This is a genomic window from Brevundimonas aveniformis DSM 17977 (assembly GCF_000428765.1).
Taxonomy (GTDB): Bacteria; Pseudomonadota; Alphaproteobacteria; order Caulobacterales; family Caulobacteraceae; genus Brevundimonas; species Brevundimonas aveniformis.
Genome location: NZ_AUAO01000001.1, coordinates 948,876 through 1,005,120, shown reverse-complemented (window position 1 = coordinate 1,005,120; position 56,245 = coordinate 948,876). Strand labels below are relative to the sequence as shown.

53 protein-coding genes (2 of these 53 only partly in view) are annotated in these 56,245 nt (G+C 64.2%); 23 read left to right on the top strand and 30 right to left on the bottom strand.

Annotated features, from left to right (window positions below):
- From G391_RS0105140 to G391_RS0105120, 5 genes are all read left to right on the top strand, one after another.
- On the top strand, positions 1-106 hold the end of the coding sequence (locus G391_RS0105140; protein ID WP_156893844.1) for a glycosyltransferase family protein. The gene continues 992 nt to the left of window position 1, outside the view; 106 of the gene's 1,098 nt are visible here — the last part of the coding sequence; its start codon lies off the left edge, out of view; its stop codon occupies positions 104-106.
- Positions 107-110: 4 nt separating this feature from the next.
- Positions 111-2,294, top strand: coding sequence for a hypothetical protein (locus G391_RS0105135; RefSeq protein WP_029086572.1), 2,184 nt, complete (start codon positions 111-113; stop codon positions 2,292-2,294).
- Positions 2,295-2,311: 17 nt separating this feature from the next.
- The gene (locus G391_RS0105130) at positions 2,312-3,232 is read left to right on the top strand and encodes an NAD-dependent epimerase/dehydratase family protein (protein WP_029086571.1); all 921 of its coding nucleotides are present in this window, start codon (positions 2,312-2,314) and stop codon (positions 3,230-3,232) included.
- Positions 3,233-3,240: 8 nt separating this feature from the next.
- Complete coding sequence (locus tag G391_RS0105125; protein ID WP_029086570.1) at positions 3,241-4,140, top strand: GNAT family N-acetyltransferase; 900 nt, start codon at positions 3,241-3,243, stop codon at positions 4,138-4,140.
- Positions 4,141-4,266: 126 nt separating this feature from the next.
- Positions 4,267-5,280 (top strand): class I SAM-dependent methyltransferase, encoded by a 1,014-nt coding sequence (locus G391_RS0105120; protein ID WP_035303603.1) that lies wholly within the window; start codon positions 4,267-4,269, stop codon positions 5,278-5,280.
- A 147-nt stretch (positions 5,281-5,427) separates the two neighbouring features.
- On the opposite strand, the gene G391_RS13900 is transcribed toward G391_RS0105120, so the two are convergent.
- The 5 genes from G391_RS13900 to G391_RS0105095 form a co-directional block, all read right to left on the bottom strand.
- Positions 5,428-6,705: a tetratricopeptide repeat protein gene (locus G391_RS13900; protein WP_029086568.1), complete on the bottom strand. Its 1,278-nt coding sequence runs from the start codon at positions 6,703-6,705 to the stop codon at positions 5,428-5,430.
- 155 nt (positions 6,706-6,860) lie between these two features.
- Entirely contained in the window at positions 6,861-8,132 is a 1,272-nt protein-coding gene (locus tag G391_RS0105110; protein ID WP_029086567.1) for a sulfotransferase family 2 domain-containing protein, read from the bottom strand.
- Between the two features lie 13 nt (positions 8,133-8,145).
- Positions 8,146-9,075, bottom strand: coding sequence for an NAD-dependent epimerase/dehydratase family protein (locus G391_RS0105105; RefSeq protein WP_029086566.1), 930 nt, complete (start codon positions 9,073-9,075; stop codon positions 8,146-8,148).
- Positions 9,076-9,148: 73 nt separating this feature from the next.
- Positions 9,149-10,318 (bottom strand): DUF2793 domain-containing protein, encoded by a 1,170-nt coding sequence (locus G391_RS15115; RefSeq protein WP_051257127.1) that lies wholly within the window; start codon positions 10,316-10,318, stop codon positions 9,149-9,151.
- A 60-nt stretch (positions 10,319-10,378) separates the two neighbouring features.
- The gene (locus G391_RS0105095; protein WP_029086565.1) at positions 10,379-11,521 is read right to left on the bottom strand and encodes an AGE family epimerase/isomerase; all 1,143 of its coding nucleotides are present in this window, start codon (positions 11,519-11,521) and stop codon (positions 10,379-10,381) included.
- A gap of 216 nt (positions 11,522-11,737) precedes the next feature.
- Between G391_RS0105095 and G391_RS0105090 the strand changes: the two genes are divergently transcribed.
- The gene (locus G391_RS0105090; RefSeq protein ID WP_029086564.1) at positions 11,738-13,063 is read left to right on the top strand and encodes a mannose-1-phosphate guanylyltransferase; all 1,326 of its coding nucleotides are present in this window, start codon (positions 11,738-11,740) and stop codon (positions 13,061-13,063) included.
- Between the two features lie 48 nt (positions 13,064-13,111).
- Here the strand turns inward: G391_RS0105090 and G391_RS15110 are convergent, their stop codons facing one another.
- The 4 genes from G391_RS15110 to uvrC form a co-directional block, all read right to left on the bottom strand.
- Positions 13,112-13,459: a hypothetical protein gene (locus tag G391_RS15110; RefSeq protein ID WP_156893843.1), complete on the bottom strand. Its 348-nt coding sequence runs from the start codon at positions 13,457-13,459 to the stop codon at positions 13,112-13,114.
- Positions 13,460-13,533: 74 nt separating this feature from the next.
- Positions 13,534-13,935 carry a hypothetical protein gene (locus tag G391_RS15105; RefSeq protein WP_156893842.1) on the bottom strand — a complete coding sequence of 134 codons (402 nt, stop codon included), beginning with the start codon at positions 13,933-13,935 and terminating at the stop codon, positions 13,534-13,536.
- Entirely contained in the window at positions 13,932-14,408 is a 477-nt protein-coding gene (locus tag G391_RS0105080) for a hypothetical protein (RefSeq protein ID WP_051257124.1), read from the bottom strand. Before G391_RS0105080 ends, G391_RS15105 begins: the two co-directional genes overlap by 4 nt.
- Before the next feature lie 215 nt (positions 14,409-14,623).
- Positions 14,624-16,504 (bottom strand): excinuclease ABC subunit UvrC, encoded by a 1,881-nt coding sequence (gene uvrC, locus G391_RS0105075; RefSeq protein WP_029086562.1) that lies wholly within the window; start codon positions 16,502-16,504, stop codon positions 14,624-14,626.
- Between the two features lie 93 nt (positions 16,505-16,597).
- Here uvrC and G391_RS0105070 point away from each other — a divergent pair, with 93 nt between their 5' ends.
- Positions 16,598-17,884: a cystathionine gamma-synthase family protein gene (locus G391_RS0105070; protein WP_029086561.1), complete on the top strand. Its 1,287-nt coding sequence runs from the start codon at positions 16,598-16,600 to the stop codon at positions 17,882-17,884.
- A gap of 4 nt (positions 17,885-17,888) precedes the next feature.
- On the opposite strand, the gene G391_RS0105065 is transcribed toward G391_RS0105070, so the two are convergent.
- Complete coding sequence (locus G391_RS0105065) at positions 17,889-18,755, bottom strand: alpha/beta hydrolase (RefSeq protein WP_035303597.1); 867 nt, start codon at positions 18,753-18,755, stop codon at positions 17,889-17,891.
- A gap of 178 nt (positions 18,756-18,933) precedes the next feature.
- Between G391_RS0105065 and cysD the strand changes: the two genes are divergently transcribed.
- Positions 18,934-19,842: a sulfate adenylyltransferase subunit CysD gene (gene cysD, locus G391_RS0105060; protein WP_029086559.1), complete on the top strand. Its 909-nt coding sequence runs from the start codon at positions 18,934-18,936 to the stop codon at positions 19,840-19,842.
- Positions 19,833-21,701, top strand: coding sequence for an adenylyl-sulfate kinase (gene cysC, locus G391_RS0105055; RefSeq protein WP_029086558.1), 1,869 nt, complete (start codon positions 19,833-19,835; stop codon positions 21,699-21,701). The genes cysD and cysC overlap by 10 nt, the downstream gene beginning before the upstream one ends.
- Positions 21,702-21,708: 7 nt before the next feature.
- Here the strand turns inward: cysC and G391_RS0105050 are convergent, their stop codons facing one another.
- Complete coding sequence (locus tag G391_RS0105050; RefSeq protein ID WP_029086557.1) at positions 21,709-22,161, bottom strand: DMT family transporter; 453 nt, start codon at positions 22,159-22,161, stop codon at positions 21,709-21,711.
- On the bottom strand, positions 22,158-23,054 hold the full coding sequence (locus G391_RS0105045) for a dienelactone hydrolase family protein (RefSeq protein ID WP_051257123.1): 897 nt from the start codon (positions 23,052-23,054) through the stop codon (positions 22,158-22,160). The genes G391_RS0105050 and G391_RS0105045 overlap by 4 nt, the downstream gene beginning before the upstream one ends.
- A gap of 250 nt (positions 23,055-23,304) precedes the next feature.
- Here G391_RS0105045 and dnaK point away from each other — a divergent pair, with 250 nt between their 5' ends.
- The gene (gene dnaK, locus G391_RS0105040; protein ID WP_029086555.1) at positions 23,305-25,218 is read left to right on the top strand and encodes a molecular chaperone DnaK; all 1,914 of its coding nucleotides are present in this window, start codon (positions 23,305-23,307) and stop codon (positions 25,216-25,218) included.
- 57 nt (positions 25,219-25,275) lie between these two features.
- Positions 25,276-26,454 carry a molecular chaperone DnaJ gene (gene dnaJ / locus G391_RS0105035; protein ID WP_035303596.1) on the top strand — a complete coding sequence of 393 codons (1,179 nt, stop codon included), beginning with the start codon at positions 25,276-25,278 and terminating at the stop codon, positions 26,452-26,454.
- Between the two features lie 3 nt (positions 26,455-26,457).
- Here dnaJ and xseA read toward each other — a convergent pair whose 3' ends face one another.
- A complete protein-coding gene (xseA, locus tag G391_RS0105030; protein ID WP_029086553.1) occupies positions 26,458-28,023 on the bottom strand; it encodes an exodeoxyribonuclease VII large subunit in 1,566 nt (521 codons plus the stop codon).
- A 100-nt stretch (positions 28,024-28,123) separates the two neighbouring features.
- Between xseA and G391_RS0105025 the strand changes: the two genes are divergently transcribed.
- Positions 28,124-28,645 carry a lipocalin family protein gene (locus tag G391_RS0105025; protein WP_029086552.1) on the top strand — a complete coding sequence of 174 codons (522 nt, stop codon included), beginning with the start codon at positions 28,124-28,126 and terminating at the stop codon, positions 28,643-28,645.
- A gap of 101 nt (positions 28,646-28,746) precedes the next feature.
- A complete protein-coding gene (mmcB, locus tag G391_RS0105020; protein WP_029086551.1) occupies positions 28,747-29,196 on the top strand; it encodes a DNA repair putative endonuclease MmcB in 450 nt (149 codons plus the stop codon).
- Here mmcB and G391_RS0105015 read toward each other — a convergent pair.
- Both G391_RS0105015 and G391_RS0105010 read right to left on the bottom strand, forming a co-directional pair.
- On the bottom strand, positions 29,193-29,759 hold the full coding sequence (locus G391_RS0105015) for an ActR/PrrA/RegA family redox response regulator transcription factor (RefSeq protein ID WP_051257122.1): 567 nt from the start codon (positions 29,757-29,759) through the stop codon (positions 29,193-29,195). The genes mmcB and G391_RS0105015 overlap by 4 nt on opposite strands.
- A gap of 59 nt (positions 29,760-29,818) precedes the next feature.
- Positions 29,819-31,168, bottom strand: a complete 1,350-nt coding sequence (locus tag G391_RS0105010; RefSeq protein WP_245572035.1) for an ActS/PrrB/RegB family redox-sensitive histidine kinase — start codon at positions 31,166-31,168, stop codon at positions 29,819-29,821.
- Positions 31,169-31,212: 44 nt separating this feature from the next.
- On the opposite strand from G391_RS0105010, the gene G391_RS0105005 reads away from it, so the two are divergent.
- Positions 31,213-31,851 carry an SCO family protein gene (locus G391_RS0105005; RefSeq protein WP_029086548.1) on the top strand — a complete coding sequence of 213 codons (639 nt, stop codon included), beginning with the start codon at positions 31,213-31,215 and terminating at the stop codon, positions 31,849-31,851.
- Here the strand turns inward: G391_RS0105005 and dapF are convergent.
- Entirely contained in the window at positions 31,848-32,675 is an 828-nt protein-coding gene (dapF, locus tag G391_RS0105000; protein ID WP_029086547.1) for a diaminopimelate epimerase, read from the bottom strand. The genes G391_RS0105005 and dapF overlap by 4 nt on opposite strands.
- Before the next feature lie 58 nt (positions 32,676-32,733).
- Between dapF and G391_RS0104995 the strand changes: the two genes are divergently transcribed.
- Positions 32,734-33,621, top strand: a complete 888-nt coding sequence (locus tag G391_RS0104995) for a potassium channel family protein (RefSeq protein WP_084169124.1) — start codon at positions 32,734-32,736, stop codon at positions 33,619-33,621.
- Between the two features lie 3 nt (positions 33,622-33,624).
- Here the strand turns inward: G391_RS0104995 and G391_RS0104990 are convergent, their stop codons facing one another.
- Positions 33,625-34,059, bottom strand: coding sequence for an SRPBCC domain-containing protein (locus G391_RS0104990; RefSeq protein WP_029086545.1), 435 nt, complete (start codon positions 34,057-34,059; stop codon positions 33,625-33,627).
- A gap of 128 nt (positions 34,060-34,187) precedes the next feature.
- Between G391_RS0104990 and alaS the strand changes: the two genes are divergently transcribed.
- Entirely contained in the window at positions 34,188-36,833 is a 2,646-nt protein-coding gene (gene alaS, locus G391_RS0104985) for an alanine--tRNA ligase (RefSeq protein ID WP_029086544.1), read from the top strand.
- Here the strand turns inward: alaS and G391_RS15100 are convergent.
- The 4 genes from G391_RS15100 to argH form a co-directional block, all read right to left on the bottom strand.
- Positions 36,830-37,660, bottom strand: a complete 831-nt coding sequence (locus G391_RS15100; protein WP_051257121.1) for a DUF2939 domain-containing protein — start codon at positions 37,658-37,660, stop codon at positions 36,830-36,832. The genes alaS and G391_RS15100 overlap by 4 nt on opposite strands.
- Positions 37,661-37,725: 65 nt before the next feature.
- Entirely contained in the window at positions 37,726-38,940 is a 1,215-nt protein-coding gene (locus G391_RS0104975) for an NADP-dependent isocitrate dehydrogenase (protein WP_029086543.1), read from the bottom strand.
- Positions 38,941-39,080: 140 nt separating this feature from the next.
- Positions 39,081-39,260 carry an LPS translocon maturation chaperone LptM gene (lptM, locus tag G391_RS13875; protein ID WP_035303594.1) on the bottom strand — a complete coding sequence of 60 codons (180 nt, stop codon included), beginning with the start codon at positions 39,258-39,260 and terminating at the stop codon, positions 39,081-39,083.
- Positions 39,257-40,690 carry an argininosuccinate lyase gene (gene argH / locus G391_RS0104965; RefSeq protein ID WP_211226468.1) on the bottom strand — a complete coding sequence of 478 codons (1,434 nt, stop codon included), beginning with the start codon at positions 40,688-40,690 and terminating at the stop codon, positions 39,257-39,259. The genes lptM and argH overlap by 4 nt, the downstream gene beginning before the upstream one ends.
- Between argH and G391_RS0104960 the strand changes: the two genes are divergently transcribed.
- The gene (locus G391_RS0104960; protein ID WP_035303592.1) at positions 40,689-41,327 is read left to right on the top strand and encodes a TlpA family protein disulfide reductase; all 639 of its coding nucleotides are present in this window, start codon (positions 40,689-40,691) and stop codon (positions 41,325-41,327) included. The genes argH and G391_RS0104960 overlap by 2 nt on opposite strands.
- Positions 41,328-41,331: 4 nt before the next feature.
- Here G391_RS0104960 and G391_RS0104955 read toward each other — a convergent pair whose 3' ends face one another.
- Both G391_RS0104955 and G391_RS13870 read right to left on the bottom strand, forming a co-directional pair.
- On the bottom strand, positions 41,332-42,393 hold the full coding sequence (locus G391_RS0104955; RefSeq protein ID WP_029086540.1) for a ribonucleotide-diphosphate reductase subunit beta: 1,062 nt from the start codon (positions 42,391-42,393) through the stop codon (positions 41,332-41,334).
- A 109-nt stretch (positions 42,394-42,502) separates the two neighbouring features.
- Positions 42,503-43,270: a phosphatase PAP2 family protein gene (locus G391_RS13870; protein WP_051257120.1), complete on the bottom strand. Its 768-nt coding sequence runs from the start codon at positions 43,268-43,270 to the stop codon at positions 42,503-42,505.
- Between the two features lie 264 nt (positions 43,271-43,534).
- Here G391_RS13870 and G391_RS0104945 point away from each other — a divergent pair, with 264 nt between their 5' ends.
- Positions 43,535-45,421, top strand: coding sequence for a ribonucleoside-diphosphate reductase subunit alpha (locus tag G391_RS0104945; RefSeq protein ID WP_029086539.1), 1,887 nt, complete (start codon positions 43,535-43,537; stop codon positions 45,419-45,421).
- A 104-nt stretch (positions 45,422-45,525) separates the two neighbouring features.
- The gene (locus G391_RS15095; RefSeq protein WP_156893840.1) at positions 45,526-46,353 is read left to right on the top strand and encodes a lipid A-modifier LpxR family protein; all 828 of its coding nucleotides are present in this window, start codon (positions 45,526-45,528) and stop codon (positions 46,351-46,353) included.
- On the opposite strand, the gene G391_RS0104935 is transcribed toward G391_RS15095, so the two are convergent.
- The 5 genes from G391_RS0104935 to G391_RS0104915 all read right to left on the bottom strand — a co-directional run bounded on the left by G391_RS0104935 (position 46,354) and on the right by G391_RS0104915 (position 49,959).
- A complete protein-coding gene (locus tag G391_RS0104935) occupies positions 46,354-47,571 on the bottom strand; it encodes a TIGR03862 family flavoprotein (RefSeq protein ID WP_211226467.1) in 1,218 nt (405 codons plus the stop codon). It lies immediately after the preceding gene.
- Positions 47,568-48,029, bottom strand: coding sequence for a YaiI/YqxD family protein (locus tag G391_RS0104930; RefSeq protein ID WP_029086537.1), 462 nt, complete (start codon positions 48,027-48,029; stop codon positions 47,568-47,570). Before G391_RS0104930 ends, G391_RS0104935 begins: the two co-directional genes overlap by 4 nt.
- Positions 48,026-48,409 (bottom strand): DUF1801 domain-containing protein, encoded by a 384-nt coding sequence (locus tag G391_RS0104925; protein WP_029086536.1) that lies wholly within the window; start codon positions 48,407-48,409, stop codon positions 48,026-48,028. The genes G391_RS0104930 and G391_RS0104925 overlap by 4 nt, the downstream gene beginning before the upstream one ends.
- Entirely contained in the window at positions 48,406-48,816 is a 411-nt protein-coding gene (locus tag G391_RS0104920; RefSeq protein WP_035303591.1) for a DUF1801 domain-containing protein, read from the bottom strand. Before G391_RS0104920 ends, G391_RS0104925 begins: the two co-directional genes overlap by 4 nt.
- Positions 48,817-49,617: 801 nt before the next feature.
- On the bottom strand, positions 49,618-49,959 hold the full coding sequence (locus tag G391_RS0104915) for a GIY-YIG nuclease family protein (protein WP_029086534.1): 342 nt from the start codon (positions 49,957-49,959) through the stop codon (positions 49,618-49,620).
- A gap of 582 nt (positions 49,960-50,541) precedes the next feature.
- On the opposite strand from G391_RS0104915, the gene G391_RS0104910 reads away from it, so the two are divergent.
- Entirely contained in the window at positions 50,542-51,648 is a 1,107-nt protein-coding gene (locus G391_RS0104910) for a TIR domain-containing protein (protein WP_084169122.1), read from the top strand.
- Between the two features lie 15 nt (positions 51,649-51,663).
- Here the strand turns inward: G391_RS0104910 and clpB are convergent, their stop codons facing one another.
- Positions 51,664-54,249: an ATP-dependent chaperone ClpB gene (gene clpB, locus G391_RS0104905; RefSeq protein ID WP_029086532.1), complete on the bottom strand. Its 2,586-nt coding sequence runs from the start codon at positions 54,247-54,249 to the stop codon at positions 51,664-51,666.
- 176 nt (positions 54,250-54,425) lie between these two features.
- Between clpB and G391_RS0104900 the strand changes: the two genes are divergently transcribed.
- The 3 genes from G391_RS0104900 (at position 54,426) to G391_RS0104890 (ending at position 56,234) form a co-directional block, all read left to right on the top strand.
- The gene (locus G391_RS0104900; RefSeq protein WP_029086531.1) at positions 54,426-54,854 is read left to right on the top strand and encodes a PAN domain-containing protein; all 429 of its coding nucleotides are present in this window, start codon (positions 54,426-54,428) and stop codon (positions 54,852-54,854) included.
- An 18-nt stretch (positions 54,855-54,872) separates the two neighbouring features.
- The gene (locus G391_RS0104895; RefSeq protein ID WP_156893839.1) at positions 54,873-55,328 is read left to right on the top strand and encodes a hypothetical protein; all 456 of its coding nucleotides are present in this window, start codon (positions 54,873-54,875) and stop codon (positions 55,326-55,328) included.
- 66 nt (positions 55,329-55,394) lie between these two features.
- Entirely contained in the window at positions 55,395-56,234 is an 840-nt protein-coding gene (locus G391_RS0104890; RefSeq protein ID WP_029086529.1) for a hypothetical protein, read from the top strand.
- A gap of 3 nt (positions 56,235-56,237) precedes the next feature.
- Here the strand turns inward: G391_RS0104890 and rimM are convergent, their stop codons facing one another.
- On the bottom strand, positions 56,238-56,245 hold the end of the coding sequence (rimM, locus tag G391_RS0104885; RefSeq protein ID WP_035303590.1) for a ribosome maturation factor RimM. Its footprint extends 511 nt past the window's final position; 8 of the gene's 519 nt are visible here — the last part of the coding sequence; its start codon lies beyond the right edge, outside the window; its stop codon occupies positions 56,238-56,240.

Here is a 56,245-nt window from a genome sequence, read left to right as displayed (position 1 = left end):
CGAGAATTGTGCAGAAGCGACTCGACGCGAGTTCAACTGGGGTGCCCAGTATGACCGGATCAAACACCAGCTGGTCGACGCGACCGGCCTAGCACAGGTGGCTTGACTCGATGGCGCGTTTCATTGTCGTCGACAAGCTGATCCGATCCAGCGGCGGGCACTTTCTCGAATACGCGACCCGTCTGGCTGACGGCTTTCGCGAAGCCGGGTATGAGCCCGTTCTTCTGGCGAACAACAGGTTCAAGGGTGAAAAGCCAGAGGGCCTGCGTGCTGTGATCGAGTTCGATTACGACCGCGTCGTCCTCGGTGCAGACCGTAAGGCCAAGAAAATAGAGGCCCGGGCCCGAGCCAGGCTGGCGGCCAAGGCGCGCCGGGAAGAGCGGTTACGGCTCTCGTCACTCGGCGTTGCATCCGCTGTATACCATGACCTGCTCCGCGGAGGCGGTGCCCGTCAGGATCGTCGGTCGATGTTTGTGGCCTTGTTCGTCTTCTGCGGCGTGCTGGCCACACGACTGCTGATATTGCTGGGCCTTGTGCTGCTATGGCCATTCAAGAAACTGTTTCAGGGTCTGGGCTGGTTTTTGGGTCGCCTCGGCTCAGGCCGCGCCGGTGACTGGGTCCGCGCCCGCATTTCCTGGGCACGTGAGTATGCTGTGCCCTCTGGTCAACTCCGCGCTGCCGCGCTGGGTGTGCGGGATGTTCTGAATGACCCCCGAGGAACGCGCGCTCAGTCAAACTCGATCATAGCCGCGCTCGACCGGATGAAACCCAGGCCGGATGACATCCTGCTGTGGACCACGGTGAAGGAGGCCGACCTTGAGGTTGCCCTCGAGGTTGCCCGTGCAAGCCAGGCCGGACGAGCGCCTGTTTGGCATTTCATTTTTCGCGAGCCGATTTTCCTCAACGAAGGGGCCCACTATCTGACCGGTCAACAACACCGGGGTCTGCGCTCCAAGCTCCTGGAGCTTGCCGCCATCGACGGCCTGCGCATTGGCTGGTGGTGCGATACCGAGGAACTGGCCGAACAGTACTCGACCCTGGGCGCAGGGACGTTCGGTGTGCTCCCAGTGGTCATGCCGGAATCTCTGGCCACCTTCGCCGAAGACGGTCGTACGACTACGCCGGAGCCCGGAGCGAAGATCACGCTCGGCTATTTCGGCGATGCACGCCCAGAGAAGGGATATGGGATTCTGCCTGAGCTTCTCACCGCCCTTTCCCACCGCAAGCGAGCCTGGAACGAGCGCACCTTGGGGGTGATCCGCACGACGCGCGATCTTGAGGCAGCTCAATCTGAGCTGGACCGATCAACAGTTTCATTCCGAGAGACTTTGATCCGCCGTCGGCGTGTTCGTATGGCCGAGGCGCGCGTCAAGGCAGCTTCAGAAATCCCGGATCGTCTGTCCGGGGCCCCCGAGTTTGGCCTCCTGGCGCAGTCCAACTTCAATGTGCCTGATGGCTCTGCCCTGACCCGCAGCTCACGTTACCGACTTCTGGCGCGCGACGATATCGGGGCGGAGATCTACACAGTGCCACCAGCGTCAGAGGGCTACGTCGCCAATTTCGGTCGATCCGACATTGTCGTGCTCAACTATACCCACCCCCTTTATCGGGCAGGCAGCTCGGGGGTATTTGCGGAGGCCATTCTGGCGGGCAAGCCCGTCCTCGTCACCGACCAGACCTGGGGCGGGCGCCGGTTGCGAACTGCGCCAGGCTACGTTCAACACCTGTCGGACCTCATCGACAAGCAGCCGGGCATTTGGTTGTCGGGCGATCCGGCTTCGGTCATGGCGACTAACCCGGCTTGGGTTCTGCCGCCGTCCTCAAGCACCCACCTGGCCCTGCGCGTGCACTTCGCTGACCTTTCGGTCACTGACCAGCTCAAGGCGGTCGTCAACATCCGGCTTGTTGACGGATCGGTCATCACGCGCGAGCGCAACCTGTGTAGCCGTCTGCCGAAGGCCGTGGCGGTGATCCGCCTGCCGGAGGCCGCCCTGGCCCTCAACGTCAAGATCGAACGCCTCAATCCTCGCCTGACGCCGGATGATTTCCGTCTTGAGACGAAGCTCTTGAGTCATTCACCCGAAGATGGTCCCCTCTGCGCCATCGGCATGATCATCGGAGATGCAGACGAGGCGCTGGACGCCACCGTCGAGATGGGACGACATTTCGCCCACTACCGTCGCACTGCCTCAGCCTGGTCATCAGAATGGCAAGAAGAGCATCTGACTCGCCATGCCGTGGTGCGCATCGTGAGGACCTCAGAGGCCGCTCGCCCGGATAGCCGGCAAGCGTAATAGTTGGAGAGCCAGTCATGTCGTCAATCTTGCTGACCGGAGCTGACTGTGTCCTGGGTCGCCATATCCTGGCGGAACTCCGCAACGCCTTTCCGGATCAGGAGGTCTTCGTCCTATCGGGGACCGAGCATGATTTGTCGGACCGCTATGCGATGTTGAACCTTTTCGACAGCATCCGTCCCTCTGCGGTTGTTCACCTGGCGTCGACGCTCGACAGGAATGACCTGTGGTTCGAGGTGGCGGACCGGATCAATGTCGACCTCCTGTCATTGCTCGTTCTATCTGAGGCAGCGGCCTCAGTGGGGTGCAACAGCTTCATAACCGTCGCACCAGCCCGAACCTATCCTCTTGGCGCGACGGTCCCATTGGTCGAGGCGGATTATATGTCGGGTGAGCCGAGCCGGATGGATGCCCCGCTAGCTCAGGTTGCGCGCGCGGCGGTGATGCTGGGCGAAAGCTATCGCTGGCAGTTTGGCATGATCTCGACGCACATCGTGCATGGCTTGATCTTCGGTGAACTGACCGAGGCCGAGGATGAACCCAACCTGCCCAGCGACATCATAAAGATGGTGTCCCGTGCCAAGAGGCTGCGCGAGCAGACCGTAACGGTGGACCATGAGGGCGCGGCCCTATTGGATGTCATCTACGCGGGCGACTTGGCTCGCTCGGTCATCGCGACGACGATGGCCCCAAGAGGCGGCGTGGTGAATATTACAACTGGAGAGGTGTCCGTACGCGCCTTCGCTCAGGCCGCTGCGCGGGCGATCGGTTACGAGGGGTTTCTGCGTTTCGGACAAACGCCCCTGGATTCTCGAGTCCTGTCGACAGATCTAGACAGCGGCTTGAATTCCGAGCGTCTCTCCTTGGGCGAAGCCCTGAACCTCGTGGCGCTTCAACTTGAAACCAAGTCGCGGCATCGACTCGCGGTGATCGACTAGAGCGATCCATGATTCTGAGATTGGCCGACCGGACGACCGACGACGCCGAAGCGTTCTGCGCCCTGTCCAACAGCCTCTACGCCCGCAAGGTCACGCCTGAGTATTTCTTCTGGCAGTTTCACGACGGCCCCAATCGCCCCTCCCTGGCAACGGCCTGGGAAGATGGGCGAATGATCGCCGCCTACGGCGTGCATGTCTGCGCCGGTGACGCCACCCGCCCCGCGCGGGCCATGACCCTGGACAATATGGTGGCCGAGGATGCCCAGGGTCGCGGCCTTGTTCGCCAGGTGGCCGCGCTCGCCCATGAGCATGCGCGCGGAGCCGGGACAGATGTCCTCTGCGTCGTTGCCAATGCACGCTCGTTGCGCGCCCACGAACGACATTTCGGCTGGCAGCGGTGGCGCACCCTTCGTGATTGGCAGGCCACGACGTCAGGAGCTCGCGACGTTGATGCGCAGGTTGTGGAGGTCGCCGCGCCGGATGCAGGCCTGGCGACGCTGCAAACGGATGCCTTCTATGCTCGCACCCCCGACTTTCTGTCCTGGCGCACCCAAGCCAATCCACGCTACGCCTATAGGTGGGTCGAGGTCAGAAGCTCAGCCGGCCTGCGCCTGGGTCAGGCTGCGACCAAGTTGTTCCGCGATCCGATCAGCGGAGCCGGTTTCGGCGATATTGTCGCCCTGCATGTCCCCGATAGTGGAGATGTCCCAAGGCTTGTCGGAGCCTTGCAGCACTGGTTCCGCACCCAGGCCGTTTCGACCGTCGTGACCTACCCGATTGGGTCAGATCAGGAACGCGCACTGCTCCGACTGGGTTTCGAGCCGACGGCACGAGAACGTTATGTTGTCGGCCAGGGGCAGCAGCCTCCCAGGCTGTCCTGGGGTATGCTCGATGTTGATGTCTACTAGACCGCGTCGTGTGCTTCGGCCGTGCTCTCACCCTGCCCTGTATCGCGATGACAGCAACCCGAACGGACGTTGCACCTTACGGTGGGGTCCGCTACCGATATCCGCCCGCACGCTATGGAGTTCACTTTGAGCCAGCTTGATCGCAGTGAGATTGATGCCTTAATCGCCGGTGCCGACTGGCGGCAGCGTTGGGAAATTCTTCCTGGTATCTTCACTTCCGGTGTATCCGATATCGACCCCAAGTACATCCTGGACGAGTTCGGCGTCCCCGAGGATTTGACCGGCAAGCGCTGTATCGACATCGGTGCCTGGGACGGGGCGTTGACGTTCGAGCTGGAACGCCGGGGTGGGACGGTGCTCGCTGCAGACATCCAGCACCCCGACGCAACAGCTTTCAACACCGCTCGCACGATTCTGGGTTCAAAGGTCGACTACCTGCAGGCCTCCGTCTACGACCTTCCTGACCTGCTTGCCGGACAAGAGTTTGACGTCGTCATCTTCCGCGCCGTCTGGTATCATCTGAAAAACCCGATTGGAGCCTTTGAAGCGATTTCGCGCATCTCGGCAGCGGGGGCTATCCTGTGTAGCGAGGGGGAAATCCTTCGCTACTATGCCGAGGACATGAGCGGCCACCCTATCGACAGCTCCCTGATCGGGCAGCTGGCCGACCTCGATGTTCCAATCACGCTTTGCTACCCCGGCACCTATAAGGGGGGGGAAAACTGGTTTGTCCCGAACGTTGCCTGTTTCAGGGGCTGGATGACGGCCTGTGGCTTTGAAATCGTACAGGATCGAATTTGGGAGGACCATTCGCTGAATGGTCAGCGCCTGATCGTGACCTGTGTGCGCACGACAAACAACATCGCGGTCGAGCACACCGTGCTCGACAAGGGATGGCGCAAGCAAACCGACAGCACATCCAAGGTGGTCAAGGGGCAGTTGATCCGCAACTCGCGCCTGAGCACCGTGGCGGCAGCTACAGAGGCAGTTGGTAAGACGCCCGAGGCCAGTACGCCGAGCAACACAGGCATCAGCAAGGCCAAGTCGGCGTCTCAAGCCGGTTCGAAAGCCGGAAGCGGAAGTTCAAAGCCCGCAGCCCCGAAAGCTGGGGCGAGCAAGGCCAAAAAGCCCAAAGCCTGATCTATCGGCCTGATCCGAGCCCATAGACTTGCCGACGCCGAGGGGCGTGGCATTAGTCGCGAGGACAAGTCACGTTCGGCTTGATCTTCAGGCCGAGAACGAGATCGGGCGCTCTAGATTAAAGGCCTGATATTGAACGGCAATCCGTCAGGAGTTGGCCTTGCCGTCCCGTTTGCTTGGCAGGGCCGGCATTCCGCTGGGTCCGTCATTTCCAACGAGGCTCATTAGCTCGACAACGGCACGGCCAAAGGCGTTGGGTTGTGGCCCCTCGAAGCCGGGGAGGTGCTGTTCGATCTGAATCGAGGCAGGGTTCAGCCGGGCCGTTTCCACATCGATCTCATCGACGATAGCCTCATGCGCCAGCTCCAGTCGCATGAGGTCGTCGTCGAAAGGCTCGCCACGACCGAACGAGTCATCGACCACTCGATCAGGTGTGTAGACATCGGCGGCATGCCGAAGATCTAAGCCGAGCGCAGATCCAAGAACCGCCAATCGTTCCCGCCCGATCTTCTCGTGCTCCACCACCAGCGTCTGGGGGAGTTGGCGAGCAATGTGAACGAACAGCAGCAGGGTTTGCGCCACAGACGTGATCCAGTCCGTGGCGTCGCCACCCCACCGACGCAGACACGAACTGATGATCGACCGCGGTTGCCGGAGAACCCAAACCGTCGTCCAGAATCGACGCCGCTCCAGATAGTCGCGCAACAGCGCGAAATCGTGCCCCTGCGTTGTCGGACCCAGGACAACTTTCTCGCCCACAGCCAGCATCCCGTTCGCCAGGCCGTCGAGATAAGCCTCACCCGTCGCGTGGAGGGGTACGCCAGCCACAACCGGCGCGTACGCACTTTTTGTGGACTGGTTCCCGACCCGCTCGTGCATGAGATTGAACCGATCGCGAAAATAGGGCCTTCCCCGATCTCGATACAAATGAGCCTCACCCAGCAAATGGACGCGATCTGCTGTGTTCAAGGCGGTCAGCAATACGGTTGTTCCTGAACGGGCGTGCCCTACGACGAGAAGTCGTGGGGACTCTGGAGGCGTCTCCCGCCCAGGAAGAGAGGCGAGCGCATCTTGATACGCGGCGATGTCGGGGGCCAGGGCAATGGCACGTTCGAAATGCTCTCGCGCCTCATCGAATTGGAACAACGCGCGCGCATAGGTGCCCAGGCCAAAGACATAGTGGGCATGCAGCGGGGCCAGGACCACGGCTCGACGACCAGCCTCGAGAGCTTCCTTCAGACGTTGTTGGCTCGCCAGGCTCGCCCCCAGCCAATAGAAAACGCCGGCGTGATCCGTACTCTCATCAAGAACTTGGCGTAGCACGGCCTCGGCTTCTACAAAGCGTCGCTCTTCGTAGTGGCCTGATGCCAGCTTGACGGCCTCATCGCTGACCGTCTGGCGTGGCGTTATTGCCTCTGTCCCCATCGAACGACTCCACAGCCACGGTCATGGTTACCGTCGTGTCCTCCCGACCCCTGAGCCGATGTCGAGGATCCCGGACAGCCAACCATATAGAAGGATCGCGGGTTATCGATAACGAACGGGTCAACTAACAAAGAAGACCGCTTCGTGTCTGGAGATCACGACGCAACTCGTCGCCGGACGGGAGACAGGTTGTATAGAGCGATACCAAGCTGACGCGTATCGGTATTTATACCCATGGCTTCGCCTGAAATCGCTTCGGGTATTTCTATGTCGACGCGAACCCGGCGCACGCCAGTCCCCGGGATATCAAGCCTGATCGGAACCGGCTCCAAGGCGCTGCACACCAATGCTTTCTTCTGACCTGTCACTTCGTAGGTCGAATCCCCCCCTAGGAACACCACATCAAGTGCCTCGCCCCCATTGACCCGCCAACGGCTGAGCAGGGTTTTGCGTGTGACCGGCAGGAAGGCCCCCACCTTCACTACCACCGCCTCGATGTCATCGGATACTTCAAATTCGAGGCGAGACTCCTTACCATCGCTCCAGGCGTGCCAGTCTTCACGATCTGCCCACCCCCCAGCCAGAACTCGGGGCCAGACATCCAGGCCGGGAATGTTTATCGAGGCCCCTGGAACCAGCCGCCGGGGTCGAACAGGTCGGCCGTGTTCCGTGACCTTGTCTGCTAATCGATCATTCACAACCTCTCTGACAGCCTGGGCGTGGATAACCAGCTCGCGGTCGAGCTCTGTCAGCTTGGCCAGAAGGTCGGCAGCCTCCGCGTCGATGCCAACGACTTCAGCAGCGTTGAAACTGTCGGCGTGATGCTGAGCGTTCAAATCCGTGACATTTACGCTCTCGAGCGGGAGGCCCCGAAAACTCAGGCTCCTCTGAAGCTGAATAACGTCTGCCTCCAGAGCTTCTTGCTCAAGAATGAAGTCCAGCCTCTCAATCGCGGCTTTGCTCTGGCTGAGGCGCTTGGCAGGGCTCGCTTCCAGGTCGCTGCAAAAATGCCCGACAACGACATTGTCGACCCAGGGGCGTACGTCCTCGTGCGACAGCCATTCCTTCAATGGAAGTGTTCGGGCCAGCCGAACGACCGGATTGCCCTCTCGGGCTGCACCCAAATCGTTCAAGGAGCGCCAGTACCGATAGTCCGATACGATCCGGCGGATCGGGTCACGAAATGTGCTTATAAAATATCGATGGCGCGAAGACGCGGGAATTTCACGCAAGGGACTGTGGCCAGCAAATAGATCGTACTCATCGCTGTACATCTCAAGGCCCCCCCATCTTGAAAACTTCTCCCCGATGTTCTTGCGCAGGAGATCGAAAAGTGCCTGCCCTCCGGTCTTTCGGACATGCAGAAAAATCAGCTGCGGGACGAGGTGGCCCTCCTTGTCGCCTGTAGTGCGTTTCTGTGCCGACATTGACTACTCCCCCTTACACGTTCGCGTAGCGCGAATTCCGCAAAGTCGTATAACCCCTAATGAGCTCTGGTATCCCACGATCCAGGGTCCAGTCCGGCGACCAGCCCGTGGCCTCCAGCTTTTCGTTCGAGACGATGTAGTTTCGCTTGTCCGGGTCCTCCCCGATCAGGGCCTCAAGGTAGGTGAAGCTAGGCACGAACTCCTGAATTTTGGCACACAACTCCAGCTTGGACAGGTTGGCGCTGGACAGACCCAGATTATAGGCATTGGACCGCATGGACTCATAGTTCTCGATGCCATGCATGAAGCCCTTCACCACGTCGCGAACGTGGATGAAATTGCGCTTGAAGTGACCCTCAAAGATCACCACCGCCCGGTCGGTGACAGCCCGCCAGGTAAAGTCATTGACCAGCAGGTCCAGACGCATGCGCGGCGCCATGCCGAACACCGTGGCCAGGCGGAATGAAATACCCTGTTTGTCCAGGACCGCGTTCTCGGCGGCCATCTTGGTGACGCCGTACAGCGAGATCGGATTGAGCGGCGTCTCCTCGGTGCAGAAGGTATCGCCCTGCCCCAGGCCATAGCCGGAGTTGGTAGTCGGATAGACCAGGATCTGCGAGGTCGAGGCGCGCATGGCCAAGGCAATCACCGCGTCCTGGTTGGTCGTCTGGGCCGCGATCGGGTCTTCCTTGCACAGGGGTGCGCCGACCAGCGCGGCCAGCGGGATCAGGACATCGTGCTGCGGAACCAGATCGTCCAGCAGTCGCTCATCGCGACAGTCATGGCGGATCGGATTGAAACCGTCGTACGGACAGGCCATCGCCAGGGCCGTATCCCCGCGTGCAAAGGTGTCCACCACCGTGACCTGGTGACCCTGTTCCAGAAGGGTGGGAACCAGGATGGAGCCGATATAGCCCGCACCGCCCGTGATGAGGATTTTCATGATCAAACCTTGCGAGAAACCGGGCGTCTAGTGGCGGTCCCTCCGCGCGGAGTCAACTATAGGCCACGGAGGCTCAGGCCGACCCAGCCTCCAGCCCGGTCACTCTCTGGGCGAGGGTTTGGACGGCCGCAACCAAAGGCGCGATCAGCGCTTCGTAGCGTAGCGACTGGCGACTGGCGGAATCCGAAGGGTCGGCAAGGATCCAGCCGGCCCAGTCCAGGTCCGGCGGCAGGGCGTCGTGAACCTCCTGGGCGATGAAACCGGTATGGAGGCGTTGACCCGCTCTCGGCGCAAAGACGGGCTTTCCCTCGGGGCTGGTCGCGGGGCTCTCCACCATCCCGGCCTGCACATAGCGGAAACCCCGTGGGCGAAGCGCCAGGATGAACCCCAGTCCCAGAGGGCTATCGATCATGTCGGCTTTCTCGCGCGCGTCTGAGGTCGTGATCGCCCCGGACTGGGCATAGACCGCTGACCAAGGATAGCTCGAGGTGCCGCAGGCATAGGTGTTGGCAACTGCCGGCTTCAGGTGGCCCGAATTATCGACCAGGACCCGAGCGGCCCCGCCCAATTCGACGGCAAGCCGTCCCGACGCATCAATCGTCAGACAGCACCCATTGATGTCGTGGCGCGTCATGTAGATTTCCGGGCGTCCCTCCCACGCCCCGATCGACAGTCGGATGTCCCCTTCTCGGTCAGGATCGCTGTCGCCGTATCTCGGCCCCAGCCAGACCATGTCGCGCTGGCTTCGGCCGATGTGCAGGGGCGCACCGGGCATGTCGTGATGCACCCCCACCCGACCTGCAGACGTCTTCAGTTGATCGTCTCCGACCTGCAGCCCGTTGACGGGAAGTGATAGCGGGCCGGTCATGTCATCACCCGCGCGCGCCACACGGTCCGACGCCAGGGCGCGCCAACCGCCGGCCTCGAAGACCACGGCCTCACCGTCATCCTCGACAAAGGGCGTCCAGCCGGTGCGCGGCGCGAACTCAAGCCACGCCCCGGCGACAAGACCGGCCAGTGCCCCATCCGCCATTGCGGACCATGATCCCCCCGTCTTCCCAGGCGGCAGGATGTAGAGGTCGCCGTCGTGCGCCGAAGGTTCGGTCGTTTCTGTCCGACTTCGAACGGAGCACTGCACGAGGAGATCGAGCTGATCGAGAGCCTCGTTGTGTGTCACATGTTTGGAGGCCTGACCGTCGGCGATCAGGGGAAGGTCAAGGGTCGCAGTTGTCTGGCTTGGCATGAGCACTCCTGTTGGCAACAGGATGCCCGCGCGCCCGCAGACGGGGATAAGTGCCACTTGCTAGCGGGGTCTCGTCTCAGAGAATCGCAGCAATTCCGCGAAGGCCAAGAAGACATGATACAGCGTCGAAGCGGGCACATTGGTCGAAATGGCGCGACCTTGGGCGTCGAAATGGTCGCTCCACAGACCTGGCATTGGTGTCGCCAGATACCGATCCAGTAGCAGACGGGCCGATCCACACATTCGCGCCGAGGCCTCCGGTGCGTCGAAGATTTCGCCCATGGCCACCCAGGCCTTGATCCGTTCCGTATTCGGCCAACTGCGCGAGCCAGAATCAAGCGGGCTACCATCATCCAGGATTTGCTGCGCGGTCACCTGGGTCGCTGGATCGACGCCAAACGTCTCGGCAAATTCGACCAGGGGCCCGATGGTGGCGGTATGATCATCCCCGGACAGCCGCTGATGCTGAGCCAGGATCCAGGCCCATTCGAACATGTGACCGGGCTCGACGATCCGTCCCTCCGGCGTGGCCGTTCGCGACCAGTCTTCGGCAAAGAACTCAGCCAGGTTTCGCCCATCGAAGAAATGCGTCTTGAAGGCATCAACCAGTTCGTCCGCCAGCAAGGCGAAACGAGGGTGTCCTGTGGCCTCCGACAGGATCAGCGAGGCCTCCAGCAGGTGCATATGCGGGTTCTGCTGGCGAGGGCCTTCGGCTGGCAGAGCATGCTTAAAGGCGGCAATCGGGCCCCGCATTTCACGCTCGATGAAGTCGACCGCCAGAAGCGCCTGATCCAGCCGGTCAGCCTCACCGGAAGCCCGCATCCACCAGCCCAGGGCGAACAGACCAAAGGCCAGGTCGTATAAATCTGGCGTCGCGTCGATCACCGCCCCACGGCGGTCCTGAAGCCTGGCCCAGTATCCACGGTCGGCATCCCAGGCACGGTCGAGAAAGGCCAGGCCATGCCGCGCCAGGTCTATCCCTGAGGCATGTCCGAGCACGGCGGCGTGAGAGAAGACATAGATCTGGCGGCAGGTGACCCGGGTACGTTTGCCGGGCGCGCCGGCGTCTCGGCCCTGAAAATCGAGTTGCTCGACAAAACCGCCGTGCGCTCGATCGACGCCGGCCTGGGCCCAAAGCGGCAAGGCCGTATTGAACATCCAGTCGCGTACACGACCGGGCAGTTCGGCATCAGGAGCTGTCATCGTATCGGTTCGTGCCGTCCAGCCAGGATTCGCTTGGATCCTGCCAGGCGGCGGGACCCTGGCAGAACACCTATCATCGAACCGTCCGGGTGACACCAGTATCAAGAGAAATCAGCCTTTCCGCGGCCCGCGCGATTCGTCCGACCCGGCCGAGCAAGATTGTCCCCGCCCTGTATCATCAATAAAGAGGGCGCTCGGCGCGCTTGGGGCGACAGGATGATTTGGCCAGTAGTTCTTTGCGGAGGTTCGGGGACACGGCTTTGGCCGGCGTCGCGCGCGGACCGGCCCAAACAGTTCCTGTCCCTGGTCGCCGATCAGTCGAGCTTTCAACAGACATTGCTTCGTGCAGCAGACCTTGAAGACCTAGCACAGGTGATTGTCGTCACAGGACCAGCCCTAGCCGATCTCGTTGTCGAACAGAGTGGCCTAGTGGGCGTGGAAACTACCGTGCTGATTGAGCCAGAGGCGCGCGATTCCGCGCCCGCTATCGCGGCGGCGGCGGCCTATGTGCAAAAGCATGACCCCGATGGCATCGTTCTGATGCTGGCCGCGGATCATCATATCGAGCCGGCTGAGGTGTTCATTGCCGCGACCTATCAGGCGGTCGCGGCGGCACGAGACGGCTACATCGTTACCTTTGGTCTGCCGGCCAGATATCCCGCGACCGGCTTTGGTTACATCCGACCGGGTGAGCCACTGTCCGCCACGGTGCGGCGGGTCGACGCCTTCGTCGAAAAGCCGGACCTTGAAACCGCCCGTCGGTACGTCGAGGAAGCCCTGCTGTGGAACAGCGGCAATTTCGCTTTTCTGGCATCCAACCTGATGGAAGAGCTCGATGCGTTCGCGCCAACCATCTCAGCGGGGGCCAAGGCGGCTGTGGATCAGTCGACGAGCCATGACGGACGCATTCACCTGGACCCCGCCGGCTTTGCCACGACGGACAAGACCTCGATCGACTTCGCAGTCATGGAGCGGACGAACCGAGCCGCCGTTGTTACCGCCGAATTTGACTGGTCAGATCTGGGGACCTGGAGCTCAATCTGGGAGTCCTCTCGTCGGGATGGCGAAGGAAACGCAACGCACGGCGACGTTTCCCTGATCGACACGAACAACGTCCTGGCACGATCCAACGGCCCATTCGTCGGCGTCATCGGTGCTTCAGATCTTGTCGTTGTTGCGGAAGCGGACGCCGTTCTGGTCTGCCGACTCGACAAGGATCAGGCCGTAAAGTCGATGGTTGAAACCCTTCAGGCCGCTGGTCGCTCGATCTCTCGTCGGCACGCCACCACGCGGCGCGGGACATCGACGCATCAGACGCTTGCGCGCATCGGAAACGGGGCGGCGGAACTCGTCACCGTGGCCGCCGGCGGTCGGCATGTGCTCGAGGCGGGCCTGGTCGTCGTCCTCAGCGGCGACATTGACCTGGCGGGAGAAACCCTGTCGCAAGGCCAGTCGCACGCGGCTTGCGGCGGCGAGATCGTCAGCGCCATCGATGCGGCTGCCAGCCTGTTGGTCTGCCGCTGGGATGCGCCGGCGAGCTGACCTTAAAGCCCGCAACTGTCCGACAGCCACCCCGCCTGAGCGTTCCGGCTATTCCGCTGCGAGAGCATTCCTGAACGGCAAGGTCGGTGCCTGGTTGGCCCGTTGGAGGGGGGCTTCGGTCGCGCCTTGCATGTTCATATGCGCCAGGGCCAGTTCCATCCGCAAACGTTCGATCTCCAGCTCATAGAGCTCGGTACAGTCGATGCGCCGGGGGCGCTGCCCCAGCGGCACGACGACCCGGGCATAGGCGGACGTGGTCGCGCGACCGAACCGATCCTCCGATCCAACCACACCGGCATCCACATATGGGCCACCGCCGCCGACCGAACTGCGGCAGGAAATCCCCCCCGAAGCCTGCACCTCGTCCTGCCCATAGCTAGGCGTATGCGTCGGCAAGGTAACGCCCGAGCTTGAATAGACATAGGTTCGGTCGCCGTCCGCGCCGATGGCCTGGGCCTGCGCCGGCGTCGTCAGCGAAAGGGCGCCAAACGCGAGGCCCAGACATGCGAACAGACCTGCCCTCGCGCCACGCCGACGACCCCCTCCACGAGCGTTTCTGCACATATGTAGATTTCCCTGTTTGTCGCGCCGTCGAACGACGCGGCGAAAATGACTCGTTTCTGAGCAGCCGGAGCCAGCTCAAAGGAAGGACTGTCCGTCCAATAGGCGATGGGAGAGCCGTCTGGCTCGAAGGCCGTGATCTGGAACGTTCGGCTGTCTGGATATGGGTTGGCCACGACAAGCCTCACCACATAACGCTCCCCGATCGACCCGGTCTGCACCCGCATCGGCGTCACCGTCTGTGACTGCACGCCACTTGCAGACGCCGCCAGCGCCAGGGCGGCGACAACGGTGGTGCGGGTGGCCGTCACGACGCGACACACCTCACCACGACATCCGCAGAATAGGTGCCGGCTGGAAATATTCCCGTCTCGTTTCGAGCCGTGAGTTCAATCGCCAGGCTTGTGAGGCCCAGTCCAAGATTCAGCGGGACCAGGACGTCGGTGACGAGGCCGATCGTTACGCCGCTGGCCTGGTAGCTCACGTTCAGTGTTTCGGGCTGGCCGTCTGCCGGTGCCTGGCTGAAGGCGGATGGCGCGTCCACTTGCAGCTGATAGCCGAGGCCGGTCGAAAGCACCGTCGCGGTTCCAGAGACGCCTCCCGGCCCGTCGCTCGACAACTCATGGCCGTCGCTCGATGGCACGAGCACACCCGGTGTCCCCAGGATCAGGCTACAGCTAGGTAAAATGGTACCATTGAAGGTCACCGTCGAAGATTGGGCCAGAACCGGTGAGCCGAACAACGATACGCTGAATACTGAAAGCAGAAATAGACCACGCGCCATGTCTTCCTCCTATAACGCGAATCCATATTCTGTAGAATTGGTTACCCTAAGATGTATATATTATATGGTATTTTGGTACCATATACTTCATGCAATACTTTTTGAATAGGAATCAGAATATCATTTCTGTATTGATCATGTACCGAATATCATCGAACGATGTTATTCGTTCATATAACGATGCTGGTTAGTTTGAAATCAAGACCTGGAGTCGCTCAGGCGCGTCGAAAGTGTGCGTGAATACGCTCGGCAAGAGCTTCGCTTATACCGTCAATCTTCATCAGATCGGCCACAGCCGCTCGCGACACCCCTCGGGCTGATCCAAATGCGTGCAGGAGCGCCTTCTTGCGGCCCGGCCCGATGCCCTCGATGTCGTCTAGCGGATTGCGCTTGATATCGATGGATCGGCGCTTGCGGTGCGCCCCAATGGCAAAACGATGGGCTTCGTCTCGAAGACGCTGAAGATAGTAGAGCGCCGGCGATTTCATCGGCAGCATGAAGGGCTCGCGTCCACGGATGAAGAACCGCTCCATCCCGGCATCGCGGTCCGGCCCCTTGGCCACCCCGACGAGCGGAATGTCTTCCAGCCCGAGCTCGGCCATCACGTCACGCACGGCACCAAGCTGGCCTAGCCCGCCGTCGATCAGCACCAGATCAGGCCGGATCACGTCCTCGCCGGCCCCCTCATCCTTGACCAGCCGACCGAAGCGCCGCCGCATCACCTCGGTCATCATGCCGAAATCGTCGCCGGGGGTCAGGTCCTCGCCCTGGATGTTGAACTTGCGGTACTGGCTCTTCTGGAAGCCTTCAGGGCCGGCGACGATCATGGCACCGACGGCGTTGGTCCCCTGAACGTGAGAGTTGTCATAGACCTCGATCCGCTCGGGCCGCCCCTCCAGGCCGAAGGCCTCGACCACCTCATCGAGAATTTTGCCCTGCGCCGAACTCTCGGCCAGGCGTCGTCCCAGGGCTTCACGCGCATTGGTCAGGGCGTGATCCACCAACGCCTTGCGATCACCGCGCTGAGGCCGCTCGATCGCGACGACCCGGCGCGCATCATTCATCTTGGCCTTGAGGGTAAAGGCTTCTTCCAGCAGGTCCTTTTCCAGCGGAACCACATTGGCCAGGATCAGGCGCGGGACCGGCTTGTCCTCATAGAACTGACCCAGAAAGGCCGACAGGATTGCCGCCTCTTCGTCGGACCGGTCCACACGGGGGAAATAGGCCCGCCCGCCCCAGTTCTGGCCACCCCGATAGAAGAATACCTGGACACAGGCCTGCCCGCCCTCGGCATGGACCGCGAACACATCCGCCTCGGCTAGGCCCTCCGCCGACACCGAATTCTCCATCGAGATCGCCGACAAGGCCCGGATACGGTCACGCAACCGTGCCGCTGTCTCGAAGTCCAGATCGTCGGACGCCACCTGCATTTCGTCGGACAGCCGTTCGATCACCGCCCGCGACTTGCCGCGCAGGAAGCTCTCGGCCTCATCGACCAGCTCACCGTAGGCTCGAAGGTCGATCAGCCCGACGCACGGGGCCGAGCACCGCTTGATCTGATGCAACATGCAGGGCCGGGTCCGGCCCTCATAGACGCTGTCCGAGCACGACCGGAGCAGGAACGCCTTCTGCAGGGTGGTCAGGGTCCGGTTGACCGCCCACGTCGAGGCGAACGGCCCGAAATAGTCCCCCCTGATGGTGTGTGCCCCACGATGCTTGGCGACCTGTGGGGCCGGATGGTCGCGTCGGATCATCAGCTCGGCGAACGACTTGTCGTCGCGAAGCACGACATTGAAGCGCGGCTTCAGCTTCTTGATGAAATTGCTCTCGAGCAGCAGCGCCTCTGTCTCGGTCCGGGTGGAGACGAACTCCATCGAGCGGGTCAGACTGACCATCAGGCCGATACGCTGGGTATGAAAACGGCCTTGCGCATACTGGGTCACGCGCTTCTTCAGGTTGCGCGCCTTGCCGACGTACAGACACGTCCCGTCCTCGCCGTACATGCGATAGACACCCGGCCCGTCCGGCGCGCGACGCGCCTCGTCACGGATCAGATCCGCCGCTTTCAACCCGGGTGTTTCGGACGCCTGATCCATCGTGCCGATATAAGACCACCATCGACGAGACGAAACGGCCCGTGATTTGGCGTCGTGTCGACATGTCGGTTACGAACCGCCCCGGAGGACGTCATGCCCAAGCACAAAAACCGCACGCTCGGAACCCGCACCCTGGCCCCCGAAACCCTGATGATGGGCTACGGCTATGATCCCGCCCTGTCCGAGGGGGCGATCAAGACGCCGATTTTTCAGGCCTCCACCTTCGTCTTCAAGTCGGCCGAGGACGGCAAACGATTCTTCGAGGTCGCCTACGGCCTTCGTGAGAAAGATCCCGATGAGGCGCTGGGGCTGATCTATTCGCGGATCAACAATCCGAACCTGGAGATCCTCGAGGATCGCCTGTCGGTCTGGGACGCGGCCGATCGCACCCTGGTCTTTTCCAGCGGCATGGCCGCCATCACCACCGCCGTTCTGGCCGTCAGTCGCCCAGGCGACATCGTTCTCTATACGGCCCCGGCCTACGGCGGCACCGAATACCTGTTCGACCGGATTCTGCCCCGCTACGGCGTCGAGGCTCGTGCCGTCCCCGCCGGAGAGGGGTCCGCCGTCCTGAACGAGGCCATTCAGACCGCCGCCGAAGACGCTGCGGTACGTGGCGGTCGCCTCGCGGCGGTCTTTGTCGAAAGCCCCGCCAACCCAACCAATGAACTGGTCGATATTGCCCAGACTGCCCGCGATCTGGCGGCGCTCAACCAGGCGGAACGCCCGGTTCTGGCGGTTGACAACACCTTCCTTGGCCCCTTGTGGCAGCGGCCCCTGGCCCTGGGCGCGGACCTGGCGCTCTATTCGCTGACCAAATACGTCGGGGGGCACTCGGACCTGATCGCCGGGGCCTGCATGGGCCGGGCGGACATCATGGCCCAGGTCGCTGAGATGCGGACGATCGGCGGGTCAATGGCAGACCCCCATACCGCCTGGTTGCTGACCCGCAGCCTGGAAACCCTGCATCTGCGGATGGAGCGATCACAGGTCAATGCCATCACCCTGGCCGAGCGGCTGACCGGCCATTCCAAGGTGGTCGAAGTTCTGACCGCCGGCGGTGCTCTGGCCTCTGCCGAACAGCAACGTATCTTCGCCGAACAATGCGCCGGGCCCGGCTCGACCCTGTCCATTCGGCTGAACGGCGGTGAGGCCGAGGCGTTCCGCTTTCTGGATTCGCTGACCCTGTTCAAGCTGGCCGTCAGTCTGGGGGGCTCGGAAAGCCTGGCTTCGCACCCCTCCAGCATGACCCATTCGGACTACACGTCCGAGGCCAAGGCCCGGTGCGGCATCGGCGACAATCTTGTGCGGCTGTCGGTCGGCATCGAGAACGTTGAAGACCTCTGGGTCGACCTAGCCCAAGCCCTGGACCGCATCTGAGGCCTCAAGTGACGGCGGCAATGAACCTCGCAGCCCGTTCGCCTTCCTCGTCGCCGGCTTGGCCGAATTCGCTGTTGATCTCGCCATGGGTGTCACCGGGGGCGGAAATGACTTCGGCGCGGCCTCCCGCCGTCGTCAGCGCCTGGGCCAGGCGACGGCTCTGATCGGCCGAATCCTCGCGGCTGGCGATATGGAAAATCAGGAACGGCGGATAGGAGACGCCGGGCTGAACCCTCAGGATCGGAGACAATTCGGCTCTCTGATCGCCGAAGGCCTGATCGTACATTCGCTCCAGCAACCGCCCCACGGGACCGGGTCGGCGCGGTTCGGTCGCATCATAGCCGGCCCCGTCCAGCGGGATGACCGCTGCCAGATCGGACGGTGCCAGTCCGTGCGCGCCGAGATACTCGGGATCAACGCCGACCAGAGCGACCAGATGCGCCCCCGCCGAATGCCCCAAAAGCACAATCGGTCGGCCCGGAAAGCGATCCCGGACCCCGGCAATGGCTGTGGCCAGGTCTTCGGCCTGCTGGCGCGCCGTAACTTCGGGGGCCAGGCGATAGTCGACCGAAACGAGAGTCAGGCCATGTCGGACCGCATAGTCCGGCAAGTCATGCACCATCGCCTTGTCGCCATGGGCCCAGCCACCGCCGTGCACAAACAGCAGGATCGCAGCGGTCGCCGCCGGATTGTCATAGACGTCGAAGCTCTGAAGCCGGTGCGGGCCGTAAGCGACCGGGGCGCGCGGCGCATCGGACGTGCGGTCACCGGCACCCCCTCGCCATCGCCGTCCCGGCCTGGGCTCCTGTGCCTCGGCGGTCCCCGCAATCAACATCACGATCCCGGCCAGTAGCAACGTGCGTCGATGCATGCAGCCTCCAAATCCATCTCCAGGGTGATTCACGCGCCAGCCTCTCGAATCCGTCGCGCAGGTGTTCCGGGGCGAGCCATATGCGCGGGATGGTCGAAACGGCTTGATCGTCGACATGGCTCCGGCCTATGCGAAACTCTTGTTTGCTCAACCGGGCACCGCATCAAGTTTGACCCGTATGGCCCACCCCCTGACGCCGCACCTGAGGAGACTGGAGGCTGAGAGCATCCATATCCTGCGAGAGGTGGCAGCCGAATGCGAGCGGCCCGTCCTGCTCTACTCCGCCGGCAAGGATTCGGCAGTGCTGCTGCATCTGGCGCGCAAGGCCTTCTTTCCGGCGTCCCTGCCTTTTCCGCTCCTGCACGTCGACACTACCTGGAAGTTTCAGGACATGTACCGCTACCGCGACCAGAGCGTCGCCGAGGCCGGGGTCGAGCTGATCATTCACCAGAACCCGGACGGTGTGGCAGGCGGGATCAACCCGTTCGATCATGGATCAGGGCCGCACACCGACATCTGGAAGACCCAGGGCCTGAAGCAGGCGCTCGATGCCTATCACTTTGATGCGGCCATAGGCGGCGCAAGACGCGACGAGGAACGCAGCCGTGCCAAGGAGCGTGTCTTTTCGCTGCGGTCTGGCAGCCACCGATGGGATCCCAAATCCCAGCGCCCCGAACTCTGGCACCTGTACAATGCACGTCTGGCCGCGGGTGAGAGCCTGCGCGTCTTCCCTCTGTCCAACTGGACTGAGCTTGACGTGTGGCAATACATCGAGGTCGAGGACCTGCCGGTGTCCTCGCTCTATCTGGCGGCTCCACGACCGGTTGTTGAGCGCGAAGGTCAGCTCATCATGGTGGATGATGATCGGATGCCGCTGCGGCCTGGCGAAGTGCCCCAGATCCGGTCCGTCCGGTTCCGCACCCTGGGTTGCTATCCCCTGACGGGTGCGGTCGAAAGCCAGGCTGCGTCGATTGCCGAGATCATCGCCGAGATGCGCGGATCTGGGACGTCTGAGCGCCAGGGGCGTCTGATTGACCGCGATCAGACCGCCTCCATGGAACGCAAGAAGCAGGAGGGATACTTTTGACCTCCGACATCACCGCCGAAAGAGGCCTGCTGCGCTTCATTACCTGCGGGTCCGTCGACGACGGCAAGTCGACCCTCATGGGCCGCCTCCTGTATGAGTCCGGAGTTCTGGCGCAGGACCATCTGGAGAACCTGACTGCGGAATCCGCTCGCCGGACCGGACAGGACGGGACCATCGACTTTTCGCTGTTGTTTGATGGGCTGGAAGCGGAGCGGGAACAGGGCATCACGATCGATGTCGCCTATCGCTATTTCACGACGGCACGGCGCAGTTTCATCGTCGCGGATGCGCCCGGCCACGAACAATACACAGCCAATATGGTCACCGGCGCCTCGACGGCTGATCTGGCGGTCGTTCTGGTCGACGCTGCGCGTGGCATCGTCGATCAGACTCGGCGTCACGCCTGTCTTGTTGCGTTGCTGGGTGTGCGCCAAGTCGTCCTGGCCGTGACCAAGATGGATCTGGTGGGTTGGGACCGCGAACGGTTCCAGTCCATCGAGGCCGAGTTTCGCGAATTTGCCGATCTGATCGGCTTGACGCACGTGGTGGCCATCCCCCTTTCCGGGACCCAAGGCGACAATGTGGTCCGCGCGAGTGGTGCGACGCCCTGGTACGAGGGCCCGACCTTGCTGGCGCATCTGGAAACGGTCGACCTCGACCAGACCGCTGCGGCGCAACAGCCCTTTCGCATGCCGGTTCAATGGGTCAGCCGGGCCGACAATGTTCGGGGCTATGCCGGCCAGATCGCCGCCGGCACCATCAAGCCCGGAGATCGTGTCGTTTGCCAGCCGTCAGGTCGGACGACCACGGTGCAGCGCATCGTCGAATTTGAGGGGGACCGCGACGCGGCCAGCGCTGGCACCTCCACCACCCTGGTGCTTGCGGACGAGATCGACTGTTCGCGCGGCGACGTTCTGTCCGCCGCCGCCCAGCCCGCCGAAATCGCCGGTCAGTTCGAAGTCACCCTCTTCTGGATGTCCCGGTCGGACCTGATCGTGGGCCGGTCCTACTGGCTCCGGCTGGGCCCCACCCTGGTTTCCGCCCAGGTGACGAACATCAAGCATCGCCTCGATGTGAACACACTGGACAAGCTGGCCGCCAAGACACTCGAGATGAATGCGATTGGCGTGTGCAACCTGTCGGTAGACCGTGACATCGCCTTTGCCGCCTATGCCGAGAACCGAGAGCTGGGCGGCTTCATCCTGATTGATCGCCTGACCAACGCCACCGTCGGCGCCGGCGTCATCCAGTTCGCCCTGACCCGGTCACACACCATCCGGTGGCAGCATCTGGACATCTCGCGCGAAACACGCGCCCAAGCACTCGGGCAACGTCCCGCCGTGATCTGGTTTACGGGCCTGTCGGGATCTGGAAAATCGACGCTGGCCAACAAGCTCGAAAGTCGCCTGCACGCCGAAGGGCGTCACACCTATATTCTCGATGGCGACAACATTCGCCATGGCCTGTCGCACGATCTCGGGTTCACCGAAGCGGATCGGGTTGAGAACATTCGCCGCGTCGCAGAGGTCGCGCGGCTCATGGCCGATGCCGGGCTCATCGTCATGGTGTCCTTGATTTCGCCGTTTCGCGCGGACCGGGAAATGGCCCGGGATCGCATTGAGGCCGGCGAATTCATCGAAGTCTTTGTGGATGTCCCCCTCCAGGTCGCCGAAGAGCGGGACCCCAAGGGTCTTTACCGCCGGGCGCGGTCCGGCGAGATCGCCAATTTTACCGGCATCGACAGCCCCTATGAGCCGCCCAAAGACCCCGAGGTCTATATCGACACCCTCGCCGTCACGGTCGAGGACGGGGTCGCCAGCATTATCGACACCCTGAAGGCTCGCGGCGTGCTGCGCTGATCCCGCTCTAGCCGCGGCGCACCAGCAGAACGCCGCCAATGACCAGGGCGACGCCGACCAACCGGGTCAGATTGACCGGCTGGCGGGGTGCACCGAAGGCCCCGAAGTGGTCCAGCACCAGCCCAAGCAGGAGTTGCCCGGCCACCATCAGGGTAATCGTCATGGCCACACCGAGCCGCGGGACGCCCCAGGTGGCGGCAATGACGAAGATGACGCCGCACAGCCCCCCGATCCAGGCATACCAGGGCAACGTACGCGCGGCGGCCATGTCCGGCCTGACTTGAAGGATCAACGCCAGACCGATGAGCGCAATGGTTCCGACGGCAAAGGACACCAGGGCGGCATTGACCGCAGACCCCACTGCGGTCGCCAGTCGCGCATTGATCGGGGCCTGCAAGGCCGTCGCCGCCCCCGCCAGGGTCACGAGAATCATGGCCGCATAGGCCGCCCAGCCGTTCATGCGACGCGACCGCCGAGCTGGTCAGAAAACAAGTTGGACAGGCGACCCCAGGCGTCAGCCGCCGCCGCCTCATCGTACATCGGGCGATAGTCGGCATGGAAGCCGTGGTCGGCCCCTGGATAGACGGTGATCTGACAGTCTTCCTTGCCGGCCGACGCCAGGGCTGCACGCATCTGCTCAACTGTGGCCAACGGAATTCCCTGGTCGACTTCGCCGTAGAAGCCCAGCACAGGGCACCGAAGGTTTGCGGCGATATCCACCGGCCACCGCCGCCCCTCTTCGGCATTCTGGGCTGGAGCGACCAGACGACCATAGAAGGCCGCGCCGGCTTTGAAGTCGTGTGCCGCACAGGCCATCCACACCACCGTCCCGCCCCAGCAGAAGCCGGTGATGCCGGCGCGTGACACATCGGCCCAGGACTGGCTCTCCAGCCATTGCACGGCCGCGCCGGTGTCGCCCATGACCTGAGCGTGGGTCGCTGTACGGACCACGGCGAGAATTTCCGGGAAGTCCGTCATCACCGCCGGATCCCCCGCACGGGCGAAATAGCCGGGGGCCATGGCCACATAGCCCTGCCGGGCCAGACGGCGACAGACATCCTGAATATAGGCGTGCAGGCCGAAAATCTCGCTGACGACGATGACGACGGGAAATGGCCCGGATCCTTCGGGTCGCGCCACATAGGCCGGCAGCGACGGCGCATAGGCCCCCTCGCTCCAGCCGACGAAACTCACATGATCGGTGATGATTCCGGCCTCGTCGGTGACGATAGGCTGGGCTTCGGCTCCCAGAGCCGCCGCCGCATACCCTGTAAACATAAGGCCCCCGAGAGTCCGCCGGGTCATTTTCAGGTCGGCCTGTCCCTCGGGTGTCGGCAAATAGTCCAGCGGCATCAGTCAGGCTCCTGTTCGCCCGTCACAATGCACCGCCTCGGAACCTTGGCAAGCGAGGCTTTGCCCGAGTCCGAATTCCTTGTGGCCAAGCCCTTGCGACCCGTGCGGACTTTCCCATATCCCGCCCAAGCGTTGCGTCACGGGGCAACCCGGGGCGTGGCAGGAACAAACATCAGGGGATGGGACAGCGCGGCGCCGAATCGCCGGGCCGCCAAGACCATCCGCCACAAACGGAGACGAAGAGACGCCCATGAGCAAGATCATCGGCATTGACCTCGGTACGACCAACTCGTGCGTCGCGGTCATGGACGGCAAGAACCCCAAGGTTATCGAGAACGCTGAAGGCGCGCGCACGACGCCGTCCGTCGTCGGCATTCTGGAAGACGGCGAGCGCGTCGTCGGTCAGCCGGCCAAACGCCAGGCGGTGACCAACCCGGAGAACACCTTTTTCGCCATCAAGCGCCTGATCGGCCGCACCTTTGACGACCCCGTGGTCGCCAAGGACGCAAAGATGGTCCCCTATGAGATCGTCAAGGGACCGAACGGCGACGCCTGGGTTCGCGCCCACGGCAAGGACTATTCGCCTCAGGAAATCTCGGCCTTCATCCTGCAAAAGATGAAGGAGGCCGCCGAGGCCCATCTGGGCGAAACCGTCACCAAGGCGGTCATCACCGTCCCGGCCTATTTCAATGACGCCCAGCGTCAGGCCACCAAGGACGCCGGCAAGATCGCCGGTCTCGAGGTCCTGCGTATCATCAACGAGCCGACCGCGGCGGCCCTAGCCTACGGCCTTGAGAAGAACGACGGCAAGAAGATCGCCGTCTACGACCTGGGCGGCGGCACCTTCGACGTCTCTATCCTCGAGATCGGCGACGGCGTCTTTGAAGTGAAGTCGACCAACGGCGACACCTTCCTGGGCGGCGAGGACTTCGACCTGCGCATCGTCGACTACCTGGCTGACGAGTTCAAAAAGGAACAGGGCGTCGATCTGCGGTCCGACAAACTGGCCCTCCAGCGCCTGAAGGAAGAGGCCGAAAAGGCCAAGAAGGAGCTGTCCTCCACGACCTCATACGAGGTCAATCTGCCCTTCATCTCGATGAATGCCTCGGGCCCGCTGCACCTGAACATCAAGCTCTCGCGCGCCAAACTCGAAGCCTTGGTCGAGGACCTGGTCCAGCGCACCGTCGGCCCCTGTGAGAAGGCGCTGAAGGATGCCGGCATGAAGGCGTCCGACATCGACGAGGTCGTTCTCGTCGGCGGCATGACCCGTATGCCGCTGGTCCAGGAGACGGTGAAGAAGTTCTTCGGCAAGGAGCCGCACAAGGGGGTGAACCCTGATGAGGTCGTGGCGCTCGGCGCTGCCGTCCAGGCCGGCGTTCTGCAAGGCGACGTCAAGGACGTGCTGCTGCTTGACGTCACCCCCCTGACGCTCGGCATCGAAACCCTAGGGGGGGTCTTCACCTCGCTGATCGAACGCAACACCACCATCCCGACCAAGAAGTCCCAGGTCTTCTCGACCGCTGAGGACAACCAGTCGGCGGTGACCATCCGCGTCTTTCAGGGCGAACGCCCGATGGCCGCGGACAACAAGATGCTCGGTCAGTTCGATCTGATGGGTATTCCGCCGGCCCCGCGCGGTATGCCCCAGGTCGAGGTTACCTTCGACATCGACGCCAACGGCATCGTCAATGTGACCGCCAAGGACAAGGCGACCAACAAGGAGCAGTCGATCCGTATTCAGGCCAACGGTGGTCTGTCAGACGCCGACATCGACCGGATGGTCAAGGAAGCCGAAGCCAACTCGGTCGCCGACAAGGCCCGCAAGGAGCTGGTCGAGGCCAGGAACCAGGCCGATGCCGCCGTCCATTCGACCGAAAAGTCGCTGGCCGAACATGGCGACAAGATCTCGGCTGAGGACAAGGGTGCCATTGAAACGGCCCTGGCCGATCTGAAGTCGGCCCTGGAAGGTGAGAACGCCCAGGACATCCAGGCCAAGACCAACACCCTGGCCCAGGCGGCGATGAAGCTTGGCGAAGCCATGTATCAGTCCCAGCAGGGCCAGGCGGATGCCGCCGATGCCCAGCCGGCCGATGATGGCGTCGTCGATGCCGAGTTCGAGGACGTCACCGACGACGAGGACGCTGACAAGAAGGAACAGGCCTAATCCAGGTCGCCCTCCCGGCCCCGGCCGGGAGGGTGAAACCTTTGGGCGTAAAGGCTGATGGCTTCCACCACCGATTATTATGGACTTCTCGGCGTCTCACGCGACGCCGACGCAGCGGCTCTCAAGGCCGCATTTCGCAAGAAGGCGATGGAGTACCATCCTGACCGCAATGGCGGCTGCGAAGACGCCATGGCCAAGTTCAAGGAAGTGAACGAGGCCTATTCGGTCTTGTCCGACCCTCAGAAGCGCGCCGCCTACGACCGGTTCGGAGCTGATGGCCTCAACGGCATGGGCGGCATGGGTGGCGGGTTCTCAGGCGGGCCCCAGGACATCAACGACATCTTCTCGCAGGTGTTTGGTGACGCCTTCGGCGACATGTTCAATCGCGCCCAGCAGACCCGCCGGGCCGGTCCCCAACGCGGCAGCGACATTCGCCACGACCTCGAGATCACGCTGGAGCAGGCCTACCAGGGCTCTGAAGTTGAAATCGACGTGGCCACGGCGGCCTCCTGCGAGCCCTGCTCCGGGACTGGAGCCAAGCCGGGCACCTCGCCCCAGACCTGCACGACCTGTAACGGCCAGGGGCGCGTGCGCGCCGCCAATGGCTTCTTCCAGGTTGAACGCACCTGCCCGACCTGTGGTGGCCAGGGCCGGCGACTGGCCGAGGCCGACGTCTGCACCTCCTGTCGCGGACAGGGGCAGGTCCGCAAACATCGCACGCTCAGCCTCAAGGTTCCCGCCGGGGTCGATGACGGCTCGCGTATCCGCCTGACCGGCGAAGGCGACGTCGGACGGCGCGGGGGCCCGCGCGGCGATCTCTATGTCTTCTTGTCGGTCAAACCGCATGAGCTGTTCGAACGGGACGGTCTGGACCTGCTGGTTCAGGCTCCAGTGTCGATGGCCCTGGCGGCCTTGGGCGGTGATATTGAAGCGCCCTGTCTGGCGTCCGAGGCGTGTGACGGCCAGTGCCGTACCACCGTCAAGGTCGATGCCGGTGCCCAGACCGGCAAGGCCATCCGCGTTCGCGGCAAGGGCATGCCGGACCTTCAGGGTCGCCGTCGCGGTGACCTGGTCGTGGAACTCTTTGTTGAAACCCCGACCAATCTGACCGCGCGCCAGAAAGAGCTGATGCGTGAGTTGTCGGAAAGTCTGGGCGACAAACAGCTCCCCCGCCACGCCGGTTTCTTCAAGAAAGCCAAGACGTTCTGGTCGGACCTGACGGACGGAACCGCCTAAACCTCAGAACAAATCACCCTGATCCGTGGACGAGGATTTCGGCTTGGGCTTTGCCTTGGCCTGATGCGCCGGTGACAGCCCACCGTCGATGACAGCATTGCGAGCTCCGTCCCCGAAGTGCAGCGACACCGCCTCGTCAGAGGCCAGCTCAGCCGCCCTGCGCACCAATCGCCCATCCGCATGGTGAACCCGCGCAAAACCGCGCGCCAGCGGCCCATCCGGGTTCAAGCTCTCCAGCAGGCGTCCGGCTCGATCCAATCGCTCAGCTTGCCGGGCCTGCAAGCGTTCCAACGCGCGTAGGGCCCGCCCCGACAACGCATCCAACTGGACCAGGGCCTGGCTGATCGGCCGATCCATCGACGGCAACCGACGAGCTGCCCCATCCAGGCGACGGTCAGCGTCACGAAGGACGGCGCGAAGTGCCTGCACCGCCCGCCGATCCAGCGCTTCCACGCGCTCTGCCTGAAGCCGGATAGGCCGCAGCAGGGTCTGGGGGGTGAGACGTGCCGCCACCGCCGCCAGCCGCCGATCGTGGGCGGCCACATGGGCATTCAGACCGGAAGACAGTCGCGCGGTCGCGACATCCAGGCGTTGCTCGCGGCGTCCGAACAGGTCGGCCATGGATGGCAATCGCCCCGCCGCCGCCATCAGCGCGCCGCGCCGGGTTTCAACCATCCGGCCTGCAGCCCTCTGCAATCGGCGCTCATAGTCGGCTGTCTGGGCCTTGAGTTCGCTGAGAACCGGCGTGGCCATTTCAGCTGCGGCGGTAGGTGTCGGGGCTCGCCGGTCCGACACGAAGTCGATCAGCGTCGTATCTGTCTCGTGGCCCACCGCAGAAATCACCGGGATCGGGCAGGCCGAGACTGTGCGGGCCAGGGCCTCATCATTGAACGGCCAGAGATCCTCGATCGACCCGCCGCCGCGCGCCACGATCAGGACGTCGGGGCGGGGAATGGACCCGCCTTCGGGCAGGGCGGCGAAGCCGCGCACGGCATTGGCCACCTGTTTGGCCGCCTGGTCGCCCTGGACCACACAGGGCCAGACCAGCACCTGACACGGCCAGCGGTCACGAATGCGGTGCAGAATGTCGCGGATCACGGCCCCGGTCGGGCTGGTAATCACCCCGACCACGGCGGGGACCGTGGGAATTGGCTGTTTGCGGGCGGGATCAAACAGACCTTCTCCGCGCAGCTGGGCCTTGAGCCGTTCCAGCTGGGCCAGAAGGGCCCCGACACCTGCCGGTTCCATACTGTCGATGACGATCTGGTAGGAGGAGCGCGCGGGATAGGTCGTGATCTTGCCGGTCACGATGACTTCCAGACCCTGTTCGGGCTGGCAGTCCAGGCGTGAGACGACACCGCGCCAGACGACGCCGTCAATCGAGGCGTTCTCGTCCTTGAGGGTCAGATAGACATGGCCCGACGCATGGCGCGTCACCTTGGAGATCTCGCCGCGCAGCCGGACATAGCCGAACCGCTCCTCGACCGTGCGCTTGAGCGCGCTGGACAGTTCCGACACCGAGAACGGCGCGGCATTGTCTCCATGAGGCGGCTCCGCCTCCTCGGCCATACGAATCCCTCCAGCGCGCCCAAATGCCGCCACCCTTGCCTCTATAAGGAGCAGCTGATCGTTGCTACCCTCTCGCGGGGCTTCAACGAGGGATCTGAGCATGACGTCCATCAAGATCATCGCCGCCGCAGCGGCTCTGACCGTCTTTGCCGGCGCGGCGCTTGCCGATGCACGTCCGCCCGCGCGTGCCGTCACCCTGTCGGATTTCGACGGCACCTGGTACGAGGTCGCGCGGACACCCAACAGCAACCAGGGACCGTGCACGCGGCTACAAGTCGCCATCACACCGGGCAGTGGCGGGGCCTACAACATTGTCTCCACCTGCAATCGTGCGTCGGGCAGCCCGCAGGTCACCCGGTCGACCGCGACCTCGCTGAACAGCGCCAACAACCGGCTGCGTTTCCGTGCGGCGTCCGGGGCCGCCGGCTTCGTCGGCGTCAGCCAGGAGTTCTGGGTTCTCGACCGGGCCGACGACTATTCCTGGGCTATCCTGGGCACGCCGGGCGGCAACTATTTCTGGCTGTGGACCCGCTCCCCCAACCCGGCCAATCGCGCCGATCTGCTCGCCCGTGTGCGGGCGCTCGGTTACAACACCTCCAACGCCGTACAGACAGGCGGCTGATATCCCATGCAGACACTGAAACTCATCTGGCTCACCCTGGCGGTCGGCACCTCGAGCTGAGGTCTTGACAGGCGGAACGCAGAGCGAACATCTGCGTCTGCATGGCCCTTATCAAGGTTGAAACCCTGACGCTCTCGGGTGTCCGTCCGGTGGTGACCGAGGCGGTGACGCGGGGGGCTGCGCGGGTGATGACCGACCTTGGATTCGTGTCCCTCTTGGAGGTCACCCTGCCCAACGGACGGCGCGCCGATGTCATGGGGTTGGGCAAGAAGGGCGAGATCGCCATCTGCGAGGTCAAATCCTCCGTCGAGGATTTTCGCGTCGACCAGAAGTGGGGCGACTACCTGCCCTTCTGTGACGCCTTCTATTTCGCCGTGGCACCGGAGTTTCCGGCCCCGGTCCTGCCCGAGGAACCCGGACTGATCGTGGCCGACGGTTTTGGTGGAGCGGTGGTTCGATCGTCGCTCGCCAGCCCGCTGGCCCCGGCCCGACGCAAAGCCCTGACCCTGGCCTTCGCCCGTTTGGCGGCGATGAGGGCGGCTACGGTTTAGCGCGGCGCGCGTTTGGCCAGAATGCGCTGCAGGGTCCGGCGGTGCATGTTCAACCGCCGGGCCGTCTCCGAGACATTGCCGCCGCACAGATCATAGACACGCTGAATATGTTCCCAGCGGACCCGGTCGGCCGACATGGGGTTTTCCGGCGGCGCGGCCTTGTCATCGCCCTGGGCCAGCAAGGCCTTGACGACATCGTCGGCGTCGGCCGGCTTGGACAGATAGTCGATGGCACCGGCCTTGATCGCCGCCACAGCGTTGGCGATAGCCCCATAGCCGGTCAACATGACCACGCGGGCATCCGGGCGAGCTTCGCGCAGGGCTTCGACTACGACCAGCCCGGTCCCATCCTCCAGCCGCATATCGACCACGGCAAAGGCCGGCGGGCTGGACTTGGCGATCTGGGTCGCTTCGGCCACGGATTCGGCCAGGGTCACATCGAACCCTCGCGATTCCATCGCCCGGCCCAGCCGCGTTCTGAGCGCCGCATCGTCGTCCAGCACCAGCAGCGTCCGGTCATCCAGGGTTTCGACCTGGGACTGAAGATCGAGCGTTTCGGTCATGCGTATCTCCTAGCGCCGTATCCCAGATTCCGCCCTGCGTCTCCCTGACGCAAGCGACGTCAACTGATTTTGGCGTCCGGTTGCGGCGCCTCTATGGCCTCTCGTGGCCAGGTGATGGCGACCTGCGCCCCCTCCTTGTTGCGCAGATTGCCGAACGTCAGGGCGGCACCGGTCTTTTCCAACAGGGTCTTGGCAATGAAGAAACCGAGCCCCATCCCCTGATGACCCGTTCGCGAGCCCTCGCCCAGTGGCCGTGAGGTCACATAGGGCTCTCCCAGGCGCGCCAGAACATCTGAGGCAAAGCCCGGCCCGTCGTCGCGCACCTCGACCCTGACGGTGCGGTCGTCATATCGGGCGGTGACACGGACCTCGAAGACAGCAAAATCCGTCGCGTTCTCGATCAGGGTGGAGATCGCGCGCACGGCCTCCGGCAGGCGGCGAACCTCAGGTTCGACCGCGCCCACGGCACCCTCGACGGCGATCTCGATGCGCGGGCCGGCACCCCGGTGAGGTTCGGCACATTCGTTCAGCAGCATTTTCAGCGACAGCCGCGCGTCGGCGACCTCTCCGGTATCGGATCTCTGGGACAGGGCCTTGAGGATGTCCCGGCAGCGTTCGGCCTGTTGCACCAGCAGGGCGGCATCCTCGGCGAGCGCGGCATCGCCCTTGGCGTTGCGGAGCAACTCGCGCGCGACAATCTGGATTGTCGCCAGCGGGGTGCCCAGTTCATGCGCCGCCGCCGCCGCCAGACCGCCCATGGCGGCCAGGCGCTGTTCCCGCGCCAGGATCGAATCGGTCGCCGCCAGGGCCAAGGCCATCCGTCGCGCCTCATTGGCCGTGCGCCAGGCATAGCCGGCCGTGAACAGAACGCCCGTCATCACCGCGATCCAGACCCCCAGCCGGTACAGCGGCGGCAGAGCGAACTGTTCACCGCCTCGCCAGGGAAGAGGCTCGGGTACGAAGAACAGGACCGAGGCGACCAGCAACGTCAGCACGCCGATGGTCATGGTCTGGCGCGTCGGCAGGGCCGCGGCCGCAATGGTGACCGGCGCGATCAGCAAGAGGCAGAACGGATTGTCCAATCCCCCCGTCAGGCCCAACAGAGCCCCAAGCTGGATGACATCGAAACTCAACTGGGCCGCCGCCGCCCAACCTTCCAGAACCGGACGTGGACTGGGACGCAGCAGCAACGCCAGATTCATCCACGCCCCGGCTCCGATCACCCCGAGCGCCCAGCCCAGGCGAATCTCGAAGTCGAACATGAAGGCGGTGACCAGAACCGCCGCCAACTGCCCGGCCAAACCCAGCCACCGCAGGGAAATCAGCGTAGACGCACGCAACCGGCCGCGTGGGGCGGGCAGGCTGGAAGGGTCCCAGTAGGTCGATGCGGCTTGGGGCTCGGCGCTCACCCCCCTATAAGCCCCGTCGAACACCCCCGCGTCGAGAGGAATCCATGCCGTCCAAGCCGATCGCCATTTTTGCCGCCGTCTGTCTGGGCCTGGCGGTCCTGATCGGGCTCGGGACCGTGTGGTTCAATCCCCAGCGCGCCCACGGCGCGCCTGACGGCGGCGACCAGCCTGTCGTCTCCTTTGGCCGGGCCGACATCGGTGGTCCTTTCCAGCTGGTGGATCAGAACGGACGACCGGTCGACCAGTCCATCCTTGAGGGCAAGTGGACCGCGGTTTTCTTTGGTTTTACCCACTGTCCTGACTTCTGCCCCTCGACGCTTCAGGCTATGGCCGCCGCCAAGGAACGGATGGGGGACCGCGCTGATGACTTGCAGATCGTCTTCATCACTGTGGATCCCGAACGCGACACGCCCGCGGCCCTGGCCGACTACCTGCAAACCGCCAGCTTCCCGCAAGGGGTCACCGGCCTGACCGGTACGCCGGACCAGGTCCGTCAGGCGACCGAGGCCTATCGTGTCGTCTACCGCCGCCAGGAGCTTGAGGGCGGCGGCTATACGATGGACCATTCACTCAACATCTATCTGATGAACCCGGAGGGTGAGTTCGCCATCCCCCTGAGCGCCAGTCTGGGGCCGGATCGGCTGGCCCGTCTGATCACCCAGCAGATGGAACAGGGAAGCTAACCCAGAGTCCCCGTACGCTCGACCTCAACCGGGCCGGTCATCCAGACGTGGCCATCCTCACGCCAGTCGATCTCAAGCTCGCCGCCATCCAGCTCCATCGTCGCTGTTCGTCCGGTGAGCCCCTTGCGGTTGGCGGCCACCAAGGCCGCACAGGCCCCGGTGCCGCACGCCCGCGTCAGACCCGCACCCCGCTCCCAGACGCGCAGCCGAATCCGCTCAGGACCGAGCACCCGGGCAAACCCGACATTCACCCCTTCGGGGAACAGGGGGTGGCGCTCGATCAGCGAGCCGGAGGCGGTGACAAAGGCGTCGTCAAAATCGCGCGCGGCAAAGAAGGTGACGTGCGGATTGCCCATTGAGACGGCACCGGGCGTATGCAGCACCGGATTGTCGATCGGTCCGATCTGCAACTCGATGCCACGCGTATCCATCTCTTCGGCCAACGGGATCTCGGTCCAGTCCAGTCCTGGACGCCCCATATCGACGCTGACCCGCTGGTCCCCGCCGGCATAGGCCCGGGTCAGGCCGCCCGCCGTCAGGATTTCGGCCCGGTCAGTGCCCGACGCCTGCATCAGAAGCCAGCCCAAACACCGCAAGGCATTGCCGCATGTCTCGACCTGGCTGCCATCGGCATTCCACACCCGCATGAAGACCTGGCAGTCGCCGGCGGGCTCAATGGCAATCAGCTGATCACAACCTTCACCGTCGGTTCGGTCACAGATGGCACGGACCTCATCCTCGGTCGGCATGAACGGTTCGGCGCGCGCCTCGACCACGACAAAGTCGTTGCCCAGGCCGTTCATCTTGACGAAGGGTCTTCCCATATAGCCCATATAGACACTGCTGGTTTCCCGCGCGAGACAGTCGCACTATCGAGAGACAATGACTTCCCAACCCCGGCGCAAGCGCAAAGCGGCCAAGCCCCTAACAGTTCTGGAAGCGGTCCAGGCGCGAAACGCCCAGGACCCGGCCTGTGGAACGGACTCCCCGCCCGCCCGCAAAGAGGGTTTTCGCCTCAAGGCGAGGCTACGGGCGCTGTATCACGGCTCGTCGCATGCGGCGGTGAAGTTCCGCGCCACGGTCCTCATCATCGACCTGCTGATCATTGGATTTTTCATGATCAGCCCGCTGCTGAAGGAATCCGGGATCGTCTTCTATGCGATCGACTATGTGATTGCCGCCATCCTGGCCATCGACCTGGCGGCACGGGCCTATGCCTACTCCGATATCAAGGACTGGCTGAAGAAGCCGATTGTCTGGGTGGATCTGTTCATCCTGGCGACGTTGCTGTTCCCGGCGTGGCTCTTCAACCTCGGCTTCCTCAGGGTGCTGCGCCTGTGGACCCTGATCCATTCAGACTTCTTCTGGCGGACGCTGGGCCGAAAGTACGACGATACCCGTACCGAAGAAATCATCCGGGCGGTCCTGACCCTGGTGACCTTCGTGTTTGTGGCCACCGGCTTTGTCTACACGGCCTTCCTCGGCAAGCACGAGGGGCTGCGGGGCTACATGGATGCGTTGTATTTCACGGTCACCAGCCTGACGACGACCGGATACGGCGACATCACCCTGCCGGGCGGCTGGGGTCGGCTGGTGTCGATCTGTATCATGCTGGTGGGCGTGACCCTGTTTGTTCGACTGGGTCAGGCGGTGTTCCGGCCCAACAAGGTCAGCTTTCCGTGCCCGACCTGCGGCCTGGGCAGGCACGACCCGGATGCAGTCTATTGCAAGGCCTGCGGCGAGCAGCTCTGTATCCCCAACGACGAATAGGGGTCAGGCCAAGGCCTCGGCGCGGGCCTTGATCGCCTCATTGATGGCCTCGAACGCGGCATGGAAAAGCCCGCGTCGCGGGCGCGCCCAGCCTTCGCCTCGCAGACCGTCGAAGATTTCCCCATTGGCCAGAAGGCAGGCGTCCCCCGACAGGTCTTCCAGCTCGAAATAACGCGTGGATCTCGACAGAAACCCCCGTTTGTTGATCCAGACCAGTTGGATCTCGGGTGTCCAGTCGGGAATGCTCACCTGGTGCAGCCGGCCCGGCTCTCCCTCAAGGACCTCAGCGACCTCAAGCCGCCCGCCGATGCTGATCCGGCCACGCGCCTCAGGGTGCAGGCCATTCCATTCACCCCACCGCTCCAGATCGGCGATGACACCCCAGACCACCTCAGGTGAGGCCGCGATACCGATGCGATGTTCGATGCGAAGGCTCATGGACGGCTTTTGCCACGCCGCAGCGGCAAGATCGAGGCCGGGTCTATACGGCGTCACAAAGGATGCACCCGGCGGCAAAACCCTATATGAGGCCGGGTTCCTCCCGAACTCCAGATATTCCGCGCCGCATGACCTCCCTGAAAGACATCCGCTCCACCTTCCTCGACTTCTTTGAGGAGGACGGCCACCAGAAGATCCATTCGGCGCCCCTGGTGCCGCAGAACGATCCAACGCTGTTGTTCGTCAATGCCGGCATGGTGCCGTTCAAGGACTATTTCACCGGCGCGGCCCGGCCGCCGTCGCTGCGCGCGACGAGCAGTCAGAAGTGCGTGCGTGCCGGGGGCAAGCACAATGACCTGGACAATGTCGGTTACACCGCCCGGCACCTGACCTTCTTTGAAATGCTGGGGAATTTCTCCTTCGGCGACTATTTCAAGGAGCACGCCATCGAAAAGGCGTGGGAATTGGTCACCAAGGATTTCGGCCTCAGCCCTGACCGACTGATGGTCACGACCTATATCGACGACGATGAGGCCTGGAACATCTGGAAGAAGGTGACCGGCTTTGCCGATCACAAGATCGTCCGCATCGCCGGCTCGGACAACTTCTGGGCCATGGGCGAGAACGGGCCGTGCGGGCCCTGCACCGAGATTTTCTATGACTACGGCGAGCACGTTCCGGGCGGACCTCCGGGATCTCCCGACGAAGACGGCGACCGGTTCGTGGAGATCTGGAACAACGTCTTCATGCAGTTCGAGAAGGAGAACGACGAGATCGTTCGTGACCTTCCCAAGCCCTCGGTCGACACCGGCATGGGGCTGGAGCGGATCGCGAGCGTGCTTCAGGGCAAGAACTCGGTGTTTGACACCGACCTGTTCCAGACGCTGATCAAGGCGTCCGAAGAACTGACCTCGACGCCCTCGGACGAAGAGCGCGCGCCCAGCCACCGGGTCATCGCCGACCATTTGCGGTCGTCATCCTTCCTGATCGCAGACGGGGTGACGCCGTCCAACGAGGGGCGCGGCTATGTACTGCGCCGGATCATGCGCCGGGCCATGCGCCATGCCCATCTTCTGGGCGCGACAGAGCCGCTGATGTACCGGCTGGTCCCGACGCTGGTGGACCAAATGGGAGAGGCCTTCCCGGAACTGAAGCGAGCTCAAGCCTTTGTCGAGGATACGCTCAAGCAGGAAGAGCTGCGGTTCCGGTCTACACTCGGGCGCGGCATGACCCTGTTCGAGACGGCGGTTCAGGGCTTCAGGCCCGGCGACATGCTGGACGGTCAGACCGCTTTTGAACTTTACGACACCTACGGGTTCCCACTCGACCTGACCCAGGATGAGGCCCGCCGGCGTGGATTTTCCGTCAATGTCGACGGCTTCCAGCACGCCATGGCCGAACAGCGCGCGCGCTCCCGAGAGCACTGGAAAGGCTCGGGCCAGCAAGCGTCCCAGGGCGAATGGCTTAAGATCCGCGATCGCCTCGGGCCGACGGTCTTCACCGGCTATGAGAATGTCGACGGCTCGGGCGAAGTTCTGGCCATCGTCAAGGACGGCCGGCCGACCGATAGCGTCGCCGAAGGCGAAACCGCCGAGGTCGTGTTCGACCAGACTCCCTTCTATGGCGAAGGCGGCGGCCAGGCCGGCGATCAGGGCGAGATCAGCTGGCCGGGCGGCTCCGCCCGCGTCATCGACGTGCAAAAGCCGGGCGGTGACATCTACGCCCACGCCATCGAGGTGACGTCCGGCACGCTGGAGATCGGGACCCGGGCGGTCCTGTCGGTCGATCCGTCCGAGCGCCTGGCGACGCGCGCCAACCATTCGGCGGCGCACCTGCTGCACGCGGCGCTGAAGAATGTGCTGGGCGATCACGTCGCCCAGAAGGGCCAGATGGTCGACCACGAGCGCGTGCGCTTCGACTTCTCGCACAATGCGCCGGTCACCGAGGCCGAGCTGGCGGCCATGGAGGCCGAGGTCAATGCGGTGATCCGCCAGAACCTGCCCGCCGCGACCGAACTGATGGCACCGGACAAGGCGATCGAGGCCGGGGCCGTGGCCCTGTTCGGTGAGAAATACGGTGATGAGGTCCGCGTGCTGACGCTCGGCCAGTCGCTGGCCGATCAAAAGACCGCCTATTCGGTAGAGCTGTGCGGCGGTACCCATGTGGCGCGCACCGGCGACATCGCCCTGTTCAAGATCATCTCCGAGAGCGGTATCGCCGCAGGCGTGCGCCGCATCGAGGCCCTGACCGGAGAGGCGGCCCGCCAGTATCTGGAAGGCCAGGCGAAGGTTGCGCGCGGTCTGGCCCGTGACTTCAAGATCCAGCCGGGCGACGTGCCGGGCCGGGTCGAGGGTCTGCAGACCTCGGTCAAGGCGCTGGAGAAGCAGGTCGCGGACCTGAAGAAGCAGCTGGCGCTGGGCGGCGGCTCCGGCGCAAACGCCGCGCCCGAAGAGATCAACGGCGTCAAGCTGATCGCCCGCGTGCTCGACGGCGTCGACGGCAAGGCCCTGCGCGGCGTGGCTGAGGATTTCCGCAAACAGGTCGGCTCGGGCGTCGTCGCCCTCATCGGCGTCACCGATGGCAAGGCGGCGATCACCGTGGCCGTGACCCCCGATTTGGCCGGCAAGCTCAACGCGGCCGATCTGGCCCGCGCGGCGGTGCTGGCGATGGGTGGGCAAGGCGCGGGTGGCAAGCCGGACTTCGCTCAGGGCGGCGCACCGGATGGGTCTAAGGCAGAGGATGGATTGAGCGCAGTGCGGGCGGCGTTGGCCTAACCCGCCTGCGGGACGCCCTGTTCGGCCTCACCGGCCCCGTCGGGGCTGCCGCCTTCGGGCAGGCCGATGTGCGACAGTTTCCAGGCAAAGATGCCTGAGCGCGTAAACGTCAGGACCGTCTCCGACCCACCCTCGTCGCGGATGCGGAAGCGCGTGCGGCTGGGCCCCCAGTGCACCAGACCCGGCCACGGCTGATCTGTCGCCTCGTGCTGGATCGGCGGGGCACCGGCGCGCGAGCGTTCGGCGGCAAAATGACCTTCGCCATAGGTGATCCCGGCCAAGGCCTGGGGCGTCAGGAACGGATCGACATTGGGGGCGGCCCCGGTCGCCTCTTCCGCCGCCTGGCCCAGACGACGACGGATGGCTTCAATCGGATTTTCCAGCCAGGACGGCTCCGGTTCCTGGGCTCGCGGACTGTCGGACATCTGGGCGCGCAGGGACGCCCGCACCTCGCCATAGTCGACCAGCTCGGCCAGGGCCGGCACATCGCCCGACAGCGCCGCCGATCTCAGGGCGAAAAAGGCGTAGGCGGGGGCGAGGAAGAAGGCCAGACCCGCGGCAATCACCGCCATACCGATGAAGTTGGCGATCGCCCCACCGACCGAGGGACGCCGCCCCTGGTCGCGATAGTCGCGCGCCTGATCCCAGGCATACTGGCGCTGCTGAGGTGCAGGCTCGGCGGAATAACCGGGACGCGACAGACGCGCGACCTCGCGGCCCTCCCTCCGGATGACCAATTCCTGGACCGATCCGTCCTCGATGTGACGGATGATCTCGTCCAGCGGCGGGCCGATCTCGCCCGCGTCGATGTCGATGCGTCTGCTCATCGGATGCAGTTAAGCCCTGACTTTGCGGCCAAGGCTAGACCACACCCCCTACGCGCGAGGTTTCGTCAGGTCGCCATCGCCGCGTCGAGGTTTTCGGCGACCTTGTCCAGGAAGCCCTCGGTGGTCAGCCAGCCTTGCTGGTCGCCGACCAGAAGGGCCAGGTCCTTGGTCATGAAACCGGCCTCGACCGTCTCGACGACCACACGCTCCAGCGTTTCGCCGAATCTAATCAGGGCCTCGTTGCCGTCCAGCTTGCCGCGGTGCTTGAATCCGCGCGTCCAGGCGTAAATTGAGGCGATGGAGTTGGTTGAGGTCGCCTCGCCCTTCTGATGCTGGCGATAGTGGCGGGTCACGGTGCCGTGGGCGGCTTCGGATTCCAGGATATTGCCATCCGGGGTCATCAGAACCGAGGTCATCAGGCCCAGCGAACCGAAGCCTTGCGCCACCACGTCGGACTGAACGTCGCCGTCATAGTTCTTGCAGGCCCAGACGAAGCCTCCGGACCACTTGATGGCGGCCGCCACCATGTCGTCGATCAGGCGGTGCTCATAGGTCAGCCCCAGCTTGTCGAAGTCGGCCTTGAACTCCTCGTCGAACACCTTCTGGAAAATGTCCTTGAAGCGGCCGTCATAGGCTTTCAGGATCGTGTTCTTGGTCGACAGATAGACCGGATATTTGCGGTTCAGACCGTAGGCAAAGCTGGCGCGGGCGAACTCGGTGATCGAGTCATCCAGGTTGTACATCCCCATGGCCACGCCCGAGGACGGGAAGTTGAACACCTCGTGTTCGATCTCCTGGCCGTCGTCGCCGACGAATTTGATGGTCAGCTTGCCGGGGCCGGGCACCAGGAAGTCGGTGGCCTTGTACTGGTCACCAAAGGCGTGACGGCCAACCACGATCGGCTGGGTCCAGCCGGGCACCAGGCGCGGCACGTTGGAGCAGATGATCGGCTCGCGGAACACCACGCCGCCCAGGATGTTGCGGATGGTGCCGTTGGGCGACTTCCACATCTTCTTGAGGCCGAACTCCTTCACCCGCGCTTCGTCCGGGGTGATGGTGGCGCACTTCACGCCGACGCCGTGGCGCTGAATGGCGTGGGCCGCGTCAATGGTCACCTGGTCGTCGGTGGCGTCGCGGTTCTCCATGCCCAGGTCGTAATAGTCCAGCTCAAGGTCGAGGTACGGAAAGACCAGCTTGTCCTTGATCATCTGCCAGATGATGCGGGTCATCTCGTCGCCGTCGATGTCCACGATGGGATTGGCGACCTTGATCTTGGCCATTGGGGCTCTCTTTCGTCGAATGCGGGAGGTGTTCGGCGCGCTCTATAGCCCCCACCCGCCGTCAGCGCAAAGGCGAGACGCGGCGGCGTTAAACAGGGCGCTTCGCTGAGCCCGCCCCGCGTTCGGACGGGGCTCGTCCGTCAGGACGGGTTGATCGGCATCGGCGCGTTGGGATCTTCGGGAGCCTCCTGGTCGGGGTCCATCGGCACCGCCTCACCATCCCCCCACATCGGGGCCGGGCGTTGAAGATCGCCCCGCAGGCCGCAGCCGGTCAGGGCCAGGGTGCCCACGCCGATCAGCATCAGGGTCCGAAGTCTCATCCGATCCGCTCCTTCCAGCGCCTGACCTGCTCGCGCACACCATCCGGCGAGGTTCCACCCCAGGCCTTGCGGCTGGCCACCGAAGCCGCCGGGGTCAGGACATCATACACGGCTTGGGTGATTCCGCCCTCGATGGATTGCAGGTCCTCCAGCGGCAGGTCAGGCAGGTCGACGCCCAGGTCCTCCGCCCGTTTCACCGCCGCGCCCGTCACATGGTGTGCCTGGCGGAACGGCAGGTCCAGCTCACGCACCAGCCAGTCGGCCAGATCGGTCGCGGTCGAGAAACCTGCGCCCGCCGCCGCCGCCATCCGCTCGCGGTTCGGCGTCAGGTCGGCAATCATTCCAGCCATGGCCGACAACGCCAGATCCAGCGCGTCAAAGGCCTCGAAAACCGGTGGCTTGTCCTCCTGCATATCCTTGGAATAGGCGAGCGGCAGGCCCTTCATCACCGTGGTCAGAGCGATCAAAGCCCCAGTGATCCGTCCCGTCTTGGCCCGCACCAGCTCGGCCGCATCGGGGTTCTTTTTCTGCGGCATGATCGATGAGCCGGTGGTGAAGGCATCCGACAGACTGACAAAGCCGAACTGGGGCGTCATCCACACCACGATCTCTTCGGCCAGGCGCGACAGATGACCGGCGCAGATCGACGCCGCCGCCAGGCTCTCAAGGGCGAAGTCGCGATCCGAAACCCCGTCCAGAGAATTGGCCATGGGGCGGGCAAAGCCGAGGGCCGAGGCCGTCATCTCCCGATCAATCGGAAACGGCGACCCGGCCAGGGCCGCAGAGCCCAGGGGGCTTTCATTCATGCGCGCGCGCGCATCGCGGAAGCGCCCGGCATCGCGCCCGAACATTTCAACGTAGGCCATCATGTGATGGCCAAACGTCACCGGCTGGGCCGGCTGTAAATGCGTAAAGCCCGGCATCAGCGCACCCGCTTCGGCCTCGGCCTGACCCAGCAGGGCGCGCTGCAGGGCTTCGATCTGGTTGACGGTGCGATCACAGGCGTCGCGCACCCACAGGCGGAAATCGGTCGCCACCTGATCATTGCGTGAGCGCGCCGTGTGGAGCCGCCCGGCCGGCTCACCGACCAGCTCCTTCAGCCGCGCCTCCACATTCATGTGGATGTCTTCGTATTCGTCGCGGAAGGGGAAGGTTCCGGCCTCGATCTCGGCCTCGATCTGGTCCAGCCCCCCGAGGATGACCTCGGCATCCGCGGCCTTGATGATCCTCTGTTTGGCCAGCATCCGACAGTGGGCGCGTGACCCGGCCAGATCCTGTCGCCACAGCCGCTTGTCGACCCCGATGGAGACGTTGATCGCCTGCATCAGCTCGGCGGGCTTTTCCGAGAAGCGACCGCCCCACATCTCTTGACCTGTGCCGACACTCGGGCTTTGGGTCGCGCCGGTTGGCGCATCGGACGATTTGGACATGGACGACGAAGCTCGACGGAAACGGCGGTTGATCTGGACGATTGTGGCGGCGGCTGCGGTCGGTGCCCTTATCATAATCGGCGGCCATGCGTTGGTGATTTATGCCGTCTACAAGCAACGGTTCGAGTTGGTGCAGGTCGAGGATGCCGTTTCCGCCGACGACGGCGCGACGGGTTCGCTGGAGGCGCTGCTGACCCCGGCAGACGCCTTGCCTGCACCGACACAGGGGTTCCTGACGCCCGACGGCGGAGCGACAGATGTGTCGGACTTTCGCGGCCGGGTCCTGGTGCTGAACGTCTGGGCCATGTGGTGCCGGCCCTGTCGAACCGAGCTGCCGACCCTGGCTGCACTGGATCAGGCCTATGGCGACGAGGTCACCGTGGTCGTCGTCAATGTCGACCGCACGCCCGAGGAGATCGAAGCCGCCCGCGCCTTCCTGACCGAACAGGCTCCGCTGGAATTCTATTCCGATCCCACCTTTGAGCTGCCGTTCCGCCTGCCGGGGCGCGGAGCCATGCCCCAGACCGTCCTGATCGACCGCGAGGGCCGCATCCGCGCCTGGCTGGCCGGCGAGGCCGACTGGAACAGCCCGGAAGTCCGGGCCCTAGTCGACGAGGCGTTGGCGGAAGGCGGCTGAGGCCCTATTCCGCCTCTGCCGGTTCCTCGGCCTTGCGGTTTTCCAGCATCTTGTCGAACGACGACCAGACACCATCGGCTCCGTGCCAGGAGCCCTTGGTCGCGGCCTTGGAATATTCGGTGGCGCGGGCTTCGAAGAAGTTGGCGTGCTCGACGCCCGACAGCATCGACTGCAACCACGGCAGCGGGTTGTCGCGCTTGCCGCCATACAGCTCCGGCAACTGGAGCTGGCGCAGACGCCAGTCGGCGATGAAGCGGATGTAGGATTTGATGTCGTCGGGCGTCATGCCGTTGACGGGGCCAGCCTCGAAGGCCAGGTCGATGAAGCGGTCTTCCATGTCCACGACGGTCCGGCAGCACTCGACGATGTCATCGGCCACCGCCTTGGTGACGGCGCCCGTCTCCTTGTTGAAGGCGTGGTAGAGCTTGATGATGCCCTCGCAATGCAGGCTCTCGTCGCGCACCGACCAGGAGACGATCTGGCCCATGCCCTTCATCTTGTTCTGGCGCGGGAAGTTCATCAGCATGGCGAAGCTGGCGAACAGCTGAAGTCCTTCGGCAAACCCGCCGAACATGGCCAGCGTCCGACAGATGTCGGCGTCGGTGTCGACACCGAACTGGCCCATGTAGTCGTGCTTGGCGCGCAGGGCGTCATATTCCATGAAGGCCCCGAACTCGGCCTCGGGCATCCCGATAGTCTCGAGCAGCAGGGCGTAGGCCGCGATGTGCACCGTCTCCATATTGGCGAAGGCGGCCAGCATCATCTTGATCTCGGTCGGTTTGAACACCCGACCGTAGCGTTCCATGTAGTTGTCCTGAACCTCGATGTCCGCCTGGGTAAAGAAGCGGAAAATCTGGGTCAGCAGATTGCGCTCGCCGTCATTCAGCGCGACCGCCCAGTCCTTGACGTCCTCGCCCAGCGGCACCTCCTCGGGCACCCAGTGGACCTGCTGCTGCTTCTTCCACATGTCGAAGGCCCACGGATAGCGGAACGGCTTGTAGGCCGCCGAGGGCGTCAACAGGCCCGGCGTGGGGGACAAAATCGAGGAAGCGGCGGGAGAGGTCATGGTCAGATCCTGAACTGCGAATCCAACCTAGCAGCATCTGGCCGGAATCAACCAGTGGGGTATAGCACCCCAACTGTTCACAAAATGTTGGGGTCTGGGGATAGGCGACCTACACCCCGTCGAAGCCGCCGATCTGACCTGTCGATTGGCCGTGGTGAGCCTGCCGGCGCTGAATCCCATAGGCCACCAGCCAGCAGACCATGGCCCAGGCCGCGCCGAGCGACCAGCCGCCCAGCACATCTGTCGCCCAGTGCGCGGCTAGATAGACCCGGCTGATTCCCACCAGGCCGGCGATCAGGATGGCGACGCTGATCACATAGACCTTGAGCCGTCGTCGGGCGAAGACGCGCTCCAGCATCACCCCCAGCGTCAGATAGAAGACCGTCGACATCAGGGTGTGGCCGGACGGGAAGCTGGCGTTGATCGTTTCGACCACCTGATAGATTTCCGGCGGACGGCCCCGGTCGAACAGCCCCTTGAACATCTCACTCAGCATCAAGCCGCCGCCCAGCGCCAGCGCCAGCATCAGGGCCGACCAGGGGCGTTTCTGCATCAGCAGGAATCCGACCGCGATCAAGGCAAATAGGACCAGCACCGCCAGACCCCCGAGCGAGGTGAAGTCGAGCATGGCCGTTTCGAGCCAGTCCGGGCCGATGGGATCGCGCGGATCGGCGTTCGGGTGGGTCCAGGCCAGGACCGCCTGATCGAAGGTCTGGTTCTCGCCCTCGACGAGGTCCTCTGCCAGTTCAGAGAAGACGGCCACGCCACCGGCGACCACGCCCAGGGCCACCACAACGCCCAATTCGTCTCGCGCAAATCGCAACACCCGCAACGTGGATGATTTGAGGCGCGAGGTCAGGGGTATGGTGATCGGCATGGATGGCGAACGGCTACGCTTGGCCGCGGTTCCCGCAAAGCGGTCATCACGGAATTGTGATCTCGGCCCAGATCCCATGATTGTTCGACCCCGACCCAAACCGGGGCAATCCTCAGATCACGAATCAAGCAAACCTTGCGTCAAGCCGTTGACGCCTCGTTAGGGTTATGTCCCCCTACATATGGACCTTGGGGCACGCGGTCCTACCAGATGCGGTGGTTTTCACCGGATTTGAACGACCATCGAGATTGGGGCGAATACGGTATGGCTGGCAGTGAAGCGTTGATGCGGAACGAGTTTTCGATCCAGGAAGCGGAGGCCGCGCGAACGGACGCGCCGGCCCTGTCGCTCGTCCGCAAGGTGGAAGTCGATCGCACCCGCGACGACCTTCTGACCGACTTCGGCAAAAAGACGCTGGAAGACCGCTATCTGCTGCCTGGCGAAAGCTATCAGGACATGTTCGCGCGCGTCGCGACCGCCTTTGCCGACGACGCCGATCATGCCCAGCGCGTCTATGACTACATGAGCCGCCTGTGGTTCATGCCCTCGACACCGGTGCTGTCGAACGGTGGGGCGGATCGCGGCCTGCCGATCTCGTGCTTCCTCAACGCCGTCGGAGATTCGCTGGACGGCATTCAGAACGTCTGGAACGAGAACGTCGCCCTGGCGTCGAACGGCGGCGGCATCGGCACCTACTGGGGCGGCGTCCGCTCCATCGGCGAGAAGGTCAAGGGCGCGGGCCAGACCTCGGGCATCATCCCCTTCATCCGCGTGATGGACAGCCTCACCCTGGCCATCTCGCAAGGATCGCTACGTCGCGGCTCGGCCGCCGTCTATCTGGATATCCATCACCCCGAGATCGAAGAGTTCCTTGAGATCCGCAAACCCTCGGGCGACTTCAACCGCAAGTCCCTGAACCTTCACCACGGCATCAATGTCACCGACGCCTTCATGGAGGCGGTGCGCGACGGCACGACGTTTGACCTGATCTCGCCCAAAACCAATGAGGTCCGCAAAACCGTCGATGCGCGCGCCCTGTGGACCAAGATCCTCGAGGTCCGCCTGGCCACCGGCGAGCCCTATCTGATCTTCTCGGACACGGTGAACCGGATGATGCCGGATCACCAGAAGGCCCTGGGGCTTTCGGTCAAGCAGTCGAACCTCTGTTCGGAAATCATGCTGCACACGGGGGCCGACCACCTGGGTGTCGACCGCACAGCCGTCTGCTGCCTGTCGTCGGTCAATGCCGAGACGTTCCTGGAGTGGCGCGACGAGCCCCGCTTCATCGAAGACGTCATGCGCTTCCTGGACAACGTGCTTCAGGATTTCATCAACCGCGCGCCCCCGGCCATGGCGGCCGCCGTCTATTCGGCCAAGCGCGAGCGGTCGGTGGGGCTGGGCCTGATGGGCTTCCATTCCTTCCTTCAGTCCCAGGGCGTGGCCTTTGAGTCGGCCATGGCCAAGAGCTGGAACATGCGGCTGTTCAAACACCTGCGCCGCGAGGCCGACAAGGCCAGCCGCCTTCTGGCTGAAGAGAAGGGCGCTTGTGAGGACGCCGCCGAACGCGGAGCCATGGAGCGGTTCAGCCACAAACTGGCCATCGCCCCGACCGCCTCGATCTCGATCATCTGCGGCGGCACCTCGGCCGGTATCGAGCCGATCCCGGCCAACATCTATACCCACAAGACCTTGTCCGGCTCGTTCGCGGTCAAGAACCCCTACCTCGAGGATCTGTTGGAAGCGCGCGGCCTGAACACCGAGGCCGTCTGGTCGTCGATCCTGGCCCATGAAGGGTCCGTCCAGCACCTGGAGGGTCTGACCGAGGACGAAAAGGCGGTTTACAAGACGGCTTTCGAGCTGGACCAACGCTGGGTCATCGAACTGGCCGCGGACCGGACACCGGACGTCTGTCAGGCCCAGTCGGTCAACGTCTTCCTGCCGGGCGATATCGACAAGTGGGACCTGCACATGCTGCACTGGCAGGCGTGGGAAAAGGGGATGAAGTCCCTCTACTACCTGCGTTCCAAATCGGTTCAGCGGGCCGCCTTCGCTGGGGCCGAGGACAAGGCCGATGCGGAGATTGATCCGAACCAGCCCGACCTCTTTGCGGTGGCCAAGACCGACTACGAGGAATGCCTCGCCTGCCAATAGAGGTTTGCGTTGTGGGAACGCTTCCGTGAGGTAAGAGTTTGCCAGCCCGGTCAGGACGAGTCATTCTGTCTCGTCAAACGCTAAGCAATAGCGGGGAGACGTCGGTGGTACTCGACGTTAGAAGTCTGGCGGGGGCTGCGACGGTTCTGATCGGGACCGGCGCTGCCTTTTGCGCTTCGGCCCAGGACGCCGACCTCAGCGCACGGTGGACGCTCGGAACGCCCGTCCAGATGGTCCCCGACGGGCAAGACCCTCTGGGGGTCGACGCCCTGAACCGGCAAGCCGACACCCGCTATATGGAGCGCGCCCTGTTCTCGGGCTCTGACGGCCTGATCGCGGCCCAGCAGCGCGGCGTCTGGCAACGCCAGACCGACGGCTCCATCGAACAGATCCGTTACCGCCAGGGCGACCTGGCAACACCGCTTCCCGAAGGCTCGATCGAACGCGCCCGCTTCGAGGCTGCCCAGCGCGACGTCACCTATATCCGGGCATGGCCGCTGGTCGCCGGTGAAGCCGGCAGCGTCCAGTTCGAACTGACCCCGCACGCCGGGCTCGGGGTCAACGCCGAAGGCGGCACGGCTGAGGCCGGGGCAACGATCCGGGTCGGCCAGCTCGAGGTCGCCGATGGCGACGACGCCTACGAAGAGGATCAGGGCCGCTGGTACCTGTTCGCGGCCGGCACCGGCACGGCCGTCGGTCTGAACTGGGCGCGCGGCATGGAGGGCTGGAACCGTCAGCTCAGCCACGACACCGGGGCCTTCATCGGCGACGCCCAGATCGGTGTGGCCTGGCGGCGCGGCGATACCCAGACCTCGTTCGGCTATGTCCACCGCGAGGTGACGGCTGAGGGTGTTCACGGAGGCTCGGGCATCGACCGCGACGCCACCGAGGGGTTTGTCGCCGTTCAATTTTCACTGCGCCCGACCTGGTAGTCAGGCCCGTTCTCCTTTGATCCGGTCCGCCGCCGCCTCACCGGCGATGACGCCCGACGCCAGGCAGGCCGTCAGCAGATAGCCGCCGGTCGGCGCTTCCCAATCCAGCATTTCGCCAGCGACGAAGACGCCGGGGTGCTCCTTCAGCATCAGGCCGTCATCGACGGCGTCGAACGGCACGCCGCCTGCGGACGAGATGGCGCGGTCCAGCCCTTGGACGCCGGTGAGCTTCAAACGGATGGCCTTGATGCGGCGGGTCAGCTTGTCGGGGCCGGGCGGGACCTCGCCGATCTCACGCAGAACGGCGATGGCGGCGGGCGACAGGCCGCCGGCCTTGCGCAGGTGATTGGTCACGCTGTCCTTGCCGCGCGGCCGGGCCAGACGGGCAGCCAGCGCCTCGATGGCCAGGTCCGGGCGCAGATCGACGACGAGGGTCGCAGAACCGTCCCGCGCGATGGCGTCACGCAAGGCCGCCGACAGGGCATAGACCGCCCCGCCTTCCAGCCCGTAGCGGGTCAGGATGACCTCACCGCGTACGCTCTGGTCGCCGTGGGTCAGGGTCACCGGCTTGAGCGCCTGACCGGCGAAGCGGTCGATCAGGACCGGCGACCAGGCGACGTCGAAGCCCACATTGGAGGGCTGGAACGGGAGGACCGGAACCCCCCGCCCTTTGAGCGTTTCGACCCAGGCGGCGTCCGAGCCGAGGCGCGGCCAACTGGCACCGCCCATGGCCAGGATAACGGCGGCCGCAGGCTCCACCCGCTCGCCGTCCGGGGTGTCGAACACCAGATCCTGGCCGCGCCAGCCGAGCCAGCGGGAACGGCTACAGACCTCGACGCCCTGATCCGCCAGCCGGGCCAGCCAGGCGCGCAGCAGCGGTGAGGCCTTCATGGCGCGGGGAAAGACGCGACCCGATGAGCCGGTGAAGACCGGCTGCCCCAGACCTTCGGCCCAGGCGCTCAGCTCGGCGGCGCCGAAACGGTCCAGCCAGGGCCGGATGCGATCCGCCGCGGGGCCATAGCGGGCGAGGAAGCGGGCTGGATCTTCGAACCCTTCGGAATGGGTCAGGTTCAGGCCGCCGCGCCCGGCCATCAGGAACTTGCGCGCCACCGAGGGCATCCGGTCATGGACGACGACCGACAGGCGGCGCCCGGCCAGGGTCTCGGCGGCCATCAGCCCGGCGGGGCCGGCCCCGATGATGTGGACCGGGGCGCTCACGACGTGGCCACGCGGCGGGCGACGACGACAGCGCGATCGAGCGCCTGGAGGAAGGCCGAGCGGTCCCTGGCTGAAAACGGCGGCGGGCCGGAGGTGGCCACGCCCATCGAGCGCAGGTGCTCGCCGACCATGCGCCCGGCGAGGGCCGAGCCGATGCTGTCGGCGGTGAAGGGCTGGCCGTTCGGCTTGATCGCCTGGGCACCGGATTTCAGCACGCGGTCCGCCAGCGGAATGTCGGAGGTGACGACGATGTCGCCCGGCCCCGCTCGCTCGGCGATCCAGTCATCGGCGACGTCCGGCCCCTCATCGACGACGATCTGTTCGATGAAGGCGGCGCGGCGGGTGTTGATCCAGCCGTTGGAGACGACAAAGACCTTCAGTCCCGTCCGCTCGGCCACGCGGTAGCATTCGTCCTTCACCGGGCAGGCGTCGGCGTCGATGTAGAGGGTCAGGCTCATGCGCCCTTTCGGTTGGCGGCGACGCCGGCCAGGAACAGGGCCTTGAAGGCCGCCGGGTCGATCGTTTCGCCCTGGGCGATGTCGATGGCGCGGCGGGTGCCGGCGTCCAGACTGGCGTTGAAAAGACCCTTCGGATCCTTCAGGGACGCGCCCCTGGCGAAGGTCAGTTTGACCTTGTCCTTATAGACCTCGCCGGTGCAGACGATGCCGTCGTGCTCCCAGACCGGCACGCCGCGCGGATTGGTCGGCTTTCTCCATTTGACCGTTTCGACCACCTCGGGATCGGCGGCGTGGATCAGATCGCGCAAGGCGCCCAGCGTCTCGCCGCGCCAGTCGTCCAGCGCCTCTAGGCGGGCGTCGATGTCGGGGGAGCGGCTCACATCTTCTCTCCGGTCAGGGCCGCCGCTTGCCGGATCCAGGCGGTGATCTGAGGCGTGTCGACCGCCTCGCCCTCATGCAGATGCAGATAGCGCACGCGCGGCTGGGTCGAGCCGACCGGCGGCGGCGGGTCCAACTCGGCCCCGGCGAAGAAGGCGACCTTGATGTACTCTGTCATGGCGTGAAAGCTGAGGAACCAGGTCCCGTCGCCGACGCCATACAGCGGCGTGTTCCATTTCACCGCCTTGGACACGCCGGGCACCAGGCGCGTGACCACCGCGTCAATCTCGGCCCCCATCGTCGACTTCCAACCGGGCGCGGCGGCGATCCAGGCCCGAACAGGCGCGTCGCCATAGCCCTTGGCGATCTGCGGATTACCGCCGGCGAGGAGTTTGGGGGTCTGGATCATGGCCGGCAGGGTAGAGGGATTGAGGCGGCATGAGTAGTGAGTGGCGACTGGCGATCCTTTCTCGCCTTGTGGGAGACGGGCATGGCTCATCGGCCTCGCGCCTCGGCTGCGAAGGTGGGAGGGCGGGCGGAGCGCCGGACTTCGGGTCCGGTGACCGTAGGTGTGTTTTGCGTTTCGACCTGAAGAGGGCGCTCCGCCGCGGTCTGTTTTCCCGGAGCCCCTGCTCGGCGCCTCTTTTAGAGACTACGCAGCTGTTCTGGCCCCGGACGGTCGGGCCTGTCCCAACGAGACAGGTCCCGGAACCAACGGGTACTCCGCCCCGCCGCTATCCGCTCAGTCCGCATCCCCGCCCCAACAAGGTCGCTGGCCATGCGCCCTCCCCTGGCGTGGGGACCGGGCGAGTATGCGGGAGCCGCAAACGGGCGGGCGTTAGTTGGGGCAAGAAAATGCGATGCGGCTGATCGGATGGGGAATTTTCTGAAAAAATGCGGGGATAGAGGGCGCGATAGCCCACCTGTCTTCTCCCCCTCCTGATGGGAGGGGGTGGTCGCCGGGCGCCATCGCCCCCAGCCCTGCGCCGCGACAGGATGCGCCGATGCCCAGACCGGTTGTGCTTGCTCCCTATGATCCCGCGTGGCCGGCCCGGGCCTCATCGCCTTCGTCATCCTCCGGCGAGCACAGCGAGACCGGGGGACCCAGTGCAACGCTCGATACCCGCGCTCGCCCTGGCTGATCGCTCTGGGTCCCCCGGTCTGCGCGGCTTCGCCGCTTGCCGGAGGATGACGAAAGGAAGGGGTGCGCTCAGTCAGCTTCCGGCGGGGGTTGCCAGTCAGGATCGTTGACGGGGTACCAGTCCGCCGCCAGGTCGTTCCAGTCGGGATTGTCTTTTTCAATCAGCGCCAGCTTCCAGCGCCGCAGCCATTTCTTGATGCGCTTTTCGCGGGCGATGGCGTCGACCACCCAGGCGTATTGCTCGAACCAGACCAGCCGCTCGCAGGCGTAGTCGTCGGTAAAGCCCTGCCAGACGTGCTGTTTGTGCTTCCACACCCGCGCATACAGGTTGGCCGTCATGCCGGTGTAGATCGTCCCGTTCCTTTGGCTCGCCATGATGTAGGTGGCGATGAAGGTGCGGTGGGTGGGCATGGGCGAAGGCTAGCGCCTCGCTTTACTCTCGTCATCCTCGGGCGGAGCGAAGCGGAGACCCGGGGATCCAGGACAGTCCGAGACGCCGGCGCGACGTCAGGCGATGCTCTGGATCCCCCGGTCTGCGCCGCCGAAGCGGCTTGCCGGAGGATGACGAAAGGGGGGTGTGGTCCCTCTTCTTTCGTCATCCTCGGGCGAAGCAAAGCGGAGACCCGGGGATCCAGTGCGATGTTCGACGCCCATGCTGGTTGCTCGGATCGCTCTGGGTCCCCCGGTCTGCGCCGCTACGCGGCTTGCCGGAGGATGACGAAAGGGGAGAGCGGGGCGTCCCGGCTCTGCGCGCTGCGGCCGGGATGACAAGGGGGCGCTAGAAGAGAGTGTCTCTCTGTTGCGGGCGCCCGGCTCCCTAGCCTCGAAGGGCCGGCGGCGTAGCGGGCGCGGACACTTACGGTTTAGAATTCTTATGTATCTGGTTTTATAATACTATTTTCAACCGTGAACGCCATTTGTGAAGCGGCCGCAAGGGTTGCGCTAGACTCGTTCGCGAATCTCTGGTTTCTATAATTGGAACGGAGACCGAACATGTCGGAAACAAACACAGAAGATAACAAGCGACAGCCGCGCCTAAGCCAAACAGATGTGCCCGGTATGGAGCTGGAAAAGGCGCTTCGCTTGGCGCGATGCCTTTGGGATGATTTTGCGGGAAAGGCGGCAAGACCGATCCAACTTGCGGAGGCGCTTGACACGAAGCCGAGTAGCGGCGGGTGGCGTGGATTGACGGGCGCGTCGATTGCCTATGGATTGACCGAGGGCGGATATAACGCCCAAGAGATCAAACTAACCGAGTTGGGCAGACGTATAGTTGCGCCGCGCGAGGATGGCGACGACTCGGTTGCCGCGGCGCAGGCCGCATTGCTGCCTAGAGTCTGTAAGGATTTTCTGACCCGATACGATGGCGCGCGCTTCCCGAGCGAAAAGATTGCTGCGTCGGTTTTGGTCGACCTCGGCGTCCCCAAAGAACGCACGGAACGCGTTGTGGGTATCCTGCTTGCCAATGCAAAGTTTGTAGGGGTTCTTCGTACGATCAAGGGTGAGAACTATGTGGCCCTGGAGACGGCCAAGCTTGGTGCTTCAGCCGAGCCGCAATCTGACAATTTTGAGGACGCCCCGCCCTCTGAGGAGCCAGGTAAGGCCGAGCGCGAAACGCCAGTTCCGCCCGCAGTGCGCGCCGAACCAGTTCAAACCGGGCCGAAAAAGATCTTTGTCGCTCACGGTAAACGTCATGACGCGCTCGACGCGGTCAAGCGAGTCTTGGATCGCTTCAAGGTCCCCTACGTCGTAGCCGTGGATGAGCCGAATGCGGGGCGCCCAATCTCCGAGAAAGTTGCCGGCTTGATGAAGGAGTGTTCGGCTGGAATTTTCGTCTTCACCCCCGACGAAACGTTCAAAGACGCCAACGACAAGGAACTGCACCGGCCCTCCGAGAATGTGATCTATGAGCTAGGCGCAGCCAGCGTCCTATGGGGCCGAAAAATCGTTATTCTCAAGGAGGCGAGCGTTAATTTCGCCTCGGATTACAGAGATATCGGTTACATCGAATTCTCGATGGATAACCCGAGGTCGATTGGCACAGAGCTGCTGACCGAACTGATCGCTTTGGATTTCCTGAAAATTCAGGTCGCCAATTAAGTTGGAGGGGGCGGTCTAATGCACCGCCGCCTTCCCGATCTCCAGCCCATCCTCGCCCGCTGACACGCTAATCACCGCCCCGTCCGCGATCTCGCCGGCCAGCAGCTTGCGCGCAATCGGGTCGACCAGCTCCTTCTGGATGACGCGCTTCAAGGGGCGCGCGCCATAGACCGGGTCGTAGCCGCGGTCGGCGAGCCAGGCGCGGGCGCTGTCGTCGAGGGACAGGGTGAGGCGGCGGTCGGCCAGCAGCTTTTCGAAGCGGGCGAGCTGGATCTTGACGATGCCGCCCATCTGTTCGCGCCCCAAGCGGCGGAACAGGATGATCTCGTCGATGCGGTTGAGGAACTCAGGCCGGAAGTGGGCGCGCACGGCGTCCATGACGAGCGGGCGCACGACCTCGATGTCCTGGCCCTCGGGCTGGTCGGCCAGGGCAGCCGAGCCGAGGTTGGAGGTCAGGATGATCAGGGTGTTCTTGAAGTCGATGGTGCGGCCCTGGCTGTCGGTCAGGCGGCCGTCGTCGAGCACCTGGAGCAGGACATTGAAGACGTCCGGGTGGGCCTTTTCGACCTCATCGAACAGCACGACCTGATAGGGGCGCCGACGCACCGCCTCGGTCAGGACGCCGCCCTCGTCATAGCCGACGTAGCCCGGAGGGGCACCGATCAGGCGGCTGACCGAGTGTTTCTCCATATATTCAGACATGTCGATGCGGGTGACCGCCGCCTCGTCGTCGAAGAGGAACTCCGCCAGGGCCTTGGTCAGCTCGGTCTTGCCCACGCCCGTCGGCCCCAGGAAGAGGAAGGAGCCGAGCGGCCGGTTGGGGTCGTTGAGGCCGGCGCGGGCGCGGCGGACGGCGTCGGAGACAGCGACCAGGGCGTCGTCCTGGCCGACCACGCGGCCCATCAGGGCGGTCTCCATCTGCAGCAGTTTTTCGCGCTCGCCCTCCAGCATCTTTTCGACCGGCACGCCGGTCCAGCGGGCGACGACGGCGGCGATCTGTTCGGCGTCAACCACCTCGGGCGTCAGGGGCGAGGCGTCGTCGGCGGCGCTGTTTTCGTCGGCGAGCTGTTTTTCGATCTGCGGGATCTGACCGTAGGCGATCTCGCTGGCGCGGGCGAGGTCGCCGGTGCGCTGGGCGTTGGCCAGTTCGGCGCGCAGGCGGTCCAGCGTCTCGCGCAGCTGGGCACCGCCGGCCACCTTGTCCTTTTCGGATTTCCAGCGGGCGGTCAGGTCGTCAGACTGGCCTTCGAGGTCGGCGATCTCGTCCTCGAGCTTTTCGAGGCGGGCCTGGGAAGCGCTGTCGCTCTCTTTCTTGAGGGCCTCGCGTTCGATCTTGAGCTGGACCAGGCGGCGGTCGATTTCGTCCAGCGCCTCGGGCTTGGAATCCACAGCCATGCGCACGCGGCTGGCGGCCTCATCGACCAGGTCGATGGCCTTGTCGGGCAGGAAGCGGTCGGTGATGTAGCGGTTCGACAGGGTGGCGGCGGCGACGATGGCGCTGTCGGAAATGCGCACCCCGTGGTGGACCTCGTACTTTTCCTTCAGGCCGCGCAGGATGGAGATGGTGTCCTCGACCGACGGCTCCTCGACCATGACCGGCTGGAAGCGACGGGCCAGCGCGGCGTCCTTTTCGACGTGCTTGCGGTATTCATCCAGCGTGGTGGCGCCGACGCAGTGCAGCTCGCCGCGCGCCAGGGCGGGCTTGAGCAGGTTCGACGCATCCATGGCGCCGTCGGACTTGCCGGCACCGACCAGGGTGTGCATCTCGTCGATGAACAGGATGATGCCGCCTTCGGCAGCGCCGACCTCAGTCAGCACCGATTTCAGCCGCTCCTCGAACTCGCCGCGATATTTCGCCCCGGCGATCAGGGCACCCATGTCGAGCGCCATGACCTTCTTGTCGCGCAGGGATTCGGGCACGTCGCCATTTACGATGCGCAGGGCCAGACCCTCGACGATGGCGGTCTTGCCGACGCCGGGTTCGCCGATGAGGACCGGGTTGTTCTTGGTGCGGCGGGCGAGAACCTGGATGGTGCGACGGATTTCCTCGTCACGGCCGATGACCGGGTCGATCTTGCCGTCGGCGGCCGCCAGGGTCAGGTCGCGGGCATAGCGTTTGAGCGCATCATAGCCGTCTTCGGACGAGGCGCTGTCGGCGGTCTTGCCCTTTCTAAGGTCATTGACGGCGGCGTCCAGCTTGTCCGGGGTTACGCCGGCGGCCTTGAGCACGGTGGCGGCGACGCCGCCCTCCTTGGCCAGGCCTTGAAGCAGACGTTCGGTGGTGACGAACTGATCGCCGGCCTTTTTCGCCGCCTGTTCAGCGGCGGCGAAGACGCGGGCGGTGTCGCCGTCGAGATAGAGCTGACCCGAGCCGCCCTGGACCTGGGCGCGCTTGCTGAGGGCGGTTTCAATATCGGCCTCGGCGCGTTTGGCATCGCCGCCGCCGGCGGTGATCAGGCCGCGCGCCAGCCCGTCGCGCTCCTCCAGCAGCACCTTCAGAAGATGCTCGGGCGCGAACTGCTGGTGCCGGCGGGCCAGGGCCAGCGACTGGGCCGACTGGACGGCGGACTTGGCGCGATCGGAATAGGTGTCGAGATTCAAGGCGTATCCCTTTGTTCAAAAGCGGATCAGGCCGACAGGGCGTCCTCATGCAAGCAACGCGCCGACCCTTCAGCGCTGAGATGGTGTGGCGCTGCGGCCACGCAAGGCGCCGCGTCCGGCTTTTCATCGAACCTGCGTATCTAGTATGGATAGTGCAGCCATTGGGAGGTGGATCGATGAGAGTTCTGACGGGACTGGCGACGGTTGTGGCCCTGCTGGGGCTGGTCGCATGCGGCCAGAGCAGCGGCACAGAGACAGGGACGGAAGGGGCGACGGCGGGCGGAGCGGCGGCGGGCGAGGCTTCGGCGACGCCACCCCCGACGACATCGACGACAGCCGCCGGCGGAGGCGCTCCCGGAGAGCTGGAGGTCGGTTTTGACCGGCCCGGCGGGGATATCGATACCCTCTATGAGGTCGTCGACGCCGAGGCCTGTCAAGCCGCCTGCGTGGCCAATGAAGAGTGCCAGGCCTTCACCTGGGTCCAGGCCGGGGTCCAGGCCGAATACCCCGTGTGCTGGCTGAAGGACCGCGCGCCGCCGACGATCGAGGCTGAATGGGCGACGTCCGGCGTCATGGTCGGACGCGAGACGCCCGCTGAAGGCTGATTACAAGGAGCGATGGCGATGACCCTGAGAACCATCCTGATCCTGGGCGCTGCTGCCTCGCTCGCGGCCTGCAGCCCGGCGGCGGACGACACGACGCAGGCCGAGGCCCCCGCCGGTACCGACACGGCCTCGGCGGCACCAGATGCGGGGAGCGATGCCGCGATGACCCCCGCGTCGCTGACGCCGGAACAGGCCGATCAGGCCTTCCGCTGCAATGCGCTGTTCACCGCTGTCGTGGCCGGGCGCATCGGCGGCCAGATGGAGCCCCTGCCCGCCGATCTGGACGCCCAGGTGCGAACGTCCGGGGCCGCCTTCTGGAACGACCGCGAACAGGCGGCGATCGCCGCGCTCGGCCTGACGCCGGACCAGGCCACCGCCCGCGTCGCCCAGGCGGCGGAGGCGGTCGTCGGGCGCCGTCAGCTGTCCGAGCAGGATTTGACGGACCTGCGGAGTTGCGTCGAGGCAATGGGCTAGGTGGCGGTTGCGCTCCAGCCCGGCCGGGGCGCATATGCTTGCACCCAACCGGCGAAAGGCTGAGCCATGAACGTCGAACTGGCGGATGAGCGGTTTCTGATCCTCAAGGATCGGTTCTCGATGGATCACGCCGAGGGTCGGGCCTCGACCAAGCGGATCGACGCCTTCGGTACCCTGGCCAAGGTGACCGGTTTTCTGAGCAAGCCGAAGGAAGACGAGTTCGAACTGGTCTATCGCGAGCGGCGGCTACAGCCGTTCTGGCGGCTGGTTTCGGCGGCGGACTATGTCTACGAGCGCACGCGCCGCTATCCGGTGGCGGTGCCGGCGGCGGTCGAGACGGTCGCGGCCTATGGCCAGACCCTGACGGCGGTGGACGGCCAGATCACCTTTGAAGGGCTGGAGACGTGCCGCGAGGCGGTCAGAAAAGAGAGCCTGTACGATGCCCTGACGCGCCAGCCGGATGCGACCCTGTCGAAATACCTGGGCTTTGAGGGCATCGCTGTGGAGGCTGATCGGCTGCAGGCGGCGGCAGGCGAGGAAACCATCGTCGTGCCGCCGGTGGCCAAGGCACCGGAGCTGATCCGCGATGCCTTGTCGGGCGTCATCACCCGCATTGAGGCGGATCGGGTGATCGAAGAAAAGATCCGGGTCGAGGCAGTGGAGCTATACTACCGGCCCATCTACGCCTTCCGTTATCGTCGCCAGGGCAAGGAGGCGGTGGTGGAGTTCGACGGCCTGACCGGCGATGTCACGACCGGCGGCGCGACGTTTGAAACCTATCTCGGCAAGGTGCTGGACCCGGCGTTTCTGATCGACGCGGGGGTCGAGGCGGCGACCCTGGTGATCCCAGGTGCCCGACTGGCTGAGATCATCGTCACCAAGGGCATCGCCCTGGCGCGAGGCTAGATCTTACTCTA

What these genes read in the sequence shown, in the direction of transcription:
- G391_RS0105135 (WP_029086572.1), top strand. Translation starts at nt 111, where the DNA reads ATGGCGCGTTTCATTGTCGTCGACAAGCTGATCCGATCCAGCGGCGGG.
- G391_RS0105130 (WP_029086571.1), top strand. Translation starts at nt 2,312, where the DNA reads ATGTCGTCAATCTTGCTGACCGGAGCTGACTGTGTCCTGGGTCGCCAT.
- G391_RS0105125 (WP_029086570.1), top strand. Translation starts at nt 3,241, where the DNA reads ATGATTCTGAGATTGGCCGACCGGACGACCGACGACGCCGAAGCGTTC.
- G391_RS13900 (WP_029086568.1), bottom strand. Translation starts at nt 6,705, where the DNA reads ATGGGGACAGAGGCAATAACGCCACGCCAGACGGTCAGCGATGAGGCC.
- G391_RS0105110 (WP_029086567.1), bottom strand. Translation starts at nt 8,132, where the DNA reads ATGTCGGCACAGAAACGCACTACAGGCGACAAGGAGGGCCACCTCGTC.
- G391_RS0105105 (WP_029086566.1), bottom strand. Translation starts at nt 9,075, where the DNA reads ATGAAAATCCTCATCACGGGCGGTGCGGGCTATATCGGCTCCATCCTG.
- G391_RS15115 (WP_051257127.1), bottom strand. Translation starts at nt 10,318, where the DNA reads ATGCCAAGCCAGACAACTGCGACCCTTGACCTTCCCCTGATCGCCGAC.
- G391_RS0105095 (WP_029086565.1), bottom strand. Translation starts at nt 11,521, where the DNA reads ATGACAGCTCCTGATGCCGAACTGCCCGGTCGTGTACGCGACTGGATG.
- G391_RS0105090 (WP_029086564.1), top strand. Translation starts at nt 11,738, where the DNA reads ATGATTTGGCCAGTAGTTCTTTGCGGAGGTTCGGGGACACGGCTTTGG.
- G391_RS0105080 (WP_051257124.1), bottom strand. Translation starts at nt 14,408, where the DNA reads ATGGCGCGTGGTCTATTTCTGCTTTCAGTATTCAGCGTATCGTTGTTC.
- uvrC (WP_029086562.1), bottom strand. Translation starts at nt 16,504, where the DNA reads ATGGATCAGGCGTCCGAAACACCCGGGTTGAAAGCGGCGGATCTGATC.
- G391_RS0105070 (WP_029086561.1), top strand. Translation starts at nt 16,598, where the DNA reads ATGCCCAAGCACAAAAACCGCACGCTCGGAACCCGCACCCTGGCCCCC.
- G391_RS0105065 (WP_035303597.1), bottom strand. Translation starts at nt 18,755, where the DNA reads ATGCATCGACGCACGTTGCTACTGGCCGGGATCGTGATGTTGATTGCG.
- cysD (WP_029086559.1), top strand. Translation starts at nt 18,934, where the DNA reads ATGGCCCACCCCCTGACGCCGCACCTGAGGAGACTGGAGGCTGAGAGC.
- G391_RS0105050 (WP_029086557.1), bottom strand. Translation starts at nt 22,161, where the DNA reads ATGAACGGCTGGGCGGCCTATGCGGCCATGATTCTCGTGACCCTGGCG.
- G391_RS0105045 (WP_051257123.1), bottom strand. Translation starts at nt 23,054, where the DNA reads ATGCCGCTGGACTATTTGCCGACACCCGAGGGACAGGCCGACCTGAAA.
- dnaK (WP_029086555.1), top strand. Translation starts at nt 23,305, where the DNA reads ATGAGCAAGATCATCGGCATTGACCTCGGTACGACCAACTCGTGCGTC.
- dnaJ (WP_035303596.1), top strand. Translation starts at nt 25,276, where the DNA reads ATGGCTTCCACCACCGATTATTATGGACTTCTCGGCGTCTCACGCGAC.
- xseA (WP_029086553.1), bottom strand. Translation starts at nt 28,023, where the DNA reads ATGGCCGAGGAGGCGGAGCCGCCTCATGGAGACAATGCCGCGCCGTTC.
- G391_RS0105025 (WP_029086552.1), top strand. Translation starts at nt 28,124, where the DNA reads ATGACGTCCATCAAGATCATCGCCGCCGCAGCGGCTCTGACCGTCTTT.
- mmcB (WP_029086551.1), top strand. Translation starts at nt 28,747, where the DNA reads ATGGCCCTTATCAAGGTTGAAACCCTGACGCTCTCGGGTGTCCGTCCG.
- G391_RS0105015 (WP_051257122.1), bottom strand. Translation starts at nt 29,759, where the DNA reads ATGACCGAAACGCTCGATCTTCAGTCCCAGGTCGAAACCCTGGATGAC.
- G391_RS0105005 (WP_029086548.1), top strand. Translation starts at nt 31,213, where the DNA reads ATGCCGTCCAAGCCGATCGCCATTTTTGCCGCCGTCTGTCTGGGCCTG.
- dapF (WP_029086547.1), bottom strand. Translation starts at nt 32,675, where the DNA reads ATGGGAAGACCCTTCGTCAAGATGAACGGCCTGGGCAACGACTTTGTC.
- G391_RS0104995 (WP_084169124.1), top strand. Translation starts at nt 32,734, where the DNA reads ATGACTTCCCAACCCCGGCGCAAGCGCAAAGCGGCCAAGCCCCTAACA.
- G391_RS0104990 (WP_029086545.1), bottom strand. Translation starts at nt 34,059, where the DNA reads ATGAGCCTTCGCATCGAACATCGCATCGGTATCGCGGCCTCACCTGAG.
- alaS (WP_029086544.1), top strand. Translation starts at nt 34,188, where the DNA reads ATGACCTCCCTGAAAGACATCCGCTCCACCTTCCTCGACTTCTTTGAG.
- G391_RS15100 (WP_051257121.1), bottom strand. Translation starts at nt 37,660, where the DNA reads ATGAGCAGACGCATCGACATCGACGCGGGCGAGATCGGCCCGCCGCTG.
- G391_RS0104975 (WP_029086543.1), bottom strand. Translation starts at nt 38,940, where the DNA reads ATGGCCAAGATCAAGGTCGCCAATCCCATCGTGGACATCGACGGCGAC.
- lptM (WP_035303594.1), bottom strand. Translation starts at nt 39,260, where the DNA reads ATGAGACTTCGGACCCTGATGCTGATCGGCGTGGGCACCCTGGCCCTG.
- G391_RS0104960 (WP_035303592.1), top strand. Translation starts at nt 40,689, where the DNA reads ATGGACGACGAAGCTCGACGGAAACGGCGGTTGATCTGGACGATTGTG.
- argH (WP_211226468.1), bottom strand. Translation starts at nt 40,690, where the DNA reads ATGTCCAAATCGTCCGATGCGCCAACCGGCGCGACCCAAAGCCCGAGT.
- G391_RS0104955 (WP_029086540.1), bottom strand. Translation starts at nt 42,393, where the DNA reads ATGACCTCTCCCGCCGCTTCCTCGATTTTGTCCCCCACGCCGGGCCTG.
- G391_RS13870 (WP_051257120.1), bottom strand. Translation starts at nt 43,270, where the DNA reads ATGCCGATCACCATACCCCTGACCTCGCGCCTCAAATCATCCACGTTG.
- G391_RS0104945 (WP_029086539.1), top strand. Translation starts at nt 43,535, where the DNA reads ATGGCTGGCAGTGAAGCGTTGATGCGGAACGAGTTTTCGATCCAGGAA.
- G391_RS0104930 (WP_029086537.1), bottom strand. Translation starts at nt 48,029, where the DNA reads ATGAGCCTGACCCTCTACATCGACGCCGACGCCTGCCCGGTGAAGGAC.
- G391_RS0104920 (WP_035303591.1), bottom strand. Translation starts at nt 48,816, where the DNA reads ATGATCCAGACCCCCAAACTCCTCGCCGGCGGTAATCCGCAGATCGCC.
- G391_RS0104915 (WP_029086534.1), bottom strand. Translation starts at nt 49,959, where the DNA reads ATGCCCACCCACCGCACCTTCATCGCCACCTACATCATGGCGAGCCAA.
- G391_RS0104910 (WP_084169122.1), top strand. Translation starts at nt 50,542, where the DNA reads ATGTCGGAAACAAACACAGAAGATAACAAGCGACAGCCGCGCCTAAGC.
- G391_RS0104900 (WP_029086531.1), top strand. Translation starts at nt 54,426, where the DNA reads ATGAGAGTTCTGACGGGACTGGCGACGGTTGTGGCCCTGCTGGGGCTG.
- G391_RS0104895 (WP_156893839.1), top strand. Translation starts at nt 54,873, where the DNA reads ATGACCCTGAGAACCATCCTGATCCTGGGCGCTGCTGCCTCGCTCGCG.
- G391_RS0104890 (WP_029086529.1), top strand. Translation starts at nt 55,395, where the DNA reads ATGAACGTCGAACTGGCGGATGAGCGGTTTCTGATCCTCAAGGATCGG.